This window comes from Roseovarius sp. (assembly GCF_040219995.1).
Classification (GTDB): Bacteria; Pseudomonadota; Alphaproteobacteria; order Rhodobacterales; family Rhodobacteraceae; genus Roseovarius.
The window spans coordinates 54,301-98,200 of the sequence record NZ_JAVJUC010000029.1 but is presented as its reverse complement, the minus strand read 5'-3'; the positions used below and the strand labels follow the sequence as shown (position 1 = coordinate 98,200).

The 43,900-nt window shown below is 64.6% G+C and carries 47 protein-coding genes (1 of these 47 cut by a window edge); 21 read left to right on the top strand and 26 right to left on the bottom strand.

Annotated features, from left to right (window positions below):
- Positions 1–26 precede the first annotated feature (26 nt).
- Positions 27–1,010 carry a TRAP transporter substrate-binding protein DctP gene (gene dctP, locus RID11_RS13365; RefSeq protein WP_350139971.1) on the bottom strand — a complete coding sequence of 328 codons (984 nt, stop codon included), beginning with the start codon at positions 1,008–1,010 and terminating at the stop codon, positions 27–29.
- Positions 1,011–1,151: 141 nt separating this feature from the next.
- On the opposite strand from dctP, the gene RID11_RS13360 reads away from it, so the two are divergent.
- Both RID11_RS13360 and RID11_RS13355 read left to right on the top strand, forming a co-directional pair.
- Positions 1,152–1,808 (top strand): GntR family transcriptional regulator, encoded by a 657-nt coding sequence (locus RID11_RS13360; protein ID WP_350139969.1) that lies wholly within the window; start codon positions 1,152–1,154, stop codon positions 1,806–1,808.
- 44 nt (positions 1,809–1,852) lie between these two features.
- Positions 1,853–2,497, top strand: coding sequence for an RluA family pseudouridine synthase (locus tag RID11_RS13355; RefSeq protein WP_350139967.1), 645 nt, complete (start codon positions 1,853–1,855; stop codon positions 2,495–2,497).
- A gap of 66 nt (positions 2,498–2,563) precedes the next feature.
- Here RID11_RS13355 and RID11_RS13350 read toward each other — a convergent pair whose 3' ends face one another.
- A complete protein-coding gene (locus RID11_RS13350) occupies positions 2,564–3,319 on the bottom strand; it encodes a glycosyltransferase family 25 protein (protein WP_350139965.1) in 756 nt (251 codons plus the stop codon).
- Positions 3,320–3,323: 4 nt separating this feature from the next.
- Entirely contained in the window at positions 3,324–4,766 is a 1,443-nt protein-coding gene (locus tag RID11_RS13345; protein ID WP_350139963.1) for an aldehyde dehydrogenase family protein, read from the bottom strand.
- 136 nt (positions 4,767–4,902) lie between these two features.
- Between RID11_RS13345 and RID11_RS13340 the strand changes: the two genes are divergently transcribed.
- Entirely contained in the window at positions 4,903–5,556 is a 654-nt protein-coding gene (locus RID11_RS13340; protein WP_350139961.1) for a peroxiredoxin, read from the top strand.
- A gap of 149 nt (positions 5,557–5,705) precedes the next feature.
- On the opposite strand, the gene RID11_RS13335 is transcribed toward RID11_RS13340, so the two are convergent.
- The 4 genes from RID11_RS13335 to RID11_RS13320 form a co-directional block, all read right to left on the bottom strand.
- A complete protein-coding gene (locus tag RID11_RS13335; protein WP_350139959.1) occupies positions 5,706–6,137 on the bottom strand; it encodes a universal stress protein in 432 nt (143 codons plus the stop codon).
- Positions 6,134–8,758 carry a TRAP transporter permease gene (locus RID11_RS13330; RefSeq protein WP_350139957.1) on the bottom strand — a complete coding sequence of 875 codons (2,625 nt, stop codon included), beginning with the start codon at positions 8,756–8,758 and terminating at the stop codon, positions 6,134–6,136. Before RID11_RS13330 ends, RID11_RS13335 begins: the two co-directional genes overlap by 4 nt.
- 116 nt (positions 8,759–8,874) lie before the next feature.
- Positions 8,875–9,843 (bottom strand): TAXI family TRAP transporter solute-binding subunit, encoded by a 969-nt coding sequence (locus RID11_RS13325; RefSeq protein ID WP_350139955.1) that lies wholly within the window; start codon positions 9,841–9,843, stop codon positions 8,875–8,877.
- A 36-nt stretch (positions 9,844–9,879) separates the two neighbouring features.
- Positions 9,880–10,743: a MurR/RpiR family transcriptional regulator gene (locus RID11_RS13320; RefSeq protein ID WP_350139953.1), complete on the bottom strand. Its 864-nt coding sequence runs from the start codon at positions 10,741–10,743 to the stop codon at positions 9,880–9,882.
- A gap of 111 nt (positions 10,744–10,854) precedes the next feature.
- On the opposite strand from RID11_RS13320, the gene RID11_RS13315 reads away from it, so the two are divergent.
- Both RID11_RS13315 and RID11_RS13310 read left to right on the top strand, forming a co-directional pair.
- Positions 10,855–12,177 carry an aspartate aminotransferase family protein gene (locus RID11_RS13315; RefSeq protein WP_350139951.1) on the top strand — a complete coding sequence of 441 codons (1,323 nt, stop codon included), beginning with the start codon at positions 10,855–10,857 and terminating at the stop codon, positions 12,175–12,177.
- Positions 12,174–12,938, top strand: a complete 765-nt coding sequence (locus RID11_RS13310; RefSeq protein WP_350139949.1) for a beta-keto acid cleavage family enzyme — start codon at positions 12,174–12,176, stop codon at positions 12,936–12,938. Before RID11_RS13315 ends, RID11_RS13310 begins: the two co-directional genes overlap by 4 nt.
- A 247-nt stretch (positions 12,939–13,185) precedes the next feature.
- On the opposite strand, the gene cobD is transcribed toward RID11_RS13310, so the two are convergent.
- From cobD to RID11_RS13295, 3 genes are read right to left on the bottom strand one after another with little or no spacing between them, the layout of a single operon-like run.
- Positions 13,186–14,163: a threonine-phosphate decarboxylase CobD gene (cobD, locus tag RID11_RS13305; protein ID WP_350139947.1), complete on the bottom strand. Its 978-nt coding sequence runs from the start codon at positions 14,161–14,163 to the stop codon at positions 13,186–13,188.
- 6 nt (positions 14,164–14,169) lie between these two features.
- Positions 14,170–15,108, bottom strand: coding sequence for an adenosylcobinamide-phosphate synthase CbiB (cbiB, locus tag RID11_RS13300; protein WP_350139945.1), 939 nt, complete (start codon positions 15,106–15,108; stop codon positions 14,170–14,172).
- On the bottom strand, positions 15,105–15,920 hold the full coding sequence (locus tag RID11_RS13295; protein WP_350139943.1) for a propanediol utilization protein: 816 nt from the start codon (positions 15,918–15,920) through the stop codon (positions 15,105–15,107). Before RID11_RS13295 ends, cbiB begins: the two co-directional genes overlap by 4 nt.
- A 127-nt stretch (positions 15,921–16,047) precedes the next feature.
- Between RID11_RS13295 and RID11_RS13290 the strand changes: the two genes are divergently transcribed.
- The 10 genes from RID11_RS13290 (at position 16,048) to RID11_RS13245 (ending at position 23,882) form a co-directional block, all read left to right on the top strand.
- Positions 16,048–16,503, top strand: a complete 456-nt coding sequence (locus RID11_RS13290; RefSeq protein ID WP_350139941.1) for a GTP-binding protein — start codon at positions 16,048–16,050, stop codon at positions 16,501–16,503.
- Positions 16,500–17,135, top strand: coding sequence for a DUF1826 domain-containing protein (locus RID11_RS13285; RefSeq protein ID WP_350139939.1), 636 nt, complete (start codon positions 16,500–16,502; stop codon positions 17,133–17,135). The genes RID11_RS13290 and RID11_RS13285 overlap by 4 nt, the downstream gene beginning before the upstream one ends.
- Entirely contained in the window at positions 17,132–17,455 is a 324-nt protein-coding gene (locus RID11_RS13280; RefSeq protein WP_350139937.1) for a DUF6525 family protein, read from the top strand. Before RID11_RS13285 ends, RID11_RS13280 begins: the two co-directional genes overlap by 4 nt.
- Positions 17,456–17,506: 51 nt before the next feature.
- Entirely contained in the window at positions 17,507–17,824 is a 318-nt protein-coding gene (locus RID11_RS13275) for an ArsR/SmtB family transcription factor (protein ID WP_350139935.1), read from the top strand.
- Between the two features lie 43 nt (positions 17,825–17,867).
- On the top strand, positions 17,868–18,917 hold the full coding sequence (locus RID11_RS13270; protein ID WP_350139933.1) for a permease: 1,050 nt from the start codon (positions 17,868–17,870) through the stop codon (positions 18,915–18,917).
- Positions 18,914–19,777: a transglutaminase-like domain-containing protein gene (locus RID11_RS13265; protein WP_350139931.1), complete on the top strand. Its 864-nt coding sequence runs from the start codon at positions 18,914–18,916 to the stop codon at positions 19,775–19,777. The genes RID11_RS13270 and RID11_RS13265 overlap by 4 nt, the downstream gene beginning before the upstream one ends.
- A gap of 216 nt (positions 19,778–19,993) precedes the next feature.
- The gene (locus RID11_RS13260) at positions 19,994–21,391 is read left to right on the top strand and encodes a circularly permuted type 2 ATP-grasp protein (RefSeq protein ID WP_350139929.1); all 1,398 of its coding nucleotides are present in this window, start codon (positions 19,994–19,996) and stop codon (positions 21,389–21,391) included.
- Positions 21,392–21,395: 4 nt separating this feature from the next.
- Positions 21,396–22,337, top strand: coding sequence for an alpha-E domain-containing protein (locus RID11_RS13255; protein WP_350139927.1), 942 nt, complete (start codon positions 21,396–21,398; stop codon positions 22,335–22,337).
- Between the two features lie 3 nt (positions 22,338–22,340).
- The gene (locus tag RID11_RS13250; RefSeq protein WP_350139925.1) at positions 22,341–23,138 is read left to right on the top strand and encodes a transglutaminase family protein; all 798 of its coding nucleotides are present in this window, start codon (positions 22,341–22,343) and stop codon (positions 23,136–23,138) included.
- A gap of 27 nt (positions 23,139–23,165) precedes the next feature.
- On the top strand, positions 23,166–23,882 hold the full coding sequence (locus tag RID11_RS13245) for a proteasome-type protease (RefSeq protein ID WP_350139923.1): 717 nt from the start codon (positions 23,166–23,168) through the stop codon (positions 23,880–23,882).
- A gap of 6 nt (positions 23,883–23,888) precedes the next feature.
- Here RID11_RS13245 and arsB read toward each other — a convergent pair whose 3' ends face one another.
- From arsB to parE, 7 genes are all read right to left on the bottom strand, one after another.
- Positions 23,889–24,896, bottom strand: a complete 1,008-nt coding sequence (gene arsB / locus RID11_RS13240) for an ACR3 family arsenite efflux transporter (protein WP_350139921.1) — start codon at positions 24,894–24,896, stop codon at positions 23,889–23,891.
- Entirely contained in the window at positions 24,893–26,161 is a 1,269-nt protein-coding gene (gene arsJ, locus RID11_RS13235; RefSeq protein WP_350139919.1) for an organoarsenical effux MFS transporter ArsJ, read from the bottom strand. Before arsJ ends, arsB begins: the two co-directional genes overlap by 4 nt.
- Positions 26,158–27,156 (bottom strand): ArsJ-associated glyceraldehyde-3-phosphate dehydrogenase, encoded by a 999-nt coding sequence (locus RID11_RS13230; protein WP_350139917.1) that lies wholly within the window; start codon positions 27,154–27,156, stop codon positions 26,158–26,160. Before RID11_RS13230 ends, arsJ begins: the two co-directional genes overlap by 4 nt.
- Positions 27,153–28,004, bottom strand: coding sequence for an arsenate reductase/protein-tyrosine-phosphatase family protein (locus RID11_RS13225; RefSeq protein ID WP_350139915.1), 852 nt, complete (start codon positions 28,002–28,004; stop codon positions 27,153–27,155). The genes RID11_RS13230 and RID11_RS13225 overlap by 4 nt, the downstream gene beginning before the upstream one ends.
- 121 nt (positions 28,005–28,125) lie before the next feature.
- A complete protein-coding gene (locus RID11_RS13220) occupies positions 28,126–28,257 on the bottom strand; it encodes a hypothetical protein (protein WP_350139913.1) in 132 nt (43 codons plus the stop codon).
- Positions 28,258–28,677: 420 nt separating this feature from the next.
- Positions 28,678–29,949, bottom strand: coding sequence for a P-loop NTPase fold protein (locus RID11_RS13215; protein WP_350139911.1), 1,272 nt, complete (start codon positions 29,947–29,949; stop codon positions 28,678–28,680).
- An 89-nt stretch (positions 29,950–30,038) separates the two neighbouring features.
- Positions 30,039–31,994: a DNA topoisomerase IV subunit B gene (parE, locus tag RID11_RS13210; RefSeq protein WP_350139909.1), complete on the bottom strand. Its 1,956-nt coding sequence runs from the start codon at positions 31,992–31,994 to the stop codon at positions 30,039–30,041.
- A 235-nt stretch (positions 31,995–32,229) separates the two neighbouring features.
- On the opposite strand from parE, the gene RID11_RS13205 reads away from it, so the two are divergent.
- Positions 32,230–32,949, top strand: coding sequence for a redoxin domain-containing protein (locus tag RID11_RS13205; RefSeq protein WP_350139907.1), 720 nt, complete (start codon positions 32,230–32,232; stop codon positions 32,947–32,949).
- Between the two features lie 19 nt (positions 32,950–32,968).
- Here the strand turns inward: RID11_RS13205 and RID11_RS13200 are convergent, their stop codons facing one another.
- Genes RID11_RS13200 through RID11_RS13185 form a run of 4 tightly spaced genes read right to left on the bottom strand, consistent with a single transcriptional unit; the run spans position 32,969 to position 35,327 of the window.
- Positions 32,969–33,346, bottom strand: coding sequence for a type II toxin-antitoxin system death-on-curing family toxin (locus tag RID11_RS13200; RefSeq protein WP_350139905.1), 378 nt, complete (start codon positions 33,344–33,346; stop codon positions 32,969–32,971).
- A complete protein-coding gene (locus tag RID11_RS13195) occupies positions 33,343–33,591 on the bottom strand; it encodes a hypothetical protein (RefSeq protein WP_350139903.1) in 249 nt (82 codons plus the stop codon). The genes RID11_RS13200 and RID11_RS13195 overlap by 4 nt, the downstream gene beginning before the upstream one ends.
- 46 nt (positions 33,592–33,637) lie before the next feature.
- Positions 33,638–34,564 (bottom strand): glucokinase, encoded by a 927-nt coding sequence (locus RID11_RS13190; protein WP_350139901.1) that lies wholly within the window; start codon positions 34,562–34,564, stop codon positions 33,638–33,640.
- A complete protein-coding gene (locus RID11_RS13185) occupies positions 34,557–35,327 on the bottom strand; it encodes an HpcH/HpaI aldolase family protein (protein WP_350139975.1) in 771 nt (256 codons plus the stop codon). The genes RID11_RS13190 and RID11_RS13185 overlap by 8 nt, the downstream gene beginning before the upstream one ends.
- Positions 35,328–35,497: 170 nt before the next feature.
- Here RID11_RS13185 and RID11_RS13180 point away from each other — a divergent pair, with 170 nt between their 5' ends.
- Positions 35,498–36,397 carry a DMT family transporter gene (locus RID11_RS13180; protein WP_350139899.1) on the top strand — a complete coding sequence of 300 codons (900 nt, stop codon included), beginning with the start codon at positions 35,498–35,500 and terminating at the stop codon, positions 36,395–36,397.
- A gap of 3 nt (positions 36,398–36,400) precedes the next feature.
- Here RID11_RS13180 and RID11_RS13175 read toward each other — a convergent pair whose 3' ends face one another.
- Positions 36,401–37,111, bottom strand: coding sequence for a GNAT family N-acetyltransferase (locus RID11_RS13175; protein WP_350139897.1), 711 nt, complete (start codon positions 37,109–37,111; stop codon positions 36,401–36,403).
- Between the two features lie 130 nt (positions 37,112–37,241).
- A complete protein-coding gene (locus RID11_RS13170; protein WP_350139895.1) occupies positions 37,242–38,051 on the bottom strand; it encodes a division plane positioning ATPase MipZ in 810 nt (269 codons plus the stop codon).
- 174 nt (positions 38,052–38,225) lie between these two features.
- Here RID11_RS13170 and RID11_RS13165 point away from each other — a divergent pair, with 174 nt between their 5' ends.
- The 4 genes from RID11_RS13165 to RID11_RS13150 all read left to right on the top strand — a co-directional run bounded on the left by RID11_RS13165 (position 38,226) and on the right by RID11_RS13150 (position 42,017).
- Positions 38,226–39,755 (top strand): AAA family ATPase, encoded by a 1,530-nt coding sequence (locus tag RID11_RS13165; RefSeq protein WP_350139893.1) that lies wholly within the window; start codon positions 38,226–38,228, stop codon positions 39,753–39,755.
- The gene (locus RID11_RS13160) at positions 39,752–40,471 is read left to right on the top strand and encodes an SDR family oxidoreductase (RefSeq protein WP_350139891.1); all 720 of its coding nucleotides are present in this window, start codon (positions 39,752–39,754) and stop codon (positions 40,469–40,471) included. Before RID11_RS13165 ends, RID11_RS13160 begins: the two co-directional genes overlap by 4 nt.
- A 7-nt stretch (positions 40,472–40,478) precedes the next feature.
- Positions 40,479–41,354 (top strand): DMT family transporter, encoded by an 876-nt coding sequence (locus RID11_RS13155; protein WP_350139889.1) that lies wholly within the window; start codon positions 40,479–40,481, stop codon positions 41,352–41,354.
- Between the two features lie 78 nt (positions 41,355–41,432).
- Positions 41,433–42,017, top strand: a complete 585-nt coding sequence (locus tag RID11_RS13150; RefSeq protein WP_350139887.1) for an exopolysaccharide biosynthesis protein — start codon at positions 41,433–41,435, stop codon at positions 42,015–42,017.
- 7 nt (positions 42,018–42,024) lie between these two features.
- On the opposite strand, the gene RID11_RS13145 is transcribed toward RID11_RS13150, so the two are convergent.
- The 3 genes from RID11_RS13145 to RID11_RS13135 all read right to left on the bottom strand — a co-directional run.
- Positions 42,025–42,210, bottom strand: a complete 186-nt coding sequence (locus tag RID11_RS13145; RefSeq protein ID WP_350139885.1) for a DUF3008 family protein — start codon at positions 42,208–42,210, stop codon at positions 42,025–42,027.
- Between the two features lie 69 nt (positions 42,211–42,279).
- The gene (locus RID11_RS13140; protein ID WP_350139884.1) at positions 42,280–42,420 is read right to left on the bottom strand and encodes an entericidin A/B family lipoprotein; all 141 of its coding nucleotides are present in this window, start codon (positions 42,418–42,420) and stop codon (positions 42,280–42,282) included.
- Between the two features lie 81 nt (positions 42,421–42,501).
- Positions 42,502–43,900, bottom strand: partial view of a sensor histidine kinase gene (locus RID11_RS13135; RefSeq protein ID WP_350139882.1) — the 3' portion only. 353 nt of this gene lie beyond the right edge of the window; only the last 1,399 of its 1,752 coding nucleotides appear in the window; its start codon lies off the right edge, out of view; it ends in the stop codon at positions 42,502–42,504.

Sequence of the window (43,900 nt, the reverse complement as noted above, 5' to 3'; positions counted from 1 at the left end):
TCATAGGGCGCGGCACTGGGGTCACGTCACTCGACGGCGAGCGCCATATCGAGCAATTCCTGCCCGTCGGCGACCTGCTCGACAAAGGCCTTGTAGGAGGTTTCCTGGGCGATGGCGCGCCATGCATCGAACTCTTCCTGGCTCATATGAGCGATCTCGACACCCGCCTTCTCGTACACCTCGACAGAGTTGGCATCCTGCTTCTTGGCCTCTTCAAGGTAATAGGCCTCGGCCTTTTCCGCCCCGGCCATCAGCGCGGCCTGCTGGTCTTCGGACAGCCCTTCGAAGGTGGTCTTGTTCATCAGGAGCGGCTGATACATGAACCACAGCGCCACGTCGCCCGCAGGCGTGTAGCAGCTCACCTGCTCGTAGATCCGGTAGGAGACGAAGGACGAGGACGAGGTGTTGGCCGCATCCAGAACGCCGGTTTGCATGGCATTATAGATTTCCGACGACGCCATCGAGGCGATGGAGGCCCCGGCACCCGCCAGCATCTGCTCGAATGCCTTGCCCGCCGCACGGGTCTGAAGACCCTGAATGTCATCAGGCTTGGTGATGCACTTTTCCTTACCGGCAAAGCCGCCCGCGAGATAGCCATGCACCAGCACCATCACGTCATCCTCGGCCATCTTGGCCTCCAACGCCTCCATGAAGGGGCTGTCGGACAGGCGCGCGGCGTGGTCGTGGTTCTTGACCAGCCCCGGCATCAGGGTGAGGTTGTACGCCGGTTGTTGGCCGCCTGCGTAGCTGAGCGGCAGAACCGTCATGTCAAGCTGACCACGGCTGAGCGGGGTGTATTGCTCGCGCGGTTTGAACAGCGACTTGGAGCCGAAAATCTTGATCTCAAGGTCGACATCGGCGGCGGCTACTTCATCGGCGACGATTTGCGCCACCTTGTGACGCACGTCGTTGTTGGACCACTGATGCGACAGGCGCAGTTCGGCGGCGTTTGCCATTCCTCCCAGAAGCAGCGCGCTTGCGGCGGTGGCCGCGAATAATGTGTGTTTCATGTATTCCTCCCATAACTGCCGTGAGCCTGATGGCTCGTTAGCATGCGTGCAGTCTTTGGAGTTTTGAGTTCAGAGTCAAGATTTTTGTATACAAGAAATTTCATCTTGCGCACAAAGTCTTTGCCCCCTAGAGTTTTCTGCATGTCACAACGCCGGGCCGATATCATTGCGGATGCGCTGGAAGAGCTTGTCTTTACCGGCGGGTTCAACGATGGCGACCGGCTCGACGAAATCCGCCTTGCCCGTCAATTCGAGGTGTCTCGCACGCCGATTCGCGAGGCGCTCGGACGGCTTGTGGCCTCGGGCCTGGCCGAGCAGATACCCCGCCGAGGGGTGTTCATCCGGCAGCCCGGCCCGGTCGAACTGATGGAGATGTTCGAGACCATGGCCGAGATCGAAGGCGTGTGCGGACGGCTTGCGGCACAGCGCATTTCCGAACCCGCGCTACGTGATCTTGACGCGGCAAATGCGCGGTGCACGGCGGCGGTCGAGGCAGGTGACACCGATGGCTATTACCGCGAGAACGAGCAGTTTCACCACGTGATCTATCACCAGGCGGGCAACGGTTTTCTAGAGCATGAAGCGCTGAGACTGCACCGGCGACTCAAGCCGTTCCGCCGATTGCAACTCCGGTTGCGGGGACGGATGCAACAATCCATGGCCGAGCATGAAGCAATCGTCGCGGCCCTGCGCGCGGGCGAGGCGGAAGGGGCGGCGGAGGCGTTGCGGGGGCATGTGGCGATTCAGGGTGAGAAGTTCCACCTGTTGATGTCGAGCCTGCGCGACGCGGCGGAGTGAGCGCGGCGGTGGCCCTTGGCCGCATGGTGGTGTAAGCCGCGCGCATGTCCGATTATGCGCCGCCCACAGACCCGCTCGAGATCCTGCATCACGACCACGAAATCGTCGTGGTGAACAAGCCCGCGGGCCTGCTCAGCGTGCCGGGCAAGGGCGAGCATCTGGCCGATTGCCTGATGAGCCGTCTGCAGGACGCGTTTCCGACCGCGCTGCTGGTGCACCGGCTCGACCGCGATACGTCGGGTGTGATGATCTTTGCGCTCACCCCCCATGCACAGCGTCATCTGGGCCTGCAATTCGAGAAGCGGCAGGCGAAGAAAAGCTATGTCGCACGGGTATTTGGGCTGCTTTCACCCAAGACCGGCGTGGTCGATCTGCCCTTGACCGTGGACTGGCCCAATCGCCCTTTGCAGAAGGTTTGCCACGAGACCGGGCGTGCGGCATTGACCGAATGGCGGGTGCTGCGGCAGGGCGAGAACGAGAGCCGCGTGCGGCTCAGCCCCAAGACCGGGCGCAGTCATCAGTTGCGGGTGCACATGCTCAGCCTAGGGCATCCGATCCTCGGTGATCCGCTCTATGCCAGCGGCGCGGCGCGGGACTATCCGCGCCTGATGCTGCATTCCGAGGAGTTGCACCTGCGCCATCCGGACGGGGGCGCGGGTGTGAAATTTCGCGCAAAGGCCCCGTTCTGAAACCGTCAATCAGCGGGCTGCATCGCGTCGGTATTACGTCGGTATTACGTCGGTGTCGCGTGCGGATCACGCCAGCCCGCCCTGCACCGGTGCGCCGCTCTCGCGCGAGGCGCGGGTGACGGCCCCGCGATAGCGATAGCGCGCCCATTCGCGGCGCAGGTTTTCCAGCACGCCGCGCGCCCTGCCCTGCATGGTCGTGTCGTCGAGCGTATCGGCGACATCGCTGACCCCGGAGGGGTGGATCGCCGCCGGGCGCAACCCGGTGTGCCAATGGCTTTGCACAAACGTACCGACCGGGCGGTCGAAACTCTCGGTCAGGCGCAGGAGGTGATCGGCCGCGTCCCAGCTGACCATCTGCGCGGTGCTGCACAGCCCGGTCTGTTGCGGCACGCTGAGCACGCAGGGGCCCACGGTGTCGACAAGCGTGGCGGCCCCGTCAGATGGCCGCGTCTGGAACTGGATCAGTCCAAGCATGTCGATATTGGCAAGCGCGAGGCGCAGCGCGTTCGCATAGGGGTCGGGCGCGAGGGCCGCGTCATCCTCAAGAATCAGGCCGAAATCGAGATCTCGGCGGACGATCTCGGCCCAGATCTGGCGGTGACTGAGAAAACAGCCGATCTCGCCCGCGCTGAGACCGAAGGGATAGGCGGGCGCGAAAAGCCGCGCGCCCACGCAAGCGGCGAGATCGGTCGAGGAGAGCGCGCCCCCGTCGACGGCGGGCCAGATCTCGCCTTCCATCCCACAGCCCGCCACCACCTCGCGGGCATTGTCACGGCGCGCCGTGGTGCGCGTCAGATGCAGGACAAACGCGCGCCCCGCCACCGGCTCAGGCGTCCGGGGTCCAGCCCGAGACCGCCTTGACCTCGAGGAAATCCTCGATGCCCCAGACACCGCCTTCGCGGCCATAGCCCGACTGTTTCATGCCGCCGAAGGGTGCGCCCGCGCCGCGCGACTGGCCGTTCATCTCGACCATGCCGGAGCGCAGCCCGCGGGCGAGCCGGTTGGCCCGTGCCCCGTCACTGGTCTGGACATAGTTGGTGAGGCCGTAAGGCGTGTCATTGGCGATCGCGAGCCCGTCTTCCTCGGTATCGAACGAGATGATCGACAACACCGGGCCGAAGATTTCCTCGCGTGCGATGGTCATGTCGTTGGTGACATCGGCAAAGACCGTTGGGCGCACGTAGAAGCCCTTGTTGAACCCCTCGGGCCGTCCGGTGCCACCGGCGACAAGGCGCGCGCCCTCGTCGATGCCTTTCTGGATCAGGTCCTGGATCATGTTGAACTGCACCTCGTTGACCACCGGGCCGATATGGCGGCCTTCCTCGCTGGCGGGGCCAACGGTGAGCGAGGCGGCGACCTCGGCCGCCTCTTCCACGGCGCTGTCGTATTTATCGCGCTGCACCAACATGCGGGTCGGCGCGTTGCAGGACTGGCCGGTGTTGTTCATGCAGTGGATGACGCCACGCTTGACGGCCTTCTCGTCGGCATCGGCAAAGATCAGATTGGCGCCCTTGCCGCCCAATTCGAGGCTCACTCGCTTGAGCGTGTCGGCGGCGGATTTCGCGATCAGCTTGCCCGCCCGCGCGGAGCCGGTAAAGCTGATCATGTCGATATCTTCATGCGCCGAAAGCTGGCTGCCCACGCCCGCGCCATCGCCGTTGACGAGGTTGAAGACGCCCTTGGGCAGACCGGCCTCATGGATGATCTCGGCGAAGACCACGGCGTTGAGCGGCGATTCCTCGGAGGGTTTCAGCACCATGGTGCAGCCCGCTACCAGCCCGGCGATGACCTTGAGCGTGACCTGGTTCATCGGCCAGTTCCACGGCGTGATCATGCCGACGACGCCGACCGCCTCGTGGATGATGCGGTCATTGGGGGCGTGATCGCCAAGGGGGGCGTCGAATTCGAACTCGCGCGCGGCCTTGAGGAAGTTGGTCATGTGCCAGACGCCTGCGCCCACCTGCTGCTGGCGAGCCATGTCGATGGGTGCGCCCATCTCGACGCTGATCGCCTGCGCCATGTCCTCGCCCCGGGACTTGTAGACCTCGAGAATCTTCTCGATATGAGCGATACGCTCGGCCACGGGGGTGGCCATCCAGCCCGGAAGAGCGGCGCGGGCGGCGGCCACGGCGGCATCGGTATCGGCCTGCCCGCCGAGCGAGATCACCGCGCAGGGCTCTTCCGTCGAGGGGTCGATGACGTGATGCTCGCGCCCCGCGATGGGATCGGCCCATGTGCCGTTGATGTAGAACTGTCGTTTCTCGATCATCTGATTGACCTCCGTAAATCTGGCGATACTGTGTCAGCGTGCCGGGCGGCCCGCAAGGCGGGAAATCCTAGGTCCGCGCTGATTTGATCAAATCACGTATGTTCACCGAAACATCACATCAAGGAGGAGGCAGAAAATGGGCCTGCGCATCAATGACACGATCCCCGATCTGACCGTGACAACCGATCTGGGAGAGATTTCGCTGCATGACTGGGTCGGCGACGGCTGGGCCATCCTGTTTTCGCATCCCAAGGATTTCACCCCGGTCTGCACCACCGAATTCGGCGCGGTCGCGCGGCTGGCGGAGGAATGGCAGAAACGCGGCTGCAAGGTGCTGGGCGTGTCGGTCGACGGGGTCGAGGATCACGTCAAGTGGAAGGCCGATATCGAGACGGTCGGCGGGGCCGCACCGCGGTTTCCGATCGTCGCCGATGAGGGGCTGGAACTGTCCAAGGCCTTCGACATGCTGCCCGCCGAGGCCTATCTGCCCGACGGGCGCACGCCTGCTGACAGTGCGACGGTGCGGTCGGTCTTCATCATCGGGCCGGACAAGCAAGTCAAGCTGATCATGACCTACCCGATGACGGTAGGGCGCAATTTCGGCGAGGTGCTGCGCGCGCTCGATGCGCTGCAGACCACGGCGGGGCATGGCGTGGCGACCCCGGCCGACTGGACGGTGGGGCAGGACGTGATCATCCCGCCAAGCGTCAGCGACGCGGATGCGACGGCGAAATTCGGCGCGTATGACGCGGTGCTGCCCTACCTGCGTAAGACCAAGCTGCCCAGCTGAGGGACTGCGCCCAAGCGCTTTGAAAAGCGCTTGGGAAGCCGTTTTTCAAACGGCTTTGGCGCGCGTCGGTGCGGATGGGACCCAATCGCTTTGCAAAGCGATTGGCAAGCCGTTTCAAACGGCTTGACCGCCAACCCTGACCGGCGCGCTCAGCGGACCACGAAGACCGAGCATTTGGAATGCCGCACCACGCGGGCGGCGTTGGGGCCGAGCAGGTAGTCGCGGAAATCGGGTTTGTGCGCGCCGATCACGATCAGGCTTGCGCCATCGGCCTCGGCCACGCGCAGGATCTCGTCATAGGCGTTGCCGGTGACCACGAGGTGGCGGACCTGCGCGTTGGCCTCTTCGCCGACCACCCCGGCCACAAGGTCGTTGAGCCGCCGACGCGCCTCTTCCACCGCCTTGTCGTGGTGGTGTTCCTCGAAATAGGTGCCGACCACGCTCATCCCGTAATCGGGGACCACGGTGATCACGTCGAGTTGCGCGTCATCGAGCGCCGCGAGCCGGGCGGCGGCGCGCAGCACATGATCGTCACGATGCGGGTTGCTGACATCGACGGCGCAGAGAACAGGACCGGTCATGCGGTGACTCCTTGCTTGGCCTGGGGCTCTCGGGACATGCGCCCGCGCTGCAGAAGGGCGACGAGGCCCAGCAGGATGAACGCGGGGATGAAGATCAGCTCTTGCGGCCATTGCGCGACCGGGGCCTTGACCGAGGTGATCGTGACCGGCTCGTCGCCGTAAAAGTCATAGCCCTGCATCGTCTCGGAGAAGGGCGTGCCGAACATCGGTTCCTCGAGCAGCACCTGATCGCCCTCCGGGATGAGGGTGAGGCCATATTCCTGCAGGAGCGCGGCGCCGTCCTTGCCCTCGGTCGCGGTCAGAACAAGCGTGGTGTCCTTGGGCTCGCCGCTGATGAAATCGGGCCCTGCGACCACCATGCGCAGGTCCTGACCGGCGCTTGCGTTGTCGAGCGCCTGTTCGAGGTTGGCCGGTTCCACCATCTCGAAGGGCGGCTGGATGCGGTTCATGAAATAGTCGGGACGGAACAGCGCGAAGGCGATCAGGATCAGCGCCACGCTTTCATAGATGCGGTTCTTGGTCAGGAACCAGCCCATCGTGCCCGCCGTGAACACCAGAATCGCGATGGTGGCCACGATGAAGGTGATGATCCCTTGGGTCACCGTCACGTCGATCAGCAGCAGGTTGGTGTTGAAGATGAAGACGAAGGGCAGCGCCACGGTGCGCAAGCTGTAGAAGAACGCCGCAAAGCCGGTGCGGATCGCGTCGCCGCCCGAGACGGCGGCGGCGGCGAAGCTTGCCAGCCCCACCGGGGGCGTCACATCGGCCATGATGCCGAAGTAGAACACGAAGAGATGCACCGCGATGAGCGGCACGATCAGCCCCGATTGCGCGCCGAGTTCGACCACAACGCCCGCCATCAGCGACGACACCACGATGTAGTTGGCCGTGGTCGGCAGGCCCATCCCAAGGATCAGGCTGAGAATCCCGACGAAGACCAGCATCAGCACGAGGTTGCCGCCCGAGACGAACTCCACCAGGTCGGCCATCACCTGCCCCACACCGGTCAGCGTCACGGTACCGACGATCACGCCCGCCGTGGCGGTGGCAAGGCCGATGCCGATCATGTTGCGTGCGCCCGCGATCAGCCCGTCGAGCAGGTCAAGCAGGCCCGCGCGCATGGTGTTGGCGATGTCGCTCTGGCCACGGAACATCGCCTTGAGGGGGCGCTGCGTGATCAGGATCACGAAGAGCAGCGACGTCGCCCAGAAGGCCGAGAGGCCGGGCGATTTCTGCTCGATCATCAGGAAGTAGACCAGCACCACGATGGGCAGAAGGAAGTAGAGCCCGGCCTTGTAGATCTCGCCCACCACCGGCAGGCGCACGTCCTCGGAGTTGGGGTCGTCCGGCTCCAGATCGGGCACCCCGGCGGCGAGCCACAGGAGTGCGAGATAGGCCACGACCAGAAGCCCCGAGAGGACCAGCCCGGAATTGTCGGGCATCGCGGCGACGATCCAGCCCACCGGGTATTGCACCCCGTAGCACAGCCCCGCGAAGCCCGCGAAAAAGACGAACATCCCGCCGATGGTGCGCCCGAGGCTGACCACGCGGTCGCCCAAGGTGGGCATGTTCTGTTTCACCGCCTCGAGATGCACGATGTAGACCAGCGCGATATAGCTGATCGTGGCGGGCAGGAAGGCGTGAGTGATCACCTCAACGTAAGATATGCCGACATATTCCACCATGAGGAAGGCTGCCGCCCCCATCACCGGGGGCATGATCTGGCCGTTTACGGACGATGCCACCTCGACCGCGCCGGCCTTTTCCGACGTGAAGCCCACGCGGCGCATCAGCGGGATGGTGAAGGTGCCGGTTGTGACCACGTTGGCAATGGACGAGCCGGAAATGAGGCCGGTGGCCGCAGAGCCCACCACGGCCGCCTTGGCCGGGCCGCCACGCAGGTGGCCGAGCGCACCGAACGCCATCTTGATGAAATAATTGCCCGCGCCTGCCTTATCCAGCATCGCGCCGAACAGGACGAAGAGAAAGACGAACTTGGTCGAGACCCCGAGCGCGATGCCGAACACGCCCTCTGAGGTGATCCACATGTGGCTCATCGCCTTTTGCAGGCTGGCCCCCTTCCAGCGGATCACTTCGGGGATCCAGTCGGAGGCCCCGAAGAACACGTAGCATAGGAAGATCGTGGCGATGATCGCCATCGCCGGGCCGAGCGCGCGGCGCGCGCCCTCGAAGAGGATGATGAGGCCCGCGAGTGCTGCCCATTTGTCGGTATGGTCGGCAAGACCGCCATTGTTGACGATCTTTTCGTAGAAGAAATAGCCGTAGAGCGCGAAGAACGTCCCCGCGAGAGCCAGCACCCAATCATAGATCGGCACATAGGTGCGGGGGCTTGATTTCAGCATCGGATAGGCCATGAAGGCCAGAAAAATCGCGAAGGCGAGGTGGATCTGGCGGGAATTGTTGATCAGGTCGCCGGGCAGGACGTAATTGGCGAGCGGCGAGGCGAGAAGCACCTGGTAAAGCGACCAGACCACCGCCACGACCGCGAGCAACAGCGCCACGGCGCCTGTCGGATTGCGCGCGCCGCCGTCGTTGGAGGCGACCATGTCCTGAAGTTCGTCCTCGCTGAGCGGGCCCTTGCCCTTCGCGTCATCGGCCATATGTCCCGTCTCCCTGAAGCGCCGCGATCAACCCGCGATCTGTTATGATCACTTTGAAATAAACCATAAGGGGATGGCAAGGGCGGCGTGCCGCCCCTGCCTGAGGTTCGGAGTCGTTATTCGACCCAGCCCTGTTCCTTGTAATACTTCGCCGCGCCCGCATGCAGCGGTGCCGAAAGACCGGCGGTCGCCATTTCCTGCGGGTCGAGATTGGCGAAGGCGGGGTGCAGGCCGCGGAAGTCGTCGAAGTTTTCGAAGACTGCTTTCACAACCGTATAGACCGCATCCTCGCTGACCGCGTCAGAGCTGACGAAGGTGGCGCCGACGCCGAAGGTCTGGGTGTCCTCGTCATTGCCACGATACATGCCGCCGGGGATGGTGGCAGTGCGGTAATAGGGGTTGTCGTTCACGAGGCCCTCGACCGCGTCACCTGCGACGGTGACGAGCACGCTGTCACAGGCAGTCGTTGCCTCCTGAATCGAGCCCGAGGGGTGGCCGACGGTGTAGACCATCGCGTCGATCTGGTTGTCGCAGAGTGCTGCGGACTGCTCGGCGGCCTTGAGCTCGGTGGCGAGCGCAAAATCGTCAGTGCTCCAGCCCTTGGCCTCCATCAGCACTTCCATCGTGCCGCGCTGACCGGAGCCGGGGTTGCCGATATTGACGCGCTTGCCCTTGAGGTCATCGAAGCTGGTGATGCCGGCGTCGGCGCGGGCCACGACGGTGAAGGGCTCTGGGTGGACCGAGAACACCGCGCGCAGGCCTTCGAACGCGCCATCCTCTTCAAAGCGCGACGTGCCGTTATAGGCGTGATACTGCCAGTCGGATTGCGCGACGCCGAACTCGAGCTCGCCCGCGCGGATGGTCTTGATGTTGTAGATCGACCCGCCAGTGGATTCGACCGAGCAGCGGATGCCGTGATCCTTGCGGCCCTTGTTCACGAGGCGGCAGATCGCGCCGCCGGTCGGGTAGTACACGCCGGTGACGCCGCCGGTGCCGATGGTGATGAACTCCTCGGCCATCGCCGCCGGGGCCATCAGGGTTGCCAATGCGGCCCCCGCGACAGTGAATTTGAACTTTGAAAACATCATGATCTCCCTTGCTTGATGTTTGGTGGTTAGGGTTCAGCCGTCCCAGACCTCTCCGAGGCGGCGGCTGCTTTCTTCGACCCGTGCGATCCGCTGATGGGCGGCGGGGCCAGCGCGGCTGACCATTATGCCGATCATGGCCTCGACGAGAACCATCGTGGTCACATAGGACGAATAGAAATGCGGGCTGTCGGTCGGCACCACGAAACCCGCAGAGGCATGGCGCAGCGCCGGACAGCGGTGGCTGTCGGTGATCACCACCACGTAGGCCCCCTGCCCCGCCGCCAGTTGCGCGGCCTCGATGGAGCGGGTGGAAAACGGCGGCTTGGTGACGACGATGAGCGCGTCGCGCGCATCGAGATCGGCGAGCCCGGCACCGAGCGAGGCGCCCATGCGGCTGGCCATGGACCAGTTGCCGGTGCAGAAATGTGCCATATAGGCGAGGTATTCCACCACACCGGTGGAGCCGAGCGCGCCCAGCAAGAGCACGTTGCGTGCCGCTTGCAGGCGATCGACCGCCGCTTCGAGCAGATCCTGGTCCATGTCGCGCAGAAGGGTCTGGAGGTTGTTCTGGCAGGCCCCGACATGGGCCTCGAAAAAGCCGCTCTCGCCCGCCTCATGGGCGTTCTGAAGCCGCGCGGCGCGGTCGGCGAAACTGTTGACACGCTGGCCGATCTTTTCGCGCATCGCCTCGCGCAGGCCCTCGAAGCTCTGGTAGCCGATGGCTCGCGCCAGCCTTGAAAACGTGGCCGGGGCCAGTCCGCTATCCTGCGCCACGGCGCGCAAGGACCGGGTCGCGGTATCGACAGGGTGCGCCGCCACATATTCCCCGGCCTGCCGCAGCTTGTCGCTGAGGCCGTCGAAATTCTGCGACAGTCTGTGTTCGAACGAACTGTTCAAACCGGCACTCCCTGACGTTGTATTTTTTGAAACAAGTGGTTCCATCTGTTTCACAGCTTGTCAACAGGTGATTCATTTGTTTCAGTCGGGCGAACAGCAAGGATGCGCGCCATGACCCATGTCTTTCCCCGCCACACCAAGGCCCGCCCGCCCCGCGCGGCACGCGGTGACGGCGCTTATATCATCGACGAGACCGGCAAGCGGTATCTCGACGGCTCTGGCGGGGCGGCGGTGTCGTGCCTTGGGCACTCCGACCCGGACGTGACGCAGGCGATCAAGGATCAGGCCGACCGAATCGCCTTTGCCCATACCGGGTTCTTCACGTCGGAGCCTGCCGAACGGCTGGCCGACCGGCTGATCGCCCATGCGCCGGAGGGGATCGAGCGGGTCTATTTCGTCTCGGGCGGGTCCGAGGCGGTGGAGGCGGCGCTGAAACTCGCGCGGCAGTATTTCCTGGAGAAAGGCGAGCCGTCGCGCACCCGGTTCATCGCCCGGCGGCAGAGCTATCACGGCAACACCTTGGGCGCGCTCGGCACCGGCGGCAATGCCTGGCGGCGCGAGCCGTTTGCGCCGCTGATGGTCGAGACCTCGCATATCGCGCCCTGTTATGAATATCGCGGGCGTGAGGCAGGCGAGACGCCTGAGGCCTATGGCCTGCGCGTGGCCGATGAGCTTGAGGCGGAATTGCACCGCATCGGGCCCGAAAACGTCATCGGCTTTGTCGCCGAGCCGGTGGTGGGCGCGACGCTGGGCGCGGTGCCATCCGTGCCGGGATACTTCAAGCGCATCCGCGAGATTTGCGACCGGCATGGTATCCTGCTCATTCTTGATGAGGTGATGTGTGGGATGGGGCGCACCGGCACGCTCTTTGCCTGCGAGCAGGACGGCGTGCGCCCCGATATCGTGACCATCGCCAAGGGGCTGGGCGCGGGCTATCAACCGATCGGCGCGATGCTGTGCTCGGGCGAGATTTACGCCGCCATCGAGGGCGGATCGGGGTTTTTCCAGCATGGCCATACCTATATCGGCCATCCCATCGCCTGTGCCGCCGCCGATGTGGTGGTGAGCAAGCTGACGGATGGCGGGATGACCGAGCGCGCGGCGCGGATGGGCGAGGTGCTGGGTGAGGCGCTCACGGCGCGATTCGGCCAGCATCCTCATATCGGCGACATTCGCGGGCGCGGCATGTTTCGCGGGCTGGAACTGGTCGAAGATCGCGAGAGCAAGACCCCCTTTGATCCCGCGCGCGGCATCAACAAGAAGATCAAGGCGGCGGCGTTCGACGCGGGGCTGATCTGCTACCCGATGGGCGGCACGATTGACGGGCGGCGGGGCGATCATGTGCTGCTCGCCCCGCCGTTTATCCTGACCGAGGATCAGGTGGGAGAGTTGGTCGACAAGCTGGCCAGTGCGCTTGATGTGGCGCTGGCATGAGGGCGCTGCCCCGGCTGATGGTCGCGCCCAACGGCGCGCGGCGCGGCAAGGCGGATCACCCCGCGCTACCCGTGACCCTGCCTGAGATCGTGGAGACCGCGCGGGTGTGTTTTGACGCGGGGGCGGACGGGCTGCATTTGCATCTGCGCGACGCAGAGGGTCGGCATCTGCTCGATGCCGGGGCCTATCGCGAGGCCTTGGCGGAGTTGCGCCGCGCGGTGCCGGAGATGGCGGTGCAGGTGACGACCGAGGCGGCGGGGGCCTATGCGCCGCCCGTTCAGCGGGCGGTGGCGCTTGGCTCGGGGGCGGATCTGGTGTCGGTCGCCTTGCGCGAGATGGCGGCGGAGGAGGCGGAGGCGCCGGGGTTCTACGCCGCCTGCGCCGAGCGTGGCATCGCGGTACAGCATATCCTGTATGACGCAGGCGATTTCGATCTGCTGGCGCGCATGGTGCCCGAAGGTCTGCGCGATGCGACGGGGCTGCAAATGATCTTCGTGCTGGGACGCTACAGCGACGGGCAGGAAAGCGATGCGCGTGATCTTGAACCGTTCGTAGAGCGGCTGGCGGCGCGGGAGGCACACGCCGACTGGGCGCTCTGTGCCTTTGGCCGGGCCGAGACCGACTGCCTGCGTGCGGCACATACGGCGGGCGGCAAGCTGCGCGTCGGGTTCGAGAACAGCCTGTGGCACGCGGATGGCCGGATCGCGCGCGACAATGCCGAGCGGGTGCGGGAGGTGGTGGAGGCGTGTGGTCTGGAATAGGGGTGGATGGGCTAATGGCCTTGAGCGGACATCGCACCCCGCCAGAAGGTGCCGCGTGATCGCAGGGCCGGGGACTGGCGATGCAGCGGTCGTGGCGGGCACTTTATCCCAGCCAAATCATTCTAAACTCAACACGTTGCGCCACCCCTCAAATCGCCAGGCCGCGGGCCGGCCCGGCGATCGCGCGGCACCTTCGGTGCGTTTCGCGCGGGATGCGGCAACGGCAGCTTCAGGCCAGAATCGCCCCTCACAGCGCCGTTTCGAGACGCGACCACTCCGCCGCTGTCCCGGCGAGGCCGAGGCGGATCCAATGCGGCGAATAAGGGAAGATGCGCGACCAGATCTGGTGCCGCGCGAGGTGCTCTTGTGCGGCCGCCGCATCGGGCGTGGCGTAGGTGCGGAAAAGCGGCGTGCCCCCCACCAGTGACCAGCCCGCGCGGAGGCCGAGCGTATCGAGCCGAGCCACGTCGCGGGTGAGGCGGGCAGTGGTCTCTGCCTGCCACGCGGTGTCCGTCAGCGCCCGCAGCGCCACCTCGATCGCGGGGCCGGAGACGGGCCAGGGCCCGGCCATGTCGGCGAGGGTGCGGGCGATGCCGCCGGATGAAAGCGCAAAGCCGAGGCGCAGCCCGGCGAGCCCGTAGAACTTGCCGAAGGAGCGCAGGATAAGGATATTCTCCGGCCCCGAATGCAGGTGCGGGGCAAGCGACAAGTCGGTCTCGGGATCGGCAAAGCTTTCGTCCACCACCAGCAGCCCGACATGCGCCGCGAGGGCGGCAAGGCGGGCGGGATCGTGGCGCGCACCGTCGGGATTGTTGGGGTTGACGACAATGGCGCACTCGGCCCCGGCGAGGGCGTCGATCTCTGGCACATCCTCGACCGTCCAGCCTCGGGCGCGCAGGGCGGCGGCATGTTCGTTATAGGTCGGCGAGAGCACCCGCGCGAGGCCCGGCACGGCCAGATGCGGCACCGCCTGAATAGCCGCCTGCGCACCGGCGAGCGGGGTGACATGGGCGCGCGTGCGATAGCAGGCGGCGGCGGCCTCGCGCAGGGCGGCCATGTCGGATGTGGTGGGTAACTCGGCCACCGCATGCCGGGAGAGCTGCGGCATGGGGTAGGGCACGGGGTTGATGCCCGTCGACAGGTCGATCCATTGCGCCCTGTCACCGCCGAACCGGTGCATCGCGGCATCGAGATTGCCGCCGTGATCACGAGGCGTTTTATCCATGCCGCCTTAGACCAGCCAAAGCCCCAGAAGCGCAAGCGCCATGAGCGTCATGGCGCGGGCATAGAGCGACAGCGCGCGGTGCATGTCAGCCGCCTGCGGGTCGGGCGCACCGGGGTTGAGCCAGGGCTCGTCGCTCGCATGGGTGCCATAGATGCGCGGCCCCGAGAGGCGGATGCCGAGCGCACCGGCCATCGCGGCCTCGGGCCAGCCGGCATTGGGCGAGCGGTGGTGGCGGGCGTCGCGGGCCATGATGCGCAGCGCGCGCAGGGCATGGCGTGGGGTGGCGAGGGCAAAGAGCAGCCCCGTCAGCCGCGCCGGGATCAGGTTGGCCAGATCATCGAGCCGCGCGGCAACCTTGCCGAACGCCTCGTAGCGGTCATTGCGGTGGCCGATCATCGAGTCAAGCGTGTTGATCGCCTTGTAAGCAGCGATGCCCGGCAGGCCCAGAACAGCCCCCCAGAAGATCGGTGCGACGATGCCGTCTCCGGTATTCTCGGCGAGGCTTTCGATGCCCGCACGGGCGACGCCTGCGGTGTCGAGCATGGCCGGGTCGCGGCCCACGATCATCGCCACGGCGCGGCGCGCGGCCTCCAGATCGCCGCTGACCAGCGGTTTGGCGACGGCGGCGACGTGATCGCGCATTGACCGCAGTGCAATGAGCGGCCAGGCTAGAAGCCCGCCGATCAGCCAGCCGAGCGGACCATTGGGGAGCATCGCCTGTAGCATCGCGGCTGGAAGCGTGGCGGCGGCGATGGTGATCAGGGTGGTGAGTGCGCCCATACGCAAGCGTATGCGATGCGTGCCAGTGTTGAACCGCGCCTCAAGCGCCGCGATCAGGCGGCCGAGCCATGTCACCGGGTGGCCGATCCGGGCATAAAGACGGTCCGGCCAGCCCAGGAGGAGGTCGAGCGCAAGACCGGCCAGCATCATCGCCGCGAAGCTCATGCAGCACCCCCGGTGCGAAAGCGCAGGACGTCGCGCAGACCGGCCTCTTGCAGCGCGGCTCCGGCCCCATCGGGCTCGGTTCCGGGGGCAAAGATCAGCGCGCGGGCGGGGCCGGTATGCGCGCGGGCAATTCCCAGGGCACCCAGATCACGCGCCAGATCGGGGATCGGGTCGGCAGGGCCGCGATGGACGGTGCAGCGGCGCGCGGATTCGGTGGCGATGCCGGCGAGGGCCGCGAGATCGCCGCGCGCGGCAGCCCCGGACCAGAACGCCACCAGATCGGCGATGTCGGGAAAATCCTCATCGCCCGGATCGGTGCGCTCTGCCGCGCCCCAGAGCCCGCCGACGATCTCGGCCTCGGGAAGGCTTGGCAAATCGCGCAGCACCTCGGCCCGGCGCGAGGCCCAGAGCAGGCGGTCGGGATGTGTATGCATCAGGGGATCGCTTGCGCCTTCGACCGCGAGACAGGCGCGGGCCAAGGCATCCGGTTCACCGGAATGGCCGAGAGCACGGGCCGAGGCCACGAGACAGGCGGTGGAGGCCCCTGCCCCCGCGCCAAGCGGCATGTCACAGTCGAGCGCGGGCCAGTCGGGGGTATCGAGCCCGAGCGCGGCGGCGAAGGCATCGAGCCGTGCGGCGTCGAAGAGCGCGGGCAGGCGCAGACCCGTCCCCGGTGCGCGCACTGAGAGAGCCGGGCAGGCCAGCGTGATCAGCGCGACCGGGCCATCGGGGCCAAGCCGTCCTTGAATCCATTCGCCGAAATGACCGGGCACGGTGACGGGGGTGCAGGGCATGGCGGCGGGGTCTCTCATCTGCTGTTTGGCCTGCGCCGATGTGTCATGCGCCGCGTGAAAAGTCGAGCGGGCGCGGGAGATTTCGGTTTGACGTCCATTGATGGCAATGTAATAACATTACACAGCTTGATCTACGAGGTGCCCCATGGCCGTAACCGATCCACGCCTGCCCGTCACCGTCCTGTCCGGATTTCTCGGGGCGGGCAAGACGACATTGCTCAACCGTGTGCTGAACAACCGCGAGGGCCGCCGGGTGGCGGTGATCGTCAATGACATGTCCGAGGTGAATATCGACGCCGATCTTGTGCGTGCCGAAACCGAACTGAGCCGCACCGACGAGACGCTGGTCGAAATGTCGAATGGCTGCATCTCCTGCACCCTGCGCGAGCGCTGGCCGGATCACGCGCAGGCGCAGGACTATCTGCGCGCGCATTGGCAGGAGCCGTGGGGCGACCGGCGACAGGAGATCGTATTCGTCGGGGCGGGCATCGACTGGGCCGCGCTGCGCGGCAGGTTGGACACCGCGCTGATGCAGGATGAAGGGGCGGAGGATTTGCCCGATCCGTTCCCGCGCTGGCGGCGGGCAGAGGCGGCGGCATGACGCTGGCGCGTGAGATCCTGCACGGGGCGACGATTGGCGTGGGGGTGGCGGACCGTGCCGACGACCTCGACGTGATCGCGCGACCGGGGGTGGCAGCGGCGCTGTGGCGGCGGCGGGTCGATCCGGACTGGCAGGCATGGATCGACGGCCTTGCCCCCGCGAGGCTGCCGCGCCTGCGGGTGATCCTGCGGCCCGACATGGTGCGGGATGCCGCGCGCGCCGCCTGCGATATGGCGGGATTGGGCGAGGGCGTGGCGCGCAACTGGCTGGTCGAGGATATCGGCATGCTGGCGGATCACTTTGCCGGGCTGATGCGGGCGCGGTTCCTGCGGCTGCGGCTCGACGTGATCGAGACCGATGCCTGCCGCCGGTTCCATATCGACGCAGTCCCTGCGCGGCTGATCTGCACCTATCGCGGCACCGGCACGCAATACGGGATCAGCGTGGATGGCGATGTGCCGCGCCGGGTGTTCACCACGCCGACCGGCGCGCCGCTGGTGCTGCGCGGCACTCTGTGGCCGGGTGATCCGCCATCGGGGCTGTTGCATCGGTCGCCGCCCATCGAGGGGAGCGGCGAGACGCGGCTTTTGCTGGTGCTCGATCCGGTAGACGATCCGGAGGAGGCGATATGAGCGGCAGGAATACAGGGCGGACAAGCCTGCGCCAACGTCGTCGGAGCCTCGATCCGATGCGCGAGTTCGACCGGCTGCCGCCCGCGCTGCGGGCCTGGCTGGCGCGGGCCTGCCTGCCCTGGGGACCGCGCTCGGTCTTGCGCGCCTATCAGCGTGCCCTGCGTCAAAGCGGCGATGCGGCGCACGCGTTGGAGGCGCTGAACGCGATCGAGGCGCGGCTGATCGCGCGGGATGCGGCGCGGGTCTGGGGCAATGCGCATCCGGCGGGACTGGGCGAAAGATCACCGAGCGCGGAGCGTCCCTGCCCCGGATGTGGATAAGCGGCCGCGAAAAAGACTCGACATAACCGGAATATTGGTTATATTTACCCCATGAGTATCACGAGCCCCAATGCCCGCGCGCTGGCAGCCCTTGGTCATGACGCCCGCCTGTCGATCTTTCGCCTGCTGGTCAAGGCGGGGCATGACGGGCTGCGGGTCGGCGATATCGGCGCGCATCTGAGGCTCGCGCCTTCGACGCTGGCGCATCACCTCTCGACGCTGGTCGAGGCGGGGCTGGTGGTGCAGCGCAAAGAGGGGCGCGAGGTATTCAATAGCGTGGATTACACGGCGATGCAGCGCGTGCTGGGGTTTCTGACCTCGGAATGCTGTGCCGGTGTCACCCTGCAGGCCAAGGACGATGCGGCATGAGTTTTTTGCACCCTGAAATAACCAGAATTCCGGAGATATGGATATGACCGACACGAGCCTTTCCCCGACCGGCCCCGCCGCATGGGCCCGCACGCTGTGGCGGGATCACCGGGTGTGGCTGGCCTCGGCGCTGATCTTGGCGGTGGTTGCGCTGCTTGATCCGGCGCAGGCGCGCGACAGCCTTGGCTTTACCGCGCAATCGCTGCTGAATACCGCGCCCTTCCTGATCCTGTCGATCGGTGTGGCGGCCTGGGCCACGGCGACGGGGGCCGACAACCTGATCGCGCGCGCCTTTACCGGGGCGCCGGTGGTGATGATCGGGTTGGCGGCATTGGCCGGGGGCCTGTCGCCGTTTTGTTCCTGCGGGGTGATCCCGCTGATCGCGGCATTGCTGGCCATGGGGGTGCCGCTCTCGGCGGTGATGGCGTTCTGGCTGGCCTCGCCGGTGATGGACCCGTCGATGTTCGTGCTGACCACGGGCGTTCTGGGACTGGAATTCGCGCTCGCCAAGACGCTGGCGGCCGTGGGTCTTGGCGTCTTTGGCGGTGCGGTGGTGCATGTCATGTCCCGCGCGGGCGGGCTGAGCGATCCGCTGCGCGAGGGGATCGGAAATGGCGGCTGCGGCGGGGCCAAGCTGCGCGCGCCGAAGCCGGTGGTCTGGCGGTTCTGGCAAGAGCCTGAGCGGCGGGCCAAGTTTGGACGCGAGGCGCTGAACGTGACGCTGTTTCTCGCCAAATGGCTGACGCTGGCCTTTCTGCTCGAAAGCCTGATGCTGGCCTTTATTCCGGCAGAGACCGTCACCTCGGTTCTGGGCGGCAGCGGGCTCGGCCCCATCGCACTTGGCACACTGGTTGGCGTGCCGGCCTATCTAAACGGCTATGCCGCGCTGCCGCTGGTGGGCGGGCTGATCGCGCAGGGCATGGCACCCGGCGCCGGGCTGGCGTTTCTGGTGGCGGGGGGTGTGACCTCGCTGCCCGCCGCCATCGCGGTCTGGGCGCTGGTGAAACCGCGGGTCTTCGCGCTCTATATCGCGCTGTCGCTGAGCGGGGCGTTTGCCGCCGGGCTTCTGTTTCACCTTTGGAGCATTGCGTGAGACAGTTTGAAATCGAGATCGCCGGGCTGGAGCCCGGCACCCGCCTGCTGGCCCCGGCGGGCATGTGCAGCCCGCATGATGCCGTGACCCGGACGACCGTGACCGGCGGCGACATGCGCGGCGTGACGCTGGAGGCGGAGTTGGGGCTGGCGGCGCTGTGGATAGAGGCGGCGGGCAGCACGCTGACCCTGACCCATGACATCGCGCCCGCGCCCCAAGGGCAGCGCTATCCCGAAGTAATCTTTGCGCCACGGGTCACGCCCTATACCGTAGCCGCCGAGGATCTGGTCCGTGCCAGCCAAGAGATCGCCGCCCGCGCGGGCGGCGGCATGGCGGGCCTGCGCGCGCTGGTGGCCGAGGCCGAGGCGCGATTCACCTACGCCCATCCCGAGATACGGTTCAACGACGGAACCGACGCCGTGCCCTATCTCTCTTGTGGCACGACGCCCGGCTCTTGCGTCGATATCAACACCTATCTCGTGGCGAGCCTGCGCGCAGCCGGGTTTGAGGCGGGGTATATCTACGGCTACTTCTTTCCGGCGGAAAAGGGCGGTGTGACGGACGATGCGCATTGCTGGGTCGTCACCCGCCACGCGGGCGAGGTGCTGGAATGGGATATCGCGCATCACATCAAGGCCGGGCTTGGCCCGACGCAACCGGCGCTTGATCCGCGCCCCGGCTGGCGCGTGGCGCTTGGGCATTCGATGGGGCATGCCTATCGGCTCGATGACGGCACGGCCCGCTTCAAGCTTTTGTCAGAGCCGATGCGGGCGGGGCCGGATGGCGCATGGCATCACGTGCCGCTGGTCGCACGCCTGCCCGCGCCCGTGGCCGAGAGCGAGTTGCGCGTTCTTGCATGACCCCTGCCCTACCCGGGCCTGGAATACCCTCGGGTGGGGTCGCCCTGTTTGCCGAAAAAGCAGGCAGGAGCAGTCCGCCAAGCTGCATTTTCACGCGTATTCCACGCATCACCCTACATTTTCTGTTCAAAAACAGCCTCGTTGCGGTGTGAGAATATCGGTGTAAGCTGATCTTCTTTGGATGCGGGAACTGGGATGGCGGAGTGTTTTGACGAAATGTGGGGCGATACGGGCGGTTTGCGCGCGCCTTATCGCGGCTTTCACGACTGGTTCGCCGAGGAAGACCCCAAGCGTTTACGCGCCAAGCAGCGCGAGGCCGAGGAAATATTCCGGCTGACCGGCATCACCTTCAACGTTTATGGCCGTGCCGAGGCCGAGGAGCGGCTGATCCCGTTCGACATCGTGCCGCGCATCATGTCGGGAACCGAGTGGCACCGCCTGTCGCGCGGCATCGAGCAGCGGGTGCGCGCGATCAATGCCTTTCTGCACGACATCTACCACAATCAGGAGATCGTGAAGGCGGGGCGCATCCCGCAGGAGATGATCGCCCGCAACGAGGCCTTTCTGCCGCATATGATCGGGGTCGCGCCGCCGGGCGGGGTCTATACCCATATCGTCGGCATCGACCTTGTCTGCACCGGGGAGGGCGAATTCTACGTGCTCGAGGACAATGCGCGCACGCCCTCGGGGGTTAGCTACATGCTGGAGAACCGCGAGACGATGCTGCAGATGTTCCCGGAACTCTTCTCGCGCAACCGGGTGCAGCCGGTGCAGAATTACCCCGCCAACCTGCGCCGCTCGCTCGCCGCCTGCGCGCCGCCTGCGGCGGGGGTCGATCCGGTGGTCGCGGTGCTGACGCCGGGGATCTTCAATTCCGCCTATTTCGAGCATGCCTTTCTGGCCGATCAGATGGGCGTGGAACTGGTCGAGGGGCATGATTTGCGGGTGGTGGACGGGCGCGTCGCGATGCGCACCACCTGTGGTTACAAGGCCATTGACGTGCTCTATCGCCGGGTCGATGACGAGTTCCTCGATCCGCTCAACTTCAACCCCGAGAGCCAGCTTGGCGTACCCGGCATCATGGATGTCTACCGCACCGGCGGCATCACCATCGCCAACGCGCCGGGCACCGGCATCGCCGATGACAAGGCGATCTATTCCTACATGCCCGAGATCGTCGAATTCTACACCGGCGAGAGGCCGCTCTTGCAGAACGTGCCGACATGGCGCTGTTCAGATCCCGACTCGCTTGCCTATGTGCTCGACAATCTCGCCGATCTGGTGGTCAAGGAGGTGCATGGCTCGGGCGGTTACGGCATGCTGGTGGGGCCGACCGCCAGCAAGAAGGACATCGCGGCCTTCCGGCGCAAGCTGAAGGCGCGGCCCGGCAATTACATCGCGCAACCCACCCTCAGCCTGTCGACGGTGCCGATCTTTTCGCGCATGGGGCTGACACCCCGGCATGTCGATCTGCGGCCCTATGTTCTGGTCAGTCCCGAGGGCATCCGGATCACGCCGGGCGGGCTGACGCGGGTGGCGCTGAAGAAGGGATCGCTCGTGGTCAACTCCTCTCAGGGGGGCGGCACCAAGGACACATGGGTGCTGGAGGACTGAGGCGATGCTGGGCAAGACCGCGAATGGAATTTTCTGGATGTATCGCCTGCTGGAGCGGGCCGAGAACACCGCGCGCCTGATCGAGACAGGGCAGCGCATCGCGCTGACCCGGCTGAACGAGCCTGACGCGGAGTGGCGGCCGGTGCTGCAATCGGCCTCGGTGCTGGATGCCTATCTGGCGGCCAACGAGACGGTGACCAAGGATGCCGCGGTGGACTGGCTGCTGCGCTCGCACGAGAACCCGTCTTCGGTGCTGTGCTGCATCGAGCAGGCGCGGCAGAACGCACGCATGGTACGCACCGCCCTGACCGGCGATGTCTGGGAGGCGATCAACGCCACCTACATGCATGCGCGCGAGACGCTAGCGCGCAAGGTCGGGGAACGCGATCTGCCCAACGTGCTGCGCGCGCTGCGGCAGCAGGCGGCGCTGGTGCGCGGCATGACCCACGGCACGATGATGCGCAACGAGATCTACGATTTCGCACGGCTTGGCACCTTTATCGAACGCGCCGACAACACCGCGCGTATTCTCGACGTGAAATACTATGTGCTGCTGCCCTCGACCCTTGCGGTGGGCAGTTCCATCGACAATGTGCAATGGGAAAGCATCCTGCGCTCGCTCTCGGCCAAGGGCGGGTTTCGGATGGAATACGGCTCCAAGCTGGCGCCGCGCGAGATCACGCATTTCTTGGTGCTGGACAAGCGGATGCCGCGCAGCCTGGCCTTCTGCACCTCCAAGATCCGCGACAACCTCAACTATCTCAATCGCGGCAATCGCGATCCGGGGCCGTCGCTACGGCTGGTATCGCAGATCGAACAGCAGTATCTTTCGCATGACCTGGACCAGATTTTCGAGTTTGGTCTGCACGAGATGATCACCGAATTGCTGGGCGCCTTCTCTGGCCTCGCCCGGCAGATCGAGTTGGATTATCGCTTTTATGAGTGACTCATGCGCCTGACCATTCATCACGTGACCAGCTATCGCTTTGCCGAACCGGTTCGGTTCGGCCTGCAACAGGTGCGCAAGACGCCCAAGACCACGCCGCATCAGACCGTGGTCAGCTGGCGCACCGCGATCACCGGCGGCAAGAAGGAACTGAGCTTCGAGGATCATCACAACAACACCACCGAACTGATCAGCCTTGATCGGGATACGCAGATCCTCGACGTGCTGAGCGAGGGCGAGATCGAGGTGAGCGACACCCATGGCATCGTCGGGCCGCATCGGGGGCCTGCGCCGCTATGGCTCTATGGTCGCGCCACGCCGCGCACCGAGGCGCGCGAGCAGGTGCGCGCCCTCGCCCGCCGTCTGGCACCGGGCAACGATCTGGACCGGCTGCACGCGCTCTGCGGGTTGATCCGCGAGGCGGTGGCCTATGAGACCGGTGCATCGGAACCCACATGGAGCGCCGAAGACGCCCTGAGCGACGGGCGTGGCGTGTGTCAGGATCACGCCCATATCTTCATCGCCTGCGCGCGGCATCTCGATCTGCCCGCACGCTATGTCTCGGGCTATCTGATGATGGACGACACCACCGATCAGACCGCGATGCACGCCTGGGCCGAGGCCTATCTGGACGGGATCGGCTGGGTCGGGTTCGATGTCTCGAACGGGATTTCGCCGGATGCGCGCTATGTAAGGGTGGCAACGGGGCTGGACTATTCCGATGCGTCTCCGATAACTGGCATGCGGATCGGCGGGCTGTCGGAAACGCTCGGCGTCCAGATCAAGGTTGTTCAGCAGTGAAGGCACAAGATGACCTATTGTGTGGGCATGGCCCTGAAAGACGGCCTGATGTTCATGTCCGACACCCGCACCAATGCGGGCGTGGACAATATCTCGACCTATCGCAAGATGGTGATCTGGGAGGTGCCGGGGCAGCTTTGCCTGACGCTTCTGTCCTCGGGCAACCTTGCCACCACGCAGGCGGTGATCAGCCAGCTTGAGGAACGCGGCAAGGCGCATGACGACCGCAATCCCGATCTGCTGTCGGCACCTTCGATGTTTCAGGCCGCACGGATCGTCGCCGAGACCCTGCACGAGGTGGTGGCGACGCATGAAACCGGCGGGATGAAGGCCGACTCGGCGTTTCACGCGACGCTGATCCTTGGCGGGCAGATCGCGGGCGGGCCGCCGCGCCTTTTCCTGATCTACCCCGAGGGAAATTTTATCGAGACCACCGAGGATTCGCCGTTTTTCCAGATCGGCGAGACCAAGTACGGCAAGCCCATTCTGGTGCGCGCCTATGATAAGGATCTGAGTTTCGAGCAGGCGATGCGGCTGTTGCTGGTGAGTTTCGATTCGACGATGAAGGCCAATCTCGGGGTGGCGCCACCGTTCGATTATCATTTCTACGCCGCTGACAGCCTGAGCCGGGGCCGGTCGGGGCGCATTCAGGGGGATGATCCCTATTTCAACCACATCTCAGAGGCCTGGGGGCAGGCGCTGAAGGATGCGCTCAGGAGCCTGCCGGAATATTCCGAGGGCTGATCAGCCTCAGGCGAACCGCGCGCGCGTCCGGTTGGCGAAGGCCACGAGCGACAACATCACCGGCACCTCAACGAGCACGCCGACCACCGTGGCGAGGGCCGCGCCGGAATTGAGGCCGAAGAGCGAAATCGCCACCGCGACCGCCAGCTCAAAGAAATTCGACGTGCCGATCAGCGCGCAGGGAGCGGCGATGTGGTGCGGCACCTTGAGCATCCACGCCGCCGCATAGGCCAGCACGAAGATGCCGTAGGATTGCACGAGGATCGGCACCGCGATCAGCCCGATCACCATGGGCCGGTCGAGGATCACCTGACCCTGAAGGCCGAAGAGGATCACCACCGTCGCGATCAGACCGATCACCGACCACGGCTTGACCCGGGCCTGAAACGCCGCGATGCGGGCCTCGGACGCCAGCCTGCGCCGGGTCCAGATGCCTGCCGCCAAGGGCAGCGCCACGAAGAGCAGGACCGAGAGCAGCAGCGTTTCCCACGGCACGGTGATGTCGGTCACACCCAGGAGGAACGCCACGATCGGCGCGAAGGCAAAAACCATCACCACGTCGTTCACGCTGACCTGCAAGAGGGTGTAGCTTTCGTCGCCCCTGGTCAGTTGCGACCACACGAAGACCATCGCCGTGCAGGGGGCCGCGCCCAGCAGGATCAGCCCGGCAATATATTGCTGCGCGTCGGCGGGCGCGATGAGATCGGCGAAGATACCCTCGAAGAACAGCACCGCAAGGGCGGCCATGGTGAAGGGCTTGATCAGCCAGTTGACCGCCAGCGTGATGCCGAGGCCGCGCGGCTGCCGCAGCACGTCGCGCAGGCTGGAGGGGTCGACGCCGACCATCATCGGATAGACCATCGCCCAGATCAGCACCGCCACCACGAGGTTGACGCTGGCAACCTCCGCCGCCGCGATGGCATTGACCAGCCCCGGGATGGTGTTGCCGATGGCGATGCCCGCGATCATCGCGAGGGCGACCCAGAGGGTCAGGTACCGCTCGAATGTGCTCATGTCGAAGTCTCCGATCCTTGGTTGGCATCGAGCCGCCCGGATGCGAGGGCCGAGGCGGCGATCATCACGCTCGCCGTGCCCAGCATCAGCGGCAAGCCGCCCAGCTGATAGGTCAGCCCCGAGAGCACCGTGCCCAGAAGCCGCCCGCCCGCATTGGCCATGTAGTAGAAGCCCACGTCCATTGTCACGCGCTCGGCTTGGGTGAAGGCGAGGATCAGGTAGGAATGCAGCGCCGAATTGACCGCGAAGATCGCGCCGAACGCCAGAAGCCCCGCCACCAGCGTGATCGTGAGCCATGTCTGCGGGCCATCCGCCGTCAGAGCCGCAACGGTCAGGGCCACCGGCACCGCGAGCAAGGCCAGTGCCCAGCCCCGTGCCGCGCGGATCAGGTCACCTTCGGGCCGAGATGCCGCGCGCATCAGGCGCGGCGCGCCGGCCTGCACCGCGCCGTAAAGGATGATCCAGCCCGCCATGAACGTGCCGATCATGAAGAAGGCCGCGCGATTGCCCGCCTCGGACCCGTCCGAGAGCACGCTGTAGAAATAGACCGGGATGCCGACCACGAACCACACGTCACGCGCGCCAAACAGGAACACGCGTGCCGCGCTCAGCCAGTTGACGTTGGCGGATTTCGAGAAGACCTCGGAAAACTTCGCCCCCTTGCGGCCTGTGGGCAGGCCCGGCGGCATGGCGAGGGCAACGGCCAGCAGGATCACCGCCAGCACCGCCGCCATCGCCCAGACCGCGCCGACAAATCCGATGCCCGCCAGCAGCGCCGCCCCCAGAAGGAAGCCCAGCCCCTTGACCGCGTTCTTGGAGCCGGTGAGTGCGGCGACCCAGCGGAACAGCCCGCCGTCGCCCTTGGGTGCCAGCAGCTTGACGGCGGATTTCGAGGACATCTTGGCGAGATCCTTAGCGACCCCCGAGGCCCCCTGCACCACCATCACGTAGGCGACCGAGAGCGCGACGGTCCAGGCGGGATCGAGCTGCGCCAGCGCAATGAGCGCCACCACCTGAAGGCCGAGGCCTGCATAGAGCGTCGAGGTCAGCCCGAACCGCGCCGCGATCCAGCCCGCGGAGAGGTTGGTCACCATGCCCGCGATCTCGTAGAGTACAAAGAGATAGGCCAGCTGCACCGGAGTGAACCCGAGCGTGTGGAAGTGCAGCAGCACCAGCATCCTGAGCGCGCCATCGGTCAGCATGAAGGCCCAATAGGCCGCCGTGACGGCGATATAGGCGCTGAGGCCTTCGGGACGTGCGGTCAAACCGTGGCCCCCACCATCATGGCCACATCGACGAGGCGATGCGCATAGCCCATCTCGTTGTCGTACCAGGCATAGACCTTCACCTGCGTGCCATTGATGACCATCGTGGAGGGCGCATCGACGATGCCGGAACGGGTGTCGTTGGTGTAATCGGCACTGACCAGGGGCCGCGTTTCATAGCCGAGGATGCCGGCAAGCGGCCCGTCGGCGGCGGCCTGAAAGAGGGCGTTGACCTCTTCCACGCTGGTCTCGCGGTCCATCTCGAACACGCAATCGGTGATCGAGGCGTTGAGCAGCGGCACGCGCACGGCGTGGCCGTTCAGGCGGCCTTTCAATTCCGGATAGATCAGCGTGATCGCCGTGGCGCTGCCCGTGGTCGTCGGGATCAGCGAATTGAGCGCCGAGCGGGCGCGGCGCAGATCCTTGGCGGGGCGATCGACGATGGTCTGCGTGTTGGTCACGTCATGGATCGTGGTGATCGAGCCGTGCTTGATGCCGATGGCCTCGTGCAGCACCTTGACCACAGGGGCAAGGCAATTGGTGGTGCAGCTTGCCGCTGTGACGATGCGGTGGCGGGCGGGCACATAGATGTCGTGATTGACGCCGTAGACGATATTGGCGGCACCGCCATCCTTGACCGGGGCGGAGACGACCACCTTTTTCACGCCCGCGTCGAAATAGGGGGCCAGCTTGGCCTCGGTTTTGAAGACGCCGGTGCAGTCGATCACCACATCGACGCCCTCGAGCGGCAAGGCGTTCAGATCGCGCGTGCCGATGAACGGCAGGCGCGTGCCGTCGATGGTGACGCTGTCCGCGTCATGCGCAAACACGGCATCCCACCGGCCATGCACCGTGTCGAATTCCAGCAGATGGGCGTGCATTTCCGCATCGCCCACGGCGTCGTTGATCCACGCGATCTGTGCGCCGCGCTCCAGCAGCGGCTTGAGGATCAGCTTGCCGATCCGGCCGAGACCGTTGACCGCGTAAACCGTCATGCCTCGGCCTCGTCCGCCGCGCGGCCGATCTCGTCGACGGCGGCCTGCAGGCTGACGCGGTCGAGCGTTTCGACGGGAAGCGCGGCGAAGGCGGTGATCCGGTTCTTGAGCGCGCCATAGGCCTGTTGGAAGGCGAGGCTTTTCTGCGCGTCGGTGCCAGTGGCCAGCACCGGGTCGGGGGTGCCCCAATGGGCGCTGACGGGCTGCCCTTGCCAGGCCGGGCAATCCTCATTGGCGGCGCGGTCGCAGACGGTGAAGACGAAATCCATCACCGGGGCATCGGCGCCGGTGAACTCGTCCACATGCTTGGCGCGCAGGGCAGCGGTGTCATGCCCCTTGGATTTCAGCACCTCGAGCGCGAAGGGGTTGAGCTCGGAAAACGGCCGGGTGCCAGCGGAATAGGCGGTGAACCGGTCGCCCGCCATGTCACGCAGCAGCGTTTCGGCAAAAATCGAGCGGGCGGAGTTGCCCACGCAGATGAAGAGGGCGTTGTACTTTCTGTCGGCCATGTCCGGGCCTCCTTGCAGGGTTTGGGGCAGGGTTGAGGCGGGGGCGCAGATATCGGGCCGCCCGCGACAGCAATCATTGAGCAGGTATTCGAAGGTGCGACGCACCTCTGTCATGTTCATGGAATATCGGAGCGACGTGCCGTTACGCTCCTGCGTGACCAGCCCGGCGCGCATCAGCGCATTGAGGTAGGCCGAGAGGGTCGAGGCCTTGAGGCTGAGCGCCTCGGCCAGCTCGCCCGCCGGAACCCGGTCGGGATAGCGCCGCATCAGGAGCCGGAACAGGTCCAGCCGCTGCGGATGGCCGAGGGTGGCGAGCCTGTCGGGAATCTCTTTTTCCATATTTCGTGAATATGTGAAATACGAGGAGGAGTCCAGTGAAGGTTTGGTGACAGGGGTGTGACAGATCGGGAGACGGACGCGCGGGGCGGGTGGTGCCCTGCCCCGCGCGTGGCATTCGGTGTTACTTGACCGCTTTGCCCCCGATCACGGGGGCGGTCTTGCCACTGTTGGAATTCGCGGTGGCAAGGACCTTGGGCGTTTCCTTTTTCGGCTTCTTGGCCTCGCGGTTGCCTCGGTTTTTTTCTTTGGACATGGGTCCGACTCCTGAAAGATCCCGGCCGGGCGGGATGCCGGGCCGGTCCGTGCTCAGGGGTTCAGGGGTGCCTGACAGGGTCAGGGCGATGAGCCCTCGGGCGCAGCAGGCACGGCGCGGGGCCGGTGCTGCGAGATGTAAGATATGCCTGCCGCGTCGCGCCGACAAGGGCCGTGATGAGGCCGCGCGGTCGACGGGCCGCGGTGCGGCGATCCAACAGGGGTTATGGGCACTTTATGGCTGCCAAATCCGAAGAACATCGGAGCGGCGCGCAGGTGGCGGCCAAATCGCCGTGCCGGGGGGCGGCCCGGCGATCGCGCGGCGGCGCAGCAAGCTGCGCCTTGGTTCCGCGCGGTGGCAAACTTGCCGAGCGAATATTTGTACACCTTGGTAATGCCGATATGTATTGTAGCATGTTGCTTATGTCTCATAGCCTCGACGGTGAAATCTAACAAACCACCCCTTTGCTGTTACCGAAATCGTACGACGGCGGTTGTCAGTTTCATCTACTTCCGAGTTTATAAGATCATGATTCTCTAAAGGTGATATTTGTCCGCGCATTGCCTGAGCTGACTTAAACTCGAAGAGTTCATAGTCGGATGGGCTTATTGAGCCACCTAACACGCAAAGATCGTCGAATAACTTCCACGCGCGAGGAGTGATTTGCGTTGCCTCTGCATATGATTGACTTTGCTGAGCCAACCAAATTTCGAATAACTCGTAATAACCGTTGTGATTGTTTTTGTCGCAATAGTCGTTTTCGTAAAGCCAAAGCGCGAAGTCGCCCGAGAACTTGAGTGCGTCCCGCAGATTGTTATTCAAAACGTTATACAGGTGTTGAAAAGCGGGTATGGATACCGGGGCGCATGCATGTTTATCAATCGAGAATATAGATACTCTGCTTTCGATAAGGTCTGAAATTACCTCTTGGTTCAGAGGCTGCAGTTCAAGAGGTTCTTGCATCCTTCCTTGCAGTCGAGCGCTTGTTGCAACGCTTTTCACTATACCTCGCGCACCACAGACCACCCAACGAATTCCATGCTTTGCTAGGATGTCGTCTCTCATCTCCTCCAGCAACTCCCGAGCGTTTTGGGAAGTATTCAAAATCTCCAAATTATCTAAAATACAGACAATTCCACCGTCAGCATTGAAAGCCTTTTTGAGCAAGGTTTCCACAATTGTAAAAAAACCGTGATTATCAAAACCAACCGTCTGGTTTGGCGCGCGTCCCGCGCCACCGCCAAATCCCGCTAATGCAGCAGAGGCTTGGTGAAAGATTGGGTTCTCCAGCCAAGCCTCCAATGGTTTGAGATTGAATTGGAGATCGAGCCGGTCTTTAAGCGACTTCTCGTGTTCAATAAAATGAGAAGCTATCTTGCCATAAACTTTCCTCTTAAAATCGACGGCCGTTTCACTGGATGAAAGTTGAAACGGATCCTGCAAAAGAATGATTGAAGCTTTTTGTTTTTTTTCAGTTTCTCGCTCTAACTGATAGCCGGCTACTAGTACCAAACTCGTCTTACCAACGCCGTTTGGCCCTTCTATACATACCGTGCTTCGCATATTCTCTATGCGATTACGAAGGCTCTTGAGTTCTTTTTGCCGTCCAACTAGAAGCTTTTCTCCTTTCTTATCTGCTCCTACTGGATGGGTATCATAAAGGTTTTTCGCAAACCCGAATTCTTTCCACATAAGTTACCACCAAGATCCTATTTCACGCCGCAAACCTAGACAAAAAAACCATAAATGAAAATCCCGGTATGGTGGAATTTGATGCGAACTCAAACATCCAACTCCTCCACGAACCGCGCGTTCTCCGAGATATACTGGAACCGCAGTTCCGGCTTTTTCCCCATCAGCCGCTCCACGAGGTCGCCGGTCTGGCCGGGTTCGTCCTCGTCTATCGTCACGCGGATGAGTTTTCGGGTGGCCGGGTCCATCGTGGTTTCCTTGAGGTCCTTGGCGTCCATTTCGCCCAGACCCTTGAAGCGGCTGTAGTCGATCTTGCCCTTGCCGCCGAGGCCCTTTTCCATCCAGGCGTCGCGCTCAGCCTCGTCGAGGCAATAGACCCGTTTCGCGCCTTGCGTCAGCCGGTAGAGCGGCGGGCAGGCAAGGTAGAGGTGGCCCGCGTCGATCATCGGGCGCATCTGGGTGAAGAAGAAGGTCATCAGAAGCGCCGCGATATGCGCGCCGTCGACATCGGCGTCGGTCATGATGATGACCTTGTCATAGCGCAGGTCGTCGAGGTTGAATTTGGTCCCCAAGCCCACGCCGAGGGCCTGTGTCAGGTCGTTGATCTCCTGATTGCTGCCCAGCTTGGACGAGGCCGCGCCGAGCACGTTGAGGATCTTGCCCCTGAGCGGCAGGAGCGCCTGTGTCTTGCGGTCGCGGCCCATCTTGGCAGAGCCGCCCGCCGAGTCGCCCTCGACGAGGAAAAGCTCGGTGCCGTCGCGGGTGTTCGAGGTGCAATCGACCAGCTTGCCGGGCAGGCGCAGCTTCTTGGTGGCGGTCTTGCGGGCGGTCTCTTTCTCCTGCCGGCGGCGCAGCCGCTCCTCGGCGCGCAGCACGAGGAAATCGAGGATCGCGCCGGCGGATTTCTTGTCGGCAGCCAGCCAGTTGTCGAAATGGTCGCGCACCGCGCCCTCGACCATGCGCTGCGCGTCGGTGGTGGCCAGCCGGTCCTTGGTCTGGCCGACGAATTCCGGCTCGCGGATGAAGCACGAGACCAGCGCGCAACCCCCTGATATGAGGTCTTCGCGGGTGATCTGCGCGGCCTTGCGGGTGTTGCTCAGCTCGCCATAGGCCTTGATGCCCTTGAGGATCGCGGCCCAGAAGCCTGCCTCATGGGTGCCACCCTCGGGCGTGGGGACGGTGTTGCAATAGGACTGGATGAAGCCGTCGCGCGCGGGCGTCCAGTTGATCGCCCATTCCACCTTGCCGGGCACGTTGTACTTGTCGCGGAAATCGACCGATCCGGCAAAGGGGCGCTCGGCATAGGTGGTGCTGGTGCCAAGCGTCTCGGCCAGGTAGTCGGCGAGGCCGCCGGGGAATTTGAACGTCGCCTCCTGCGGGGTTTCGCCGTCACTGATCTCGGTTTTCCAGCGGATTTCCACGCCCGAAAACAGATAGGCCTTGGAGCGCGCCATCTTGAAGAGGCGCGCAGGCTTGAGGCTGAGCGAGCCGAAAATCTCGGGGTCGGGGTGGAAGGTGACGGCGGTGCCGCGCCGGTTGGGGGCCGCGCCGACCTTTTCCAGCGGGCCCTGCGGCAGGCCGCGCGAGAACGCCATGCGATACAGCTCTCGGTTGCGCGCAACCTCGACGCTGAGGTGGTCCGACAGCGCGTTCACCACCGAAGAGCCGACGCCGTGCAAACCGCCCGAGGTCTGGTAACTGTCGCCGGAAAACTTGCCGCCCGCGTTGAGCGTGCAGAAGATGATCTCGAGCGCGGTCTTGCTGGGGTCCTTGGGATGCGGGTCAATCGGGATGCCGCGCCCGTTGTCGCGCACGCTGACATGGCCATTGGCGTGCAGTTCCACCTCGATCCATGTGGCATGACCCGCCACCGCCTCGTCCATCGAATTGTCGATGATCTCGGCCACCATATGATGCAGGGCGCGATCATCCTTGCCGCCGATATACATGCCGGGGCGGAGGCGGACGTGCTCCATATCCTCGAGCACCTGAATGGAGGAGGCGTCATACTCGGATTTCGGGGTGGGCGAGAGAAGATCGTTCATGCCACTGCTCTTTGCTTTTATGGGTTGGCGGGCATTATGGCAGAGGGGGACCGGCGGGGAAAGGGATTGCGCACCCGGCCCGGTGTCGCGCAGTTGTAATTTATGCAAGAGCGCAATGTGGAAAACTGCAACGGCTTTGCCTCAATTCAGCCACAGTTAAAAAACAACCTCAACGTGTAGTTGGTTCCGCTTCCTGTTTTGTTTGGACGAAACCTCAATGCGGAGACGAAAGAGAATGAAATACTGGTCAGCCTCGGCGCGCGCCGCCGAAAACTGGGTCGAAGTTCCACCCGGATATCGCAAATCCCACGCATGGACGCCGCAGATCGGCGATATCTTTCCCAACTTCAACGTGCCGAGCACGCAAGGCAAGATCGCGTTCCACAACTGGGCCGAGGGCGGGTGGGTCTATCTGTTCAGCCATCCGTCGGCGTTTTCCCCGATCTGCACGACCGAACTCGCTTCGATGGCGATGATGTTGCAGGATTTCGAAGACGCGGGCGTCTCTGTCGCCGCAATCTCGATGAGCGCGCAGGAGGAGACCGCCCGCTGGGTGGCGGATGTGGAAGACACGTTCGGTCTCGATGTGGATTTCCCGGTAATGTCCGATCCCGGCGGGCGCATTTCGCGCGAGATGGGGCTGATCCATTCCAAGGAGGCTGCCGGTTGCACGATCCGCAAGAGTTTCATCATCGACCCGTCGCTGAAATTGCGGATGATGTTTGACTATCCCACCCTTGTCGGAAGATCGAGTGAGGAGGCGCTGCGGGCCACGCTGGCATTGCAGGCGGTAGATCGCACATCGCTCGGGGTTCCGGCGGATTGGCAGCCCGGCGACGATCTGCTGGCACGTCCGAATGACTTTGCCGATCCCGACATGGATACGCGCTATGGCGACAAGTGGACGCGCATGTGTGACTACCTGAAGGTCGTTGACGCGGGGGCTGTCAACTGATCGGCGGCGCGCGCGGGGCTCAGCCCGCGCGCGCCCTGAGCCAATCGGCCATTGCGGCCGCGTCGATCTGGCCCTGAGCGAGGCGGATGATCTGCTGACCGGTGTCCTCGACATCCCATTCCATATACACCCCGTGCAATTCGAGGCAGAAGTTCATCGCATCGAACGCCGTGCGCTTGTTGGCATCATTGAAGCAATGCCCCTGCGCGATCGCCTCGGCATAGGCGGCAGCGAGGTCGAACACGTCCTCGATCATGCCGTAGAGAATGCGGTTGTCGACCCGCGCCAGTGCGCCTTCCAGCGATTTGTCGCGGGCACGACCGGCCAGTTCCCCGGGATTGAGCGCCGCATCGTGAAGTGCCTCCACCAGATCGGGAGTCAGCAGGACAACGCTCATTTGTCTTTGAGGTAGTCGAGAACCGGCTGCACCCTGTCACGCGACGATCGGAGATAGGCCATCACCTCGTCCATGGTCGCATTGCGCGGCTCGTCCTGGAGGGTGGCGGCCTCGGGCACGAGATAGCCGATGCATTTGGAGTTCTTCATGATCGCCACGGGCTTGCCCCCCGCCGCGTCGAGCACTTTTTGCGGCTCGCGCAGTTCGGTCATGGTGCAGATCTGGTTGGTGAAGAGGCGTTTCATGGAATGATCCTTATATTGCACATTTAAATATACACCTGAATGGATATTACTTCAATATGCCACGCAGATGATGCAGGCACCCAACCAGTGCCGCGTGATCATCGGTGACGAGTGAGATGGGCATATCGCGCATGATTTGCGAGTACGGCCCCTTGGAGCAGAAGTGGCGATGACACTCCAGATCGTTGAAATGCGGGGCGATGGCGCGGGCCAGACCGCCGATCAGATAGACGCCACCGGTACTCATATGGGTGAGTGCCAGATCACCCATTACAGTACCCAGTATATGCCCGAACATTTCGAGCGTCTGACGCGCATCCTCTGCGCCGGTCTCATATCCGGCGATGATCCGATCCGGAACCTGCTCTTGCCCGGTGCGCAGCCGGTGCAGTCGCGAAAGGCCCGGTCCCGACAGGAACGCCTCATAGGGTTTGTGCGCCACCTCGCGCCCAAGGGCGGCGATCAGGTCGTTCTCGGCCGCGCCCATATGCGGCAAGCCGGAATGCCCCGCCTCGGCGGGCGGCACGAAGAGGCGCTCGCCCACCCGATGCGCGACCGCGATATTGCTGCCGGTGCCCAGCCCCATGACCATGCGCGGGCCGTCCGGGTCGGGCAACCCCGCGACGAGCGGCACGATGCTCGCCGGTGGCAGGTCATCGAGTGCGTGGGCCTGCGCCTGCAGGTCGTTCAATAGATGCACGGCTTGCGCGCCGGTGGCGCGGGCGATCTCGGCTGCGTCGATGAACCAGTTGAGGTTTGTCAGTTGCGCCGTGCCCGCACGCACCGGCCCGGCCACCCCGGCGCAGACCGCATCGACCGGGGTTCCATCGAGATAGGCCACCATCAGGGGCGCGAGTCCTGCGAAGTCGGCATTGGCATAGCGTCGCGCCGTGCCGGGGCAAAGCCCCTGCCCCGTAGCGCGCGCCAGCCGGGTGTGGCTTGCGCCGACATCGGCCAGCAAAACCTCAGCCATCGCGCCAGCGGGCGACGGTGGCGCGCGCCGCTTGTGCCAGCAGCAGAACATCCGCCGCCACCGCGAGGAATTGCGCGCCCCAGTCGCGATAGCGCAGCGCCACCTCGTGGTCGGTCGCGAGGATGCCTGCGGCCTTGTCCGAGGCGGCGATGCGCTGCAAGGCGTCGCGGATCACCGTCTGCACCTCGGGCACGTCGCTATCGCCGAGATGTCCCATGTCGGCGGCAAGGTCAGACGGGCCGATAAAGACGCCGTCCACGCCCTCGACCGCAAGAATATCGTCGAGCGCGTCAATGCCAGCGCGGGTTTCGACCTGCACCAGCAGGCACATCTGCGCATCGGCGGTGGCGACATAGCCATCAACCCCGGCGAACATCGTCGCGCGGGCGATCATCGCCCCCGACCCCCGAATGCCCGCAGGCGGGTAGCGCATCGCGCGCACCAGAGTGCGGGCCTGATCGGCGCTTTCGACCATCGGGATCAGAAGCGTCTGCGCGCCTGCGTCAAGCACCTGCTTGATCGCCCAATCCTCGCCCATCGGAAGGCGCACCACAGGATGCGTCGGATACCCATGCATCGCCTGCAACTGGGCGGTGATAGTGGGCAGGTCGTTGGGCGCGTGCTCGCCGTCGATCACCAGCCAGTCGAACCCGGTCGAGGCCATCAATTCGGTGGCGTATGGATGGGCGAACGCGCCCCAACAGCCATATTGCATTTCGCCGCGCTGCAACGCGGCCTTGAACGGGTTGTGCGGGGCGGGCATGGCGCTCTCCTCTGTCATGGTCAGGCGCAGCATAGACCGCGCCACCGGGGAATGGCGAGAGGAGAGGTGGTTGCAATCCATACCACAAGGCGCGGGGTCGTCCCGGACTGACGCCCCCGCATGGACAGTGCCGCCGCTCTGTGGTCTGACTGACCGCGAGGAGGCGGTGCATGTCGGAACATCTCAAGGGGCTTTTGATCACCGCGCTCGGCGTTCTGTTCGTGGTGCCGGATTCGCTTTTCGTGCGCCTGATCGAGGGGGATGCAGCGAGCATCGCGTTCTGGCGTGGGATCATGGCAGGCGGCGTGATCCTGCTGGGCGTTCTGGCCGTCAATGGCGCGCGCGGCTTTGCCGAGGTGGCGCGCACCGGGCGGCCAGGGTTGATCTATACGGTGCTGATCGGGGCCACCGCGCCGGGCTTTGTCTTTGCCGTCAGCCTGACAAGCGTGGCCAATGTGGTGTTTATCCTTGCCTCAATGCCGGTCTTTGCCGCGATCTTCAGCCGGGTGTTTCTCAAGGAGCCGATCAGCCGTCGGATGATCCTGACCATGCTGGGCGTGTTCGCCGGGCTGGCGGTGATTGCGCGGGGATCGGGCGAGACCCATGGCGCGCATTGGAGCGGCGATCTGGTGGCGCTTGGGGTCTCGGCCAGTTTCGCCGCGGCGATGACGGCGGCAAGGCAGTTGCGCGCGGTGTCGATGATCCCGGCGATTCCGGTGGCGATGATCGGGGCCTCGTTGGTGATCTGGCCGCTGGCGCAGCCTGTGGCGGTCTGGCAGGTCGATTGGCCGCTGATCCTAGCGCATGGGGCGTTCATCAGCGTTTCGACCTGCCTGCTGACGCTCGGGCCTCGTTATATCGCCTCGGCGGAGGTGGCGCTGCTTATCCTGCTGGAATCGGTGCTGGCGCCGCTGTTGGTCTGGGCGATGATCGGCGAGGACCCTGGGGCCTGGACCATTCTGGGCGGCGCGGTGGTGATCGGGGCGCTCTTCGTGTCGAACCTCTGGGCGCTGATCTACCAGCGCCGCTTGCGCAATCGGCCGCAACCGCGCACCGGGCCGCCGGTCTGAGCCTCAGCTGTCGCGGTAGATCACGAAGCAGGACCAGCCGTCGTCGCGATGCCCGCGGTCGTGATAGCCTGCGGCGCGCAGGCACCGTCCCGAGGCCTGGTTTTCGGGATGCACGAAAGCCACCAGCCGGTAGAGCCAGTCGTGATCGGCAAAGGCGCGCCGTGTGGCGCAACGCACGAGGTCGCGGCCGAGGCCCCTGCCCCAATGCGCGCGGCCCAGCCAGTAGCTGAGTTCGGCGGTGTCCGCACTGCTGGGATCAGGACCGAAGGCAAGGCGCATCTGCCCGACGGGTTGTCCATCGAGCGTGACGGCCAGAACGTCATGGTGATCGCCCAGCGCGGAAATCTCGATCAGGTCGCGCGCGAGGGTCTCGGTCATCTCGCCGGGCCAGTCCTCGTGCATGTAGCGCCAGACCTGCGGATCGCCGAGAAGCTGCCGGAAGGTGGGCAAGTCATCGCTCTGCCAGCGGCGAAAATCGAGCAGGCGGTTGGGCTGCACCTTCCACGAGAGTGGCGCGGAGGGCACGGCGTTGGGGCAGACCGCCTCCCTGTCGGCGATGACCCAGCCGATCTGCATCGGGTCATAGGCCAAAGGCACGCCGTTGGCCTCGCACCATGCTTTTTGCTCGGGGTCGAGACGCCCGTTCCAGCGCGACGAAAGCGAGGACGCAGGACCATGCCCTGCGGGAAACGATTTATTGCTTCGATCCGTCACGTCGCGGCTCCCCAGTCGGCGGCGATACCTGGTCGCAAGTTCTAGGGATATGTGGAAGCGCGCCCGCCATTCAAGAGCGCGGGGATGACGGGCATGCTCAATGGATGCGCCGACGCGGTGGGGACAGGGACTAGAACTTGACCGTCACGCCGGGCAGGTTCAGCGCTTTGATCAGGTCGCGCAATTCCTGACGCGCGGCGATATTCGAGATGTTGAGGCCCTTGACCCCGATATCCTTGAGATCGAGCAGCGTCAGACCGCGCGGGAACAGCTCGCGGAAGATCACCCGCTCGTTGAAGCCGGGTGCCACGCGAAAGCCGATCCGGCGCGCGAGGTTGTCGATGGCGCGGCCCATCTTTTCCTTGTTGACCATCTGCTGCGCGCCCACCCGGTTGCGCAGCACGACCCAGTCGATCGCCTTGAGCCCGGCCTGCGCGCGCAATTGACGCGCATTCCAGACCATTTCTGAATAGACCGACGGCCCGAGGATTTTCTGCCCGTCACCGTCGATATTGGCGAGCAGGTCGAAATCGATGAAACTGTCGTTGAGCGGCGTGATCAGCGTATCGGCGAGGCTATGCGCCACCTGGCTGAGGCGGGTATGCGAGCCGGGGCAGTCGATGACGATGAAATCGCTGTCGGGTTCCAGTTCCGCCACCGCCGCCGAGAGCCTGCGGTCATAGACGTTTTCGCCCGGTTTGAGCTGATCGGCGGCCACTTCGGGAAGGTCGTGATAGCGCGGGCTGGGCAGATCGAGCCCCTCTGCCTCGAGGAACCGCTTGCGATTCTCGGCGTAGCGGCCAAACGTCCGCTGCCGCAGATCGAGGTCAAGCGCGCTGGTCTTGTGGCCCATCCGTGCAAGCGCTGTTGCCACATGCATCGACACGGTCGATTTGCCCGCGCCGCCCTTTTCATTCCCGACGACGATGATATGCGCCATGGTCCCGTTCCCCTTGGTCGCGGGGTGCGCGGCCTGCACGCCCCCGGTATTTTTGTGTGACTTTACCTGTCCGCATCGCAATAGGGAAGGTGCGCTGGCGCGGTCAAGCGCCATCGCCATGGCGCGTGCGTCTTTCGCTGGCACCTCATCCGCCCCGGCGCTAGGGTCGCGCGCATGACCGAGACCGCACTTATCTATTCACCCGATCAGGCCGAGGCCCATGACCGCATCGCCGAGGCGCTGCGCGGCGTCGGCGTGGACCTTGAAGAGGGGCTGCTGACGCCTCCGCGTGAAGGCAAGCAGGCGGTTCTGGCGGTGGTGGGCAAGGCCGGGTCAGGCAAGACGCTATTGCTGGCCGCGCTCTATCGCGCGTTGGAAGAGGCGGGGGTCGATGTCGTCTCGGGCGATTGGGAGGGGCGCAAACGGCGTGACCGGCGCACGCTGGCCATTCTCGCCCCCACCAACAAGGCGGCGAGCGTGCTGCGCATGCGCGGGGTGCCCGCGACCACCATTCACCGCATTCTCTATACCCCGGTCTATGACCCGGAATATGAAAAGATCGCCGAATGGCTGGCCGGGAATGGCGACCGCCCCGAGGTCGAGGGGCTGACCGATCTGGCGCTTGACCGGGCGCTGGCGTTCTACCAGAGCAACAAGTCCATTCCGGGGGCCTTGGCGGCAGCGGGGCTGCGCGGCTCGGATTTCATCACCGGCTGGAAACGTCGGGAGGAGCCGCTCGATATCGGGTTCGTCGATGAGGCGAGCATGCTGGATGCCCAGCAATTCGCGGATTTGCAGGAAATCTTTCCGACCCTGCTGCTGTTCGGCGATCCGGCGCAATTGCCGCCCGTCAAATCCAATGACGGGATGGTGTTCGAGACCTTGCCCGCCCCTGCCCGGCTGGAATTGAGCCGAATTCATCGGCAGGATGCCGACAATCCGATCCTCGATCTGGCGCATGCGCTCGCTGATCCGGCGCTGGAGTTCCACCAGTTCGAGCGGATGATCGAGGACGCGGCCAAGCGCGACGAGCGGGTGCGATGGGCCGAGCGGGTCGAGGTCGATCTGATGGCACGCTCGCCGGTTCTGGTCTGGCGCAACGCCACGCGCATCCGGCTGATCAACGCGTTTCGCGCGGTGCATGGCGCGCCCGAGACGGCGCTGCTGGAAGGCGAGCCGCTGGTTTGCGACGGCATCGAGCTGCCGCTCAAACATCGCAAGAAGCGGCTGGATCTGGAGGCGCGCGGGCTGATCAAGGGCGCGCAGGTGATCTATCTCGGCCCCGGCAAGCAGCCCGGGTTTTCGCGGCTGCATGTCATCGGGGCCGAAGACCCGCGACTGTCGGCGGCCTCTATCGTCAAGATCGAGAAGCCCGACGAGGAAGAGCCGTTCATCCCCTATGCGGCCAATATGGGGGCGACCTTTCTGCATGGCGCGGCGGTGACGATCCACAAGGCGCAAGGGTCGCAATGGCGCGATGTGCAGGTCTTTGCCCCCGATATCTATGCCGCCGCCCGGATGGGCCGATCCGAGGCCGGACAACCGCTTTGGAAGCGGCTGGCCTATGTGGCGATCACCCGCGCCGAGGAACGGCTGCATTGGGTGGTGCGCAACCGGCTGTCAAAACCCACCGCGCCGCTTCGCATCGACGATCTGCGAGCCGCGCCGGTGCCCTTGGAACTCGAACAGGAGGAAGAGACATGAAAACCGTTCTCGTCACCGGCGCAAGTGCCGGTATTGGTGCCGCCTGCGCGCGCGCCTTTCTGGCGGCAGGCTGGCAGGTCGGGCTGATGGCGCGCCGCCCCGAAGCGCTGGAGGCGGTGGCCGAGGGGCATGAGCGCGCGGTGATCCTGCCCGGCGACGTGACCGACCCGCAGGACGTGGCGCGCTGCTTCGCAGATTTCACCGCCCGAACTGGACGGCTTGATGTGCTGTTCAACAACGCGGGCAGCTTTGGCCGCGCGGCGACGATTGACGAGTTGGGCTATGACGAATGGCGGCAGGTGGTCGACGTGAACCTGCACGGCATGTTCCTCTGCGCGCAGGCGGCTTTCGGGCAGATGCGGCGGCAAGATCCGCAGGGCGGACGGATCATCAACAACGGCTCGATCTCGGCCCATGCCCCGCGCGAAGGATCGGTCGCCTATACCACGACCAAGCACGCGATTACCGGGCTGACCAAGACGCTCAGCCTCGATGGTCGCGCGTATGACATCGCCTGCGGGCAGATCGACATCGGCAACGCGCGCACCGAGTTGCTGGAAGGGATCATCGCCGCCAATCCCGGCAACCCGCCGCCCACGATGGACGTGGCCGAGGTTGGGCGCGCGGTGCTGCACATGGCCGAGTTGCCCCCCGAGGCGAATGTACAGTTCATGACGCTGATGGCGACCAAGATGCCATTTGTCGGGCGCGGCTAACCCTGCAATGCCCCTGTCAGAGCTTGTTCGTGTCATCCTGCTGGTCTTTGCAGCCGTCACCTGTGTGGTGATCGGCGACACGGCGGGCAAGCTGATGACATCGGGCGGGGTCGATCCTTTCTTCGTGGCGTGGTCGCGCTTTGCCTTGGCGGGGCTGGTGCTGCTGCCATTCAGCGGGCTGACGCGGGATGAGGTGCCGGAACTGTTTCGCTGGCGCATCCTGCTGCGCGCGGCGGCCATCGCGGCGGGTGTGTCATGCATTCTGACGGCGCTGCGGACCGAGCCGCTGGCCAATGTGTTCGGTGCGTTCTTCATCGGGCCGGTGGTGTCCTACGTGCTGGCAATGATCTTTCTGCACGAGCGCCCGACGCTGTGGCGCAGCCTGCTGCTGGCGCTTGGCTTTCTGGGGGTGATGCTGGTGGTCAAGCCGGGGTTCGGCGCGACGCCCGGCATGGGCTTTGCGCTGGCCGCAGGCACGTTCTACGGGGGCTATCTGGTGATGACGCGCACCGTGGCGGGCGCGCACCGGCCCCGATTTCTGCTGATCTCGCAACTGCTGATCGGGAGCGCGCTGCTGACCCCGCTTGGCGTGACCGGCGAATTGCCTGCGTTCGACATGCGCCTGTCGCTGCTTGTCGCGCTGAGCGCCGGGGCCTCCGCCTGCGGCAATTTCATGCTGGTGATCGCCAACCGCACCGCCGAGGCCAGCCTGATCGCACCGCTGGTCTATAGTCAGTTGATTTCCGCCACCGTGCTCGGGGTGCTGGTATTTGGCGACTGGCCGGATGGCTGGTCGCTCTTGGGGCTGGTGCTGATCGCGCTGTCGGGGATCGGATCGCTCTGGGCCAGTCACAAGCGGGCGCTACCTGGCCTGCGCCCGTAGCTGTCGGATCGGGCGCGCGGGGAACTGATCGCCCTGCGATGCGTTCACCAAGGGGATGTTTTCAAAAAGGAGAATGATGTGCCCGCCACTGGCGAACCGCAAACCGCGAGCGACGTGGTCAAACAGGCGCGCAAGGCGCTCGATGGCGCGACCTCGAGCGTCGGCGAGGTGATCGACGCGCTCGGTGTGGCGAGCTACACGCCGCTTTTGATCGTGCCGTCACTGGCGCTGGTTTCGCCGCTGAGCGGGGTGCCTGGGTTTACCAGCGTCTGCGGCCTGCTGATCGCGGCGGTGTCGCTGCAACAGATCCTGCAACGCCCGAGCCTGTGGCTGCCCGGCTGGCTGCGCCGCGCGACCATAAGCACCGAGCGTGCACGCAGTGCGATGCTGTGGTTCACCCGCCCGGCGCAGTGGCTTGATACCTTCACCAAGCGGCGGTTGCGGGGTCTCGTGACACCGCCGCTTGCGCGGCTGCCGCAGGGCATCTGCCTGATCTTCGGAATGGTGATGCCGCTTTTGGAGCTGATCCCCTTCACCTCGTCGATACTCGGCGCGATCATTGTCGTGCTGGCGACGGGGATGTTCATGGGCGACGGGCTATTGGTGCTGATCGGAATGATGCTTGCCATGGCGGTGACCGGTGGCCTGGTCGTCCTGATCTGAGGCTGGCTCAGTCGTCCTTGCGGTCGGGCAGACGGTCATGCGAGGTCGCCGCCATCTCTTCAATCTCGGCCTCGGTCATCGTTTCATACATGTCTTTCGAGGCGCCTTGCAGATCGGCAACTTTCGTCTCGCCCCGCTTGGCGGCGAGGGCCGCCCCGGCGGCCTTTTGCTGTGCTTCGGATTGCGCGGGCATGGGTGGCTCCTTTGGGTGCACACCAAAAATCAGCCCGCGAGGCGTATCCCCGCGGGCTGATCATTGCGCTCAATTGTCGGCCTCTTGGGCGGTGTCGGAAATGGCATCCCCGGCATTGCCGATGTCCTGCCCGGCGCCTTCCACGGTTTCGCAGGCGCTGACGAACGCGAAGGCGATGAGCGAGAGAAGCGAAATGCGTTTGCGTATCATGGTGACCTCCAGTTTCATTGCTGAATACCAAACGCCGTAGCCCCCGGATGGTTCCAGAAAAAATCCGATTGTCCGCGGTTTTCAGACGGCGTCTTCGCGCACCTCGTGCCAGGCGATGGGAAAGACGACATGCAACTCGAAGCGATCGGGCAGATCCTCGGTTTCCAGCGTGCCGTTGAGTTGGGTCGCAAAGGATTTGATGAGGCGCGAGCCCAGCCCGGTGCTGCTGGCATCATCGATCGCAGAATCGTTTTCCGCGCCGGCCCTCGAATTGACGATACTGAGGCAAAGATTGCCGTCGTCCTGCGATTTCAGCGCGATATTGATCCACGCCTCACCCTCCGCGTTCACGCCGCAATACTTGACCGCGTTCATCGCCGCTTCGGTGGCCAGAAGGGAGAGTGGCACCGACTGATCGGGGTTGATCTCGACCGGGTCAAGTTGTGTCGCGACCTTGATCTGCTGGCCGCTCTCGTCGAGGGTGCCGACGATCACGAGTTGCTGGATGATATCCTCGAGCAGCTTGTCGGCGCGCAGCATCGACAGTTTGCGCGCGAGATAGAGATAGCGGTGAATGGCCGAAAGCGCCATCACCCGATCCTGCACACGGCGCAACAGGCGCTGTGCCTCGGCGCTGTCGGTGGCGCGGATCTGCATGTTCATCATGCTGGAAATCAGTTGCAGGTTGTTCTTGACCCGGTGATGCACCTCGCGCAGCAGCACGGTCTTTTCCTGCAAGTCTTCCTCGCGGCGGCGATCCTGCTCCGACAGGCGACGTGTCATCGCGCGAAAGGCGTCTGCCATGACCTCCAGCTCCTCGGGGGCGTCATCGAGCCGCGCGTCGCCCAGATCATCGTAACCGCCACTGGCATAAAGACGCATCCACGAGCGCAGCCGCCGCACGTGGCGGATCACCAGACGGTGCACGCCGACATAGGCCACGCCGATGGTGATAGCCCACATCGCGAAGGGAAAATAAAGCGCCAGCGCCTGCTCGAAGATCGGCATCTGGATGCCACGCCCCTGCGGCATCCAGCTGCCAAGCACAAAGACCCGACCCGAGACGATGGGCGAGACCGCGAAATCGCGGGTTTCGCCTTCGCGGCTCTTGCCACGAAAGGTCTGCCGCCCGGAGGCCGCGAGATCCTGCAGGCTGTAGTCGGCAGGCAGCACGGAGCGCCGGTTCTCGGTATAATCCTCGGTGGCGATGATGTCGCCATCGGTCTTGAACAGAACAAGATTTACGTTCTCGCCTGCCTGCGAGAGCGCCCCGTTGAGTGCAGAAACCGGTACGGCGATCCAGACAGTGCCGACAAAGCGGCCCTCGTCGATGACCGGCACGGTAACGCTGAACGTGGCGATCCCGCCCAAGAATTCGAGCGGGCGCATCAGCACCGCCTCGCTCCGCTGGTCGATTTCCGGAAGGGCATCGAGAGGGCTTTCGGTGCTGGCGCTGACGTCTCTTGAGGCACAGATCAGT

Coding starts and splice junctions, on each gene's coding strand:
- RID11_RS13340 (WP_350139961.1), top strand. CDS start 4,903: ATGGGCCTGCGCATCAATGACACGATCCCCGATCTGACCGTGACAACC.
- RID11_RS13160 (WP_350139891.1), top strand. CDS start 39,752: ATGAAAACCGTTCTCGTCACCGGCGCAAGTGCCGGTATTGGTGCCGCC.
- RID11_RS13200 (WP_350139905.1), bottom strand. CDS start 33,346: ATGAGCGTTGTCCTGCTGACTCCCGATCTGGTGGAGGCACTTCACGAT.
- RID11_RS13140 (WP_350139884.1), bottom strand. CDS start 42,420: ATGATACGCAAACGCATTTCGCTTCTCTCGCTCATCGCCTTCGCGTTC.
- RID11_RS13190 (WP_350139901.1), bottom strand. CDS start 34,564: ATGGCTGAGGTTTTGCTGGCCGATGTCGGCGCAAGCCACACCCGGCTG.
- RID11_RS13155 (WP_350139889.1), top strand. CDS start 40,479: ATGCCCCTGTCAGAGCTTGTTCGTGTCATCCTGCTGGTCTTTGCAGCC.
- parE (WP_350139909.1), bottom strand. CDS start 31,994: ATGAACGATCTTCTCTCGCCCACCCCGAAATCCGAGTATGACGCCTCC.
- dctP (WP_350139971.1), bottom strand. CDS start 1,010: ATGAAACACACATTATTCGCGGCCACCGCCGCAAGCGCGCTGCTTCTG.
- RID11_RS13260 (WP_350139929.1), top strand. CDS start 19,994: ATGTGGGGCGATACGGGCGGTTTGCGCGCGCCTTATCGCGGCTTTCAC.
- RID11_RS13270 (WP_350139933.1), top strand. CDS start 17,868: ATGACCGACACGAGCCTTTCCCCGACCGGCCCCGCCGCATGGGCCCGC.
- cbiB (WP_350139945.1), bottom strand. CDS start 15,108: ATGAGCTTCGCGGCGATGATGCTGGCCGGTCTTGCGCTCGACCTCCTC.
- RID11_RS13220 (WP_350139913.1), bottom strand. CDS start 28,257: ATGTCCAAAGAAAAAAACCGAGGCAACCGCGAGGCCAAGAAGCCGAAA.
- RID11_RS13355 (WP_350139967.1), top strand. CDS start 1,853: ATGTCCGATTATGCGCCGCCCACAGACCCGCTCGAGATCCTGCATCAC.
- arsB (WP_350139921.1), bottom strand. CDS start 24,896: ATGAGCACATTCGAGCGGTACCTGACCCTCTGGGTCGCCCTCGCGATG.
- RID11_RS13335 (WP_350139959.1), bottom strand. CDS start 6,137: ATGACCGGTCCTGTTCTCTGCGCCGTCGATGTCAGCAACCCGCATCGT.
- RID11_RS13255 (WP_350139927.1), top strand. CDS start 21,396: ATGCTGGGCAAGACCGCGAATGGAATTTTCTGGATGTATCGCCTGCTG.
- RID11_RS13275 (WP_350139935.1), top strand. CDS start 17,507: ATGAGTATCACGAGCCCCAATGCCCGCGCGCTGGCAGCCCTTGGTCAT.
- RID11_RS13325 (WP_350139955.1), bottom strand. CDS start 9,843: ATGTTTTCAAAGTTCAAATTCACTGTCGCGGGGGCCGCATTGGCAACC.
- RID11_RS13280 (WP_350139937.1), top strand. CDS start 17,132: ATGAGCGGCAGGAATACAGGGCGGACAAGCCTGCGCCAACGTCGTCGG.
- RID11_RS13245 (WP_350139923.1), top strand. CDS start 23,166: ATGGCCCTGAAAGACGGCCTGATGTTCATGTCCGACACCCGCACCAAT.
- RID11_RS13345 (WP_350139963.1), bottom strand. CDS start 4,766: ATGATCGAGAAACGACAGTTCTACATCAACGGCACATGGGCCGATCCC.
- RID11_RS13285 (WP_350139939.1), top strand. CDS start 16,500: ATGACGCTGGCGCGTGAGATCCTGCACGGGGCGACGATTGGCGTGGGG.
- RID11_RS13330 (WP_350139957.1), bottom strand. CDS start 8,758: ATGGCCGATGACGCGAAGGGCAAGGGCCCGCTCAGCGAGGACGAACTT.
- RID11_RS13205 (WP_350139907.1), top strand. CDS start 32,230: ATGAAATACTGGTCAGCCTCGGCGCGCGCCGCCGAAAACTGGGTCGAA.
- RID11_RS13215 (WP_350139911.1), bottom strand. CDS start 29,949: ATGTGGAAAGAATTCGGGTTTGCGAAAAACCTTTATGATACCCATCCA.
- RID11_RS13165 (WP_350139893.1), top strand. CDS start 38,226: ATGACCGAGACCGCACTTATCTATTCACCCGATCAGGCCGAGGCCCAT.
- RID11_RS13310 (WP_350139949.1), top strand. CDS start 12,174: ATGAGGGCGCTGCCCCGGCTGATGGTCGCGCCCAACGGCGCGCGGCGC.
- RID11_RS13230 (WP_350139917.1), bottom strand. CDS start 27,156: ATGACGGTTTACGCGGTCAACGGTCTCGGCCGGATCGGCAAGCTGATC.
- RID11_RS13145 (WP_350139885.1), bottom strand. CDS start 42,210: ATGCCCGCGCAATCCGAAGCACAGCAAAAGGCCGCCGGGGCGGCCCTC.
- RID11_RS13170 (WP_350139895.1), bottom strand. CDS start 38,051: ATGGCGCATATCATCGTCGTCGGGAATGAAAAGGGCGGCGCGGGCAAA.
- RID11_RS13315 (WP_350139951.1), top strand. CDS start 10,855: ATGACCCATGTCTTTCCCCGCCACACCAAGGCCCGCCCGCCCCGCGCG.
- RID11_RS13180 (WP_350139899.1), top strand. CDS start 35,498: ATGTCGGAACATCTCAAGGGGCTTTTGATCACCGCGCTCGGCGTTCTG.
- RID11_RS13195 (WP_350139903.1), bottom strand. CDS start 33,591: ATGAAACGCCTCTTCACCAACCAGATCTGCACCATGACCGAACTGCGC.
- RID11_RS13360 (WP_350139969.1), top strand. CDS start 1,152: ATGTCACAACGCCGGGCCGATATCATTGCGGATGCGCTGGAAGAGCTT.
- RID11_RS13250 (WP_350139925.1), top strand. CDS start 22,341: ATGCGCCTGACCATTCATCACGTGACCAGCTATCGCTTTGCCGAACCG.
- RID11_RS13290 (WP_350139941.1), top strand. CDS start 16,048: ATGGCCGTAACCGATCCACGCCTGCCCGTCACCGTCCTGTCCGGATTT.
- RID11_RS13295 (WP_350139943.1), bottom strand. CDS start 15,920: ATGAGAGACCCCGCCGCCATGCCCTGCACCCCCGTCACCGTGCCCGGT.
- RID11_RS13185 (WP_350139975.1), bottom strand. CDS start 35,327: ATGCCCGCCCCGCACAACCCGTTCAAGGCCGCGTTGCAGCGCGGCGAA.
- RID11_RS13225 (WP_350139915.1), bottom strand. CDS start 28,004: ATGGAAAAAGAGATTCCCGACAGGCTCGCCACCCTCGGCCATCCGCAG.
- cobD (WP_350139947.1), bottom strand. CDS start 14,163: ATGGATAAAACGCCTCGTGATCACGGCGGCAATCTCGATGCCGCGATG.